The organism is Microbispora sp. NPDC046933, assembly GCF_040644635.1.
GTDB lineage: Bacteria > Actinomycetota > Actinomycetes > Streptosporangiales > Streptosporangiaceae > Microbispora.
The window spans coordinates 1-46,954 of the sequence record NZ_JBEYWW010000056.1; the positions used below are offsets into that span (position 1 = coordinate 1).

Genomic DNA, 46,954 nt, shown 5'->3' on the forward strand with positions numbered 1-46,954 from the left:
CTCCAGTTGTCGGCGTGGTCGATCTGGCACATCGCGGCGGGCAGGGGGCAGCCGTCGATCCAGCAGGTGGCGTAGCGGGCGAAGATCGCCCGCCGTTGGGCGGGGGTGGCCAGGCGCACCTTGCGGCCCATGTCGAGCACCTGCCCGTCGGCGTCCATCACCAGGCGCACCAGGGCGCTGGTGCGGGCCAGGCGGTGCACGCCGGAGACCGGCAGCACCTGCCCGGTCGCCAGCAACAACCCCGGCACCGCACCCAGCGTCCCCGCCGTCCCCAGCAGCGCCCCCGGCAGCGCCTCCTGTGACGCCTCCGCTGCCGATCCCTGTGACGCCCCCGGTGCCGTCTCCGGTGGTGCTCCCTGTGCCGCCCCCTGTGACGCTGCCCCCTGTGCCGTCCCCGGTGCCGTCCCTGCCGACAGTCCCCCCGTCAGGCTCCCTGGTGGCGTTCCCGGTGTTCCCGGCGCTGTTCCCCGTGGCCTTGCCGGCTCTGGGCCCAGCACGCCCGGCAGCGTTCCCGGTGTCCCCGGTGTCCCCGGTGTCCCCGCCGCTCCGGACGAGCACCGCGCCTGGCCGCCGCACGCGCTCCGGCCATCTGCCGCGTCGTGCTGAGCACAGCCCGGCTCCACGCAGCCCGGCCCCTCGCGGCCCTGCTCCACGCAGCCCGGCCCCTCACAGCCTGGCCTCTCACAGCCTGGCTCATGGTGGCCCGGCTCATCGTGGCCCGGCTCATGGCGGCAGTGCCCACAGCGCAGGTCGCCGTGGTCCCCAGGCGTGCCCTGCCCATGCCGCCAGTCCCCCGCAGGCCAATGCCCGGCGTGGGCGTGACGCGCAGCGGCGTCCTCGGGAGGAGGGTCGGGCGACTGCCACTCATCCGGCCGTCGCTCCCGTGACTGCGGCTTCAGTGACTGCGACTTCCCCGACGGTGACGCCTTCGGGTGCGGCTCCCCCGCCTGTGGCTCCCTCGGCTGCGCCCCCTTCGACTGTGCCTCCTCCGGCTGCGCGCCGGTTGGCTGCCAGTGCCCGGCAGGAGGCTGGTCGCCACGCCCGTTATCGGGGTCGGCGGCGCTTCCGGTGTCGCGGGGGTCGCTGGCACTGGTGTCGCCGGGGGCGCTGGTGTCGGGGTCGCTGGTGTCGTCGGCTTGGGTGCTGTCGGCGGGGGTGGCGTCCTCGGGGTCGGCGGGGAGGGATTCGGCGTTGACCAGCACCAGAAGCTCGGTGGCGATCTTCTGCTCCAGCAGCGCGATCAGCGCGTCGGCCTGGCGGACCTGCAACGAACGGTCATCCCCCTCGGCCTTGGGTTTGGCATAGGCGTCCAACAGGGCACGCAGCCGGGCGGCCGCCTCACGGGGCAGGTAGAACTCCCCCTCCAGCCCACCGCCCTTGCCGGGGCGGACCCTCAAAAACCGCCGCCCGTAATCGGCCTGCTCATCGCGTTCCTCCCCATCCGGGTCCAGCACCGCACGCAGATAACGCCCGGCTTTGGCCACCTCCGCCGGACCCGCCCTGCCCGCCAGCTCCAGCAAAATCGGCTCAACCAACCCGGCCTGCTCATCAGTCAACTGCGCGGTGGCGGTGCAGATCGCCTCCACCACCCCCGCGGACAGTCTCCCGGCGGCGAACGCCTCCCGCACCCCCGGCAGACGGGCCAGCTCCACCCCCAGGGTCAGCAGGCGCCCCGCCCCCGCCACACTCATCCCCCCGGCCGTACGCAGCCAACTACGAGTGGAGGCATGCCCATGCTGCCTGGCCTGCCCCGCCCGATGCACCCGCCCCACCCGCTCAGCCAACGCACACGAGATCCGATCCCGCGCGAACATCAACTCCTCAGCCTCACCCAGACAGACGTCCACATCCTCCGGCACCGCCGCCAACGCCAGCGCCTGCGCCGACTCACGAAGAGAACCCACCAGCACCCACGACGACCGGCTCCGGCGATCACCCGCGCCAGCGGAATCCGCAGCGTCACCCCCAGCAGCACCGTCAGCAGCACCGCCGTCATCGGCCGCGTCGTCTCCAGCAGCACTGTCGGCAGTGGCACTACCAGACCCGGCACTACCAGACCCGGCATTGGCTGAATCGTCGCGTGGACTCTGCGAGCCCTCCATTCCAACGATCGGAAAAACACCAATGGCACATTCGTCGCGGGCGAGCGAACCCTCGGACGACCACAAAGGGGAATCGGCGATCAACCGGTCCCACCAGTCGCCGTCGGCATTATTCGAACGACGAGGGTGCTCGGCATCCGACCCGAACAGATCCATCACACCCCCTCAAGCCATTCGAAAACCTGTATGAATTATTTCATGGCCTCATCACCACAACAACCACACAGCTCGATTTGTTGGAGTTACAGATGGCGGCGATTCTCGACAATTACGGAACCTTGCGGACAATTGATATTCAGCCCGAGATTCGTGAAGGGCGCTGTCGCCTATAGTCACCAGACAATCCGCCCAAAAAGCGTCCCGGCGGGTGGCCTCCGCTCAGGCGGTCGCGTGGCGGGGTTTGACGAGTCCGTGGTCGTGGGCGAGGGCGACAGCCTGTGTGCGACTGGACAAGGTTCAACTTCGCCATCACACGGTTGATGTGCGTCTTCACGGCGTCTCGGCCACCGGCAGGCGCTCGCGATCTCCCAGTTGAGGCTCGCCTCCGGGGCCTGCAGCCGACTGTCGGCCCAGGAGGCGAGCACGAGCACGCGGACGACCAGTGCCTGCCCCAGCGCGGACCACCGGGCGACGAAGTACAGCGCGAGCAGCGACGCGACGATGTCGGTGCCGCAGCGGTATCCGCGCAGGTGGTAGACGGCCGGCATCGAGGCGGAGACCACCAGCACGGAGACCACCAGCACGGTGACAGCAGCACAGTGACAGCAGCACGGAGACCACCAGCACGGAGACAGCAGCACAGTGACAGCAGCACAGTGACAGGAACGCGGCGGCGCTGGTACGACAGCGGTTGCAGGAGCGCCCGGAGATATCGCACGACGACGCCTGCTCAGCCGTCCCCCGGCAGCGCCCCGTCACGTCCATGCCGTGCCCGCCCGCCGGAGGGGCGCGGGCGGGCACGGGCGGGCACGGGCGGGGGGACGCGTCCGCGCGCCTACTTGGCCTTGTTCTTGTTGTAGACGTCGAAGGCCACGGCCAGCATGAGCACGCCGCCCTTGATGGCCTGCTGCCAGTCGACGCCGAGGCCGAGCAGGGACATGCCGTTGTTCATGACGCCCATCACCAAGCCGCCGACGATGGCGCCGACGACGCTGCCCACGCCGCCTGAGGCGGAGGCGCCGCCGATGAACGCCGCCGCGATCGCGTCGAGCTCGAAGTTGGTGCCCGCCTTGGGGGTGGCCGCGTTGAGCCGGGCGGCGAACATCAGCCCGGCGAGGGCGGCCAGCACGCCCATGTTGACGAAGACCAGGAACTTCGTCTTCTTCGTCGCGATGCCCGACAACGCGGCCGCGCGCTCGTTGCCGCCGACCGCGTAGATGTGGCGGCCCATCACCGTGCTCGTCGTGACGAACGAGTAGCCGACGGTCAGCACGATCACCACGAGGCCCACGACCGGCAGCCCCTGATAGACCGCCAGCACCCAGGTGAACGCCCCGATCACGACGACGATGGCGACGGCCTTGAGCGCGAACCACCGCAGGGCGGGCACGCTGAGGCCGTACTCCCGCCGCCGTGCGCGCGAGCGCCAGTCGTTCCACACGATCAGCGCCGCCCCGGCGAGGCCGAGCAGGATGGTCACCAGGTGCAGGTCGCCTGCGCCGAACTCGGGCACGAAGCCCGACCCCAGCTGCCGGAACCCGGTGGGGAACGGCGCGATGGACTGTCCCTGCAGCACGACCATGCTGAGCCCGCGGAACAGCAGCATGCCGCCGAGCGTGACGATGAACGAGGGGATGCGGGCGTACGCCACCCAGAAGCCCTGGAAGGCGCCGATCAGCCCGCCGGTGGCGAGCGCGGCGAGCACGACCACCGGCCACGGCAGGCCCCAGTTCACGATCGCCACCCCGGTGACCGCGCCGACGAAGGCCGCCACCGAGCCGACCGACAGGTCGATCTCCCTGTTGATGATCACCAGCATCATGCCGATGGCCAGTACGAGCACGTAGCCGTTCTGCATGATCAGGTTGGTGACGTTGAGCGGCTTGAGCAGGATGCCGTCGGTCAGGATCTCGAACAGCACAACGATGACGACCAGCGCGGCGATCATTCCGTACTGCCGCAGGTTCCCCCGCAGGCGCAGACCGGCCTGCCCACCGGAGGACGCGGGGGCGGTCGCCGGGCGGTCCACGAGGGTCATCGGGCCACCGCCGGGGTGTTGGTCATCAGCCTCATGACGGCCTCCTGTGTCGCTTCCCGCCGCTCGAGCTCACCGGTGATCCGCCCCTGGCTCATCACGTAGATCCGGTCGCACATGCCGAGGAGCTCGGGCAGCTCCGAGGAGATCAGCAGCACGCCCTTACCCTCGGCGGCGAGCCGCTGGATGATGGAGTAGATCTCGTACTTCGCGCCCACGTCGATGCCGCGCGTGGGCTCGTCGAGGATGAGCACGTCGGGGTCGGTGTACATCCACTTGCTCAGCACGACCTTCTGCTGGTTGCCGCCGCTGAGGTTGCCGGTCTTGGCGAACACGCCGGGCGCCTTGATCCGCAGCCGGTCGACGAACCCCTCGGCGTCGGCCACCTCCCTGTGCAGGTCGATGACCGACCGCCGCGCCACCCGGTGCAGGTTCGCCAGCGTGACGTTGCGCCGGATGTCCTCCTCCAGCAGCAGGCCGAGCTCCTTGCGGTCCTCGGTGACGTACGCCAGGCCGGCCGCGATGGCGTCGCCGACGGTCGCCAGGTGCAGCTCGCGGCCCTCCTTGCGGACGGTGCCGCTGATCCGCGCGCCGTACGAGCGGCCGAAGACGCTCATCGCCAGTTCGGTGCGGCCGGCGCCCATGAGCCCGGCCACGCCGACGATCTCACCGCGCCGTACGGTGAGACTCGCGTCGCGGACGACCTGCCGGTCGGGCACCGTGGGGTGGAAGACGTTCCACCCCACGATCTCGAACAGCACCTCGCCGATCTCCGGGGTGCGGGGCGGGTAGCGGTGGTCGAGGTCCCGCCCCACCATGCCCCTGATGACGCGGTCCTCGTCCACCCCGTCGGCGACCGTGAGCGTCTCGATCGTCCGGCCGTCCCGCAGGATCGTGATCGCGTCGGCCACTGCCATCACCTCGTTCAGCTTGTGCGAGATGAGGATCGAGGTGATGCCGTGGTCGCGCAGGTCCCGCAGGAGCTGCAGCAGGTTCTCGCTGTCGGCCTCGTTGAGCGCGGCGGTCGGCTCGTCGAGGATGAGCAGCTTCACGTCCTTCGCCAGCGCCTTGGCGATCTCGACGAGCTGCTGCTTGCCCACGCCGAGACCGCTCACCGGCGTGTCCGGGTCCTCGCGCAGGCCGACCTTCTCCAGCAGGCGCACGGTCTCGACCGACGTGGCGTGCCAGTCGATGACGCCGCGCCGTGACCGCTCGTTGCCGAGGAAGACGTTCTCCGCGATGGACATGCCGGGCACCAGCGCCAGCTCCTGGTGGATGATGACGATGCCGGCGGCCTCGCTGTGCCGCAGTCCTCTGAACGCGCAGGGCCGGTCGTCGAGGAGGATCTCCCCCTCGTAGGTCCCGTGCGGGTAGACCCCGCTGAGCACCTTCATCAGCGTGGACTTCCCGGCGCCGTTCTCTCCCACGAGGGCGTGGACGGTGCCGCGCTCGACGTCGAAGTTCACGTCGTCGAGCGCGCGGACACCGGGAAACTCCTTGATGATCCCCCGCATGCGGAGGATGTGGTCGGGCATCCCAGCCCCTTTCACAACCAGCGGCTCAGCTGCTGAGCTGTGCCTCGGTGTAGTAGCCGCCGTCGACCAGCACCTGCTTGTAGTTGTCCTTGTCGACCGACACGGGCTTCAGCAGGTAGGACGGCACCGTCTTGACGCCGTTGTTGTAGCTGTCGGTGTTGTTGACCTCGGGCTTCTTGCCCTGCACGACGGCGTCGGCCATCGAGGCCGCCACCTTGGCCAGCTCGCGGGTGTCCTTGTAGACGGTCTGCGTCTGCTCGCCCGCGATGATCGACTTCACCGAGGCCAGCTCGGCGTCCTGCCCGGTGATGATCGGCAGCGGCTTGCCCGCCGAGCCGTACCCGACGCTCTTGAGCGCGGAGATGATCCCGATGCTGATCCCGTCGTACGGCGAGAGCACGGCGTCGATCTTCTCCGAGGTGTAGTTGGCGCTCAGCAGGTTGTCCATGCGGGCCTGGGCGGTGGCGCCGTCCCAGCGCAGCGTCGCGACCTGCTCCATCTTCGTCTGCCCGCTGCGCACGACCAGCTTGCCGGAGTCCAGGTACGGCTTGAGCACCGACATGGCGCCGTTGAAGAAGAAGACGGTGTTGTTGTCGTCGGGGGAGCCGGCGAACAGCTCGATGTTGAACGGCCCCTTGCCGTCCTTGAGGCCGAGCTTGTCCTCGATGTAGCTCGCCTGCTGCACGCCGACCTGGAAGTTGTCGAACGTGGCGTAGTAGTCCACGTTGGGGGTCTTCATCAGCAGCCGGTCGTAGGCGATGACGGGGATCTTCTGGTCGGCCGCCTGCTGCAGCACGTCGGTGAGGGCGGCGCCGTCCACGGCCGCGACGACGAGCACCTTCACACCCTTGGTGATCATGTTCTCGACCTGGGAGACCTGGGTCTCCACCACGTCCTCGGCGTACTGCAGGTCGGTGTCGTAGCCCAGCGCCTTGAACTGCTGGACCATGTTGTCGCCGTCCTTGACCCACCGTTCGGACGACTTGGTGGGCATCGCGATGCCCACCGTTCCCTTGTCCCCGCCTGCGGTCGAGTCGCCGCCGTTACCAGAACTGCCGCAGCCGGCCGCCAGCAGCAGGCACAACGCCCCCACCAGCGCACCCATGAGTCTGCGCATGAGACAATCTCCTTTGGAATGGTTGTTCCGCGCGTCCCGCCGGGGGCCTAGACCGGCGGGACGCGGCTTTCCGCCCGGCTCTGCGGCCGGGCGGAAGCTTTTCTAGGGGCTCACGCCGGTGCTCTCCCTCACCACGAGTTCGGGCTCCACCATGCGCCTCGCCTCGCCTTCCGCGCCGGCGATGCGGTCCAGCAGGAGCTGGAACGCCTGCCGGCCGACCTCGCCGAAGTTCTGCCGTACGGTCGTCAGCGGCGGCCAGAAGTAGGCCGCCTCGGGGACGTCGTCGAACCCGACGACGCTCACGTCCTCGGGCACCCGCCGGCCCGTCTCCCGCAGGGCCCGCAGCACGCCCATCGCCATGTGGTCGTTGGCCACGAAGATCGCCGTCACATCGGGCTCACGGGCGAGCCGCTTGCCGATCTCGTAGCCGGAGTGGGCGGTCCAGTCGCCGACCAGCGGCTCGGGAACCTCCCTGCCCTCCGCCTCCAGCACCGAACGCCAGCCGTCCACCCGGCCGTTCGCGTCGATCCAGTTGGGCGGCCCGGACACATGCCACACGGTGCGGTGACCGAGGCTGAGCAGGTGGCGGGTGGCGCGGGCGGCGCCGGTGAACTGGTCCACCGCCGCCACCGGCACCGGCAGGTCCGTTCCCCCGCCGACGTCGACCACCGGGAGGCCCGGAGGAAGGTTCCGCAGCCCCTCGGCGGCCGACTCGTGCGGCGCGACGACGATGACCCCGTCCACGGACTGGGACCGCAGGCGGTCGATTCCCCGGGTGATCCAGCTGCGGTTGAGCGCGGGCAGGCTGGCGATGCTGACCAGGTAGTCGCTGTCCCTGGCCGCCTGCTCGATGCCGAAAAGCGTGGAGGCCGGGCCGTACAGGGTGGTGTCGAAGCACACGACCCCCAGCACGCCCGAGCGGCCGGTCACCAGGACCCGCGCCGCCGAATTGGGCCGGTAGTCGAGCTCGCGGACCGCCGCGAGGACGCGCGCCCGGGTCTCCGGGCGCACCTTCTCCGGGGCGTTCAGCACTCTCGACACCGTCATCGCCGACACTCCTGCCAGCTCCGCGACGTCTTCCATGACCGCCGCCTTCGGGCGTTCGGCCGGGCTCTCTCCAGGCCGGACCTTTGTCATCCGCCGCGTCCCCGCTCGTATCGATCAGGTTTCCTGAGTGTTTGCGATAACAGCGAGCCGTGTCAATACTGACGTGATCACTGTTGCGTCACGAGCCCAGTGAGGAACGTTCCGCCTGGTGACCGCGTATACACACCGCCCAGAAGATGGTATCGCTAACAGCTCCCATTCCCTTGACGTGACAGGGCCGGCGGGCGGGCGGTGGAGAGACGATCACTGTCACGCGGGCACGGTAACGTGTCGTACGGCTCGCCGCATCACCATTCAGGCACTTTCGGGGGTGCCGGTGCGCGCGGCCGGAGCCGGAAGGCTTAGTCTTGCATCGTGGCAGCCCGAGGCGAGGTCAGGTCGCCTCGGGCTGTCCGCTTCAGGAAGCCGAGGATGCGCGACCAGGCGTCGGCGCAGGCCTCGGCCAGCTCCGGGCGGCCCAGCTCGAAGAAGCTGTGCGGCGCTCCCGGATAGGTGACGAACTCGTGCGCGACGCCCGCGCCTTCCAGCGCCTCGCCGAACGCGCGCACCACCTCGGGGGAGATGCCCTCGTCCGCGCCGCCGAACAACCCCAGGATCGGCCCGCGCAGCTCGCCCGCCATCTGGGTGGGGCCGGGTTTGCCGAGCAGCACGTCCGGATATCCGTACAGGCCGATGGTGCCGGCGAGCCCGAAGGCGGGCAGGGCCGTCATGAACGCGAGCCTGCCGCCGAAGCAGAAGCCGAGCGAGACGACCTCCTCGCCCCCCTCGGCCCGTAGGTGCGCGGCGCCGGCGGCGATGTCGGCGAACAGCGTGTCCTTGTGCGCCCTGCCCAGGTGCTCCATGAACGGGAAGTCGCTGCCGGAGCGCGGATCGGTCCCGGCCGTACGCCCGAAATAGTCGATGGCGAGCGCGGTGTGCCCCTGCTCGGCGAGCCGTTCTGTGAGGCGCTCGTAGAATCCCGACAGTCCCCGGTTGTCCGGCAGGACGAGCACCGCCGGACCGGACGGGCGGCCGGGGCGGGACACAAAGGCCGCGAACCTCGCCCCGTCGGCCGAGGTCAGCACGAGGCGCTCGGATGTGACGGTCGTGACCGGAGAACCGTAGACAGGCGGCACGGCGTCGGGTTCGTAACACACGGGCGATGTCCCTTTCACTGAACTCATTGGGTACGCCCGTGAGGCTATAAGACAGATTTCACATCATATCAGAGCAAAATAAATTTTTGATCTCTCGCATATAACAAGCCCGTCTCCCGATCGGCGGGAGACGGGCCTCGATGCCTGGATCAGATCACCGGACCGGGCGTGTCACGCGGCGGCACCGGGCCGGTGCCGGGGGCGGGAGCCGTGCCGGGAGCGGGCGGAATCGGGCCGGGGCCGGGCGGCGGCAGCGGCGTCTCGCGCGGATAGTCGGGGTTCACGGTCCGGGGCGGCATCGGCTCACCGATGTCGTATCCCGTTCCGGAGCCGCCGGTGCCCGTGCCGCCCTGCTGGTGCGGGCCGGGCACGTCGCCGCGCCAGCCGCCGGTCTCGCCGCCGCGCGACTCGATGAAGGTCTTGAAACGCTCCAGGTCGCCCTTGACCCGCATGCGGACGATCTGCAGGGCGTCCGCGGCCTTCTCCAGGAAGCCCTCGGGGTCGTACTCCATCTGCAGCGTGACGCGGGTCGTGTTGTCGTCGATCCGATGGAAGGTGACGACGCCCGCCTGCCGCGGCGTGTCCACCGAGCGCCAGGCCACTCGCTCGTCGGGGTGCTGCTCGGTGATCTCCGCCTCGAACTCGCGGCGGACGCCCGCGATCTCGACGACCCAGTCGGTGCGCGTGTCGCCGATCTGCTTGACCGACTCCACGCCCTCCATGAACTCCGGGAAGCTCTCGAACTGCGTCCACTGGTTGTACGCGGTGCGGATCGGGACATTCACATCGACGGACTGTTCGATCGAGCTCATGCCTCCTCCTTCTCTCGTGGGCTTGTGCAGTACGCCTGCCCTGAGAGGAGGACGTAAACCCAGGTGCGCGGCCTCAGCGGGAGGCCGACCTGCGGCGCTTCTCGTGGCGTCCGGCCGGACGGGCCAGGCGCGGCCGGCCCGCGTTGCCCCCGTCGCCCGACCGCGCCCGCCGCGCCTTCTCGGCCGACCTGCGCACCCGTCCCGCGACGAGGTCGCGCACCCCCCGCGAGACGTGGTCGTCCCGCCGCCCACCGGGCACGGACGGAGTCTCGTCTTCCAGGGTGCGGTCGGCCGCCGCGTACCAGCCGGTGACCACCTGTACGGCGAGCGCGGCGAACAGCAGCCCGAACGGCAGCGCCCACCCGCCGCTCACCTGGTGGAGCAGGCCGAACGTGATCGGTCCGGCGCCCGCGATGAGATATCCGGCGCTCTGCCCGAAGGCGGACAGCGCGGCGGTGCCCGCCGCCGTGCGGGTCCGCATGGCCAGCATCGCCAGCGCGAGCGGGAACGTGCCCCCGCCGACGGCCACGAGGAGCGACCACGCCCACAGCGCCTGCCCGGTGAGCAGGCCCGCGAAGCCGGCCGCGTACAGGACGGCGAAGGCGATCACCAGCGGGCGCTGGCCGGACAGCCGGGTCGCGAGCGCCGGCACCGCCATGGAGACGGGGATCCCGAGCCCGGTGAACACGGCGAGGACCAGGCCGGCCTGGCCCGCCGTGTAGCCGTTGTCCCGCAGCAGCAGCGGCAGCCAGCCGAACATCACGTACGCGATGAGCGACTGCGAGCCGAAGTATCCGGCCACGGCCCAGGCGAGCCTGCTGCGCAGGAGGCCGTCGGCTCCGGCCCTCGCGGATGTGTCGCGCCGCTCCGGCTCACCGCGCCTGAGCGCGAGCCACGGAATCGCGGCCACGGCGGCCAGCGCCGCCCACACCCCGAGTGCCACGTGCCAGTTGCCTCCCGCGGCCTGCTGCACGGGAACGGTCGCCGCGGCGGCGACCATCGTCCCGGCCGCGAGGGCCGTCGAGTAGACGGTGGTCATCGCACCCGCCCGCCGCGGGAAGTGCCTCTTGATCAGCGCGGGGATGACGACGTTGCCGACCGCGCCGCCCGCCAGCGCGACCGCGCTGGCCGCCATGAACGGCACGGCCGAGTCGACGAGGGAGCGCACCGCCTGCCCCATCGCGAGCAGGACGATCGCGGCCAGCAGCAGCCTGTGCTCCCCCATCCTGCGGGACATGGCCGGCGTCAGGGCGCCGAACAGGGCGAAGCTCATCACCGGCAGCGTGGTGAGGAGCCCCGTCATCGCCCCCGACATGCCCAGTCCCGCGCTCACCTCGTCGAGGACGGTCCCCACGCTCGTCACCGCGGTGCGCAGGTTCAGCGCGGCGAGGGCGATGCCCCCGGCGATCAGCCATGCCATCGATCCGCCTTGTGCTCTCCATGGTGCTCGGAGCACGCCCCTCCGCGTCCCGACGGCACTCATCGCCGCAACATCTCCCCTCATCCAGTCATCCTACGATTGACACCATACCAAAGCCCTCATAGCTCTCTTTTGTTCCAGCTTCGGAGAACTCGTTACGAACGCCGGACGCCGCGCAGCAGCCACAGCAGGCCGATCACGGGCAGCACGAGCGGCACGAAGCCGTACCCGCTGCCGTACCCCGACCACACGGTGGCCTCCGGGAACGCGGCGGAGTCCGCCAGGCTCAGCGTGCCGACGACCAGCACCCCGGCCAGCTCGACCAGGCAGGCAGCCACCGCGACGCGCCGGGCGCCCCGGGCCAGCGCCACCGTGAGCACGATGTAGACCACTCCGGCGAACGCCGACAGCACGTACGCCAGCGGCGCCTCGGCGAACCGCGTGGCGATCTGCACGGCGGCGCGGGAGGTCGCGGCCAGCGCGAAGATCCCGTACACGGCCACGAGCACGCGTCCCGGCCCTGTGCTGGAAGGGGCGCTCATGCGCCCGCGTTCCAGATCTGCAGCAGCCGCCCGGTCATGACGGCCACGGTGAAGGCGGCCACGGCGATGACCCCAGGTCCCCAGCGCGTACGCTCCGCCCTGCCCCACCACATGGCGGCGGGCGGGATCACCACGGTGCCCGCCAGGTAGCCGATGAACGTCGCCTTCTCCACCACGTGGCCGAGCCCGGCGAGGGCGAAGCCCGCCTGCGCGAGCACGGCGAGCTCCAGCAGTCCCAGCCCGGCCAGCAGCACCGGCCCCATCGGCCGGTCCCGTACGGCGGTGACGACACCGACGAGCGCCAGCAGCAGGGCGGCGCCGATCAGCCAGCCCGAGTAGGCGCCGTTCATGCCGCGCTCGGGGCGGGGATCGCAGACATGGCCAGTAGGGTATCGGCCCGCACGCCCGCCCCGCCGCACGCCCTCCTAGCTCTGCCGGGTCTCGGCGAGCAGCAGGTCGACCGCGTCCTCCGGCTTCCCGTTGACCGCGTACGCCCCCCGCTGGCGCGAGGCGGAGCTGCCCCGGCGCAACGCGGCGTCGGCGAGCTCCGAGACGATCTCCCAGTCGCCCAGCTCCTCAAGGGTCGGCCGCAGCTCCTCCAGCATCCAGGCGATGATCCGCGGGGCCGGCGCCGGCCGGCTCGTCACCGGCGACAGCAGGTCGCCCTCCAGCCCGTCACGGGCCGCCCGCCAGTTGGCCGCCCGCAGCAGCGCGAGACGCTGCTCGCCGGCCGGCGGCTCGCCCCGCTCCACGGCCTCCGTCTCCCTGGTCATGAGGGCGCGGAAGAGCCCCGCCAGCAGCACCACGTCGTCCGCGAGCGGGCAGGAGTCGCAGACGCGCATCTCCACCGTCGGCACATGGGCGCTGAGCCGGATGTCGAAGTAGACCATGCCCCGGTCCTCGATGACGCCGGAGGCGACCAGGTCCTCGGCCGTCCTGTCGTACTCGCCGGCGTCGGCGAACGGGCCGAGCGGGCCTGCCGTCGGCCAGCGCTGCCAGCTCAGCGCCCGGCTGCTGGCATAGCCGCTGTCCTCGTCCATCCAGTACGGCGAGCTGGCGCTGAGCGCGAGCAACGGGGGAAGCCACGCCTCCACGCGCTGCGCGGCGAGCACCGCCACGTCCCTGTCGTCGATCTCCACGTGCACCTGCGCCCCGCAGATGAGCTGCTCCTGGGCGAGGAACCGGTAGGACTCCGACAGGTAGCGGTAGCGCTCCCCCGGGGTGAACGTGTAGCCCTCGATGCCGGTGATCGGGGTGGTGCCGGCGGCGATCACGCCCACCCCCAGCGGCTCACCGGCCGACACGAGCGCTTGGCGCAGCCGCACGATCTCGGCCCGTACGTCGCCCAGGTCCTCCATCGGGGTGCTGTTGGTCTCCACCACCGACCGCTGCAGTTCGGCCGCGAACCCCTCGTCCGGCAGCCGCTCCAGCATCGACTCCGCCAGCGGCGTCAGCCGCCGGGTCTCGAGATCGACGACAAGGAACTCCTCTTCAACGCCGACAGGCCGTCTCTTCGTCATGACCGACCACTACCCCGGTGGTGCGGAACAGGCCTCACCTGGCCCGTCGCGTTGAGCAAAGTCGGAGCGCACCGAACTTTTTCCATGGATGATGGCTCTTATCGGTGGGGGCCCGACATTTCCACTACGGGGAAGGATTCGACATGCCGGTCGACCTGTCCAACGGCAAGCCACTCGCATGGGATTCGGCGAAGCTCGACGCCGACACCAAGGCCATGCTCGACAACCTGCAGCCGAACATCCTGCAGGCGCACGTGAGGGAAAGCATGTCCCTGCTGCTCGTGCACTTCGGCGACGGCCCGGACGGCAGGCGCTTCCTGCGCTCCCTCGTGCCGCTGATGAAATCGGCCAGGAAGCACCTGGAGGAGGTCCGCGACTTCAACCGCTCGAAGAAAGCCGGCACGCCGTACGTGGGCGTCGGTATCAGCAAAATCGGCTATCTGAAACTGGGCGAATCCACCACCAAATTCACCGACAACGCGTTCAAGTCGGGGATGAAGCGGCGCAAGGACACGTTGAGCGACCCGGCGGTCGGCTCCTGGGAGAAGCACTACCAGGAGGAGATCCATGCGATCGTGCTGATCGGCGACGCCACGCCGGAGCCGGTCGCCACCACCCGCGAGCGCGTCCTCGCGCTGCTGCCGAAGACCGCGAAGATCGTCGGTGAGGAGAAGGGCGAGGGCCTGCGCGACGCCCAGGGCCGGGGCATCGAGCACTTCGGCTACGTGGACGGCCGCAGCCAGCCGCTGTTCCTCGCAGACCAGGTGGCCGCCGAGTCCGGCACCAACTGGAACCCCTTCTTCCCGCTGAGCCACGTGCTCGTCCCCGACCCCCTCGCTCCCCACCCGAGCCGGCACTTCGGCAGCTACCTCGTCCTGCGCAAGCTGGAACAGAACGTCCGCGCGTTCCGCGAGGCCGAGGAGGCCCTCGCCGACGCGCTCGGCCTGAAGGGAGACGACCGGCCGCTCGCGGGCGCGATGCTGGTGGGCCGGTTCCGCAACGGCACCCCGCTGCGGCTGCACGGCAAGCCGAGCTCCGAGGGCCACCCGGTGCAGAACGACTTCAGCTACCGCGACGACCCCGGGTCCAAGTGCCCGGTGAGCTCGCACATCCGCAAGGCCAACCCCCGGGACTCTCGGGACGGCGGCCTGGAGCGCACGCTCGGCGTCATGATGGCCCGGCGCGGCCAGACGTACGGCAGGCGCACCGACAAGCCGTGGGACGACGCGCCCGCGACGACCCGGCCGACCGGCGGCGTGGGCCTGCTGTTCATGGCGTTCAACTCCAGCCTGCAGGGCCAGTTCGAGTTCACCCAGCAGACCTGGGCCGACAACGCCGACTTCCCGGCCGGGGGCACCGGCCACGACCCCGTGATCGGCCAGGGCAAGCGGGATGTCAAGGTGCGCTATCCGAAGGCGTGGGGCAGCACGAAGCTCAGCGGCCCCCAGCACCAGGTGCCCCAGACCGTGACGATGAAGGGCGGCGAGTACTTTTTCATGCCCTCGCTCGCCTACCTCAAGAGCCTGTGATCCTCCGACGCCCGCGTCAGGCGCGCGAGCGGCCGACGTAGACGTTGCGGGCCCGGTAGTAGGTGCTCCCGCTCGGGCCCGGGGAGCCGGACGAGCCCTCCATCTGCAGATTGATGATCAGCCACATCGGCTTGCCGACGAAGCCACGGGCGTGGTGGACGGCCTTCCACTGGCCGTCGATGTAGTAGTGGATGTCCACGTCCGTGGCGCTCACCTTGGTGATCCACGCGCGGTAGGTGTGCCAGGAGCCGGGCGACGACACGCCCACGACCGTGCTGTCCACGTCGGACGAGGTGCGGAACGTGTTGAACCAGTTGCGGCCGTCGCCCTTGAACTCCAGGATGTCGCTTTCCGGCGGCCAGCTGTTGACGCCGGTCAGCCAGAAGGCCGGCCAGGTCCCCCGGGCCGACGGCGCCTGGAAGTCGCCCTTGACCTCCCAGTTGGGGAACTGGTCGTTCACCACGACCTGATCGCGGGCGTGGATGGCGCCGGAGTGGTAGTGGATGGCCGGGTGCGGGTTCGCGGTGCTGGTCCCCTCGTCCCAGGTGATCCTGGTGGCCGTCAGCGTCAGCACCCCGCCGGACAGCGAGATGTGGTTGTGGTCACTGGACGAGCCGTACATCCGGGCGGAGCCGTTGTGGTCGGACCCCCACGGATACAGGTAGTTCCACTCCGACTCCAGAGCGGAGTAGCTGGAGAACGACCCGGTGTCGACGACCGTCTCCCACGCCGCCGCCTGCGCCGGGGTGACGGCGGTGACGGCGGTGACGGTCGAGCCCGCCACGGCGGCCGCGAGGAGGAGAGCACTGTGACGTCTCATGCCGGTTGTCCAATCGCAGGGGATCCAGGCATCCGACGACGAGAGTCAGGCAGCGGTTGGAGGCGAGTCAACGTCCGCGTCCCGGCCCTGAGTGGGACCGCAGGTCATGCGAGAGACGAGCGTGAAAGTTCCAGCCGTGGTGGGTGGAGCTATGGGGACTCGAACCCCAGACCCCCTCCATGCCATGGAGGTGCGCTACCAGCTGCGCTATAGCCCCTTGCCACCGCCCCGGGTGCTCCCGGCGCGGCGCTCGGAGAGCATATAGGTATGCCCTTCCGTTTACCTAATCGTCACCGGCCACACACGTCTCAGCCGTCGGCGGTGGCGGCGGGGCTGTCGTCGCTGCTGATCGGCTCCGGGAGCGTGCCCGCGTTGTGCTCCAGCAGGCGCCAGCCGCGGCGGCCCTCCTCCAGCACCGACCACGAGCAGTTGCCCAGGCTGCCGAGCGCCGACCACAGCTCCTGCGGCAGCCCGAGCAGCCGGCAGATGCCGAGCCGCAGCGCGGCGCCGTGCGAGGCGACGACCAGCAGGCCGTCCTCGTCGAGGCGGGACGCCCAGCGCCCGATCGCCTCGGCGACGCGGTCGGCGACGTGCGCCACGTCCTCGCCGCCGGGGGCCTCCCACGCCTCGTACTCGACCGGCCAGCCCGCCCTGATCTCGTCGCGGGTCAGACCCTCCCACTCGCCGCCGCCGCGCTCACGCAGGTCCTTGTCCACGGCGACGTCGAGGCCGGTGAGCCGGCCGAGGGCCGCGGCGGTGTCGTACGCGCGCCGCAGGTCCGAGGAGACGAGCATGGTCGGCCGCAGGGCCGCGAGCAGGGAGGCCGCCCGGGCCGCCTGCGCGACGCCGGTCTCGTCCAATGCGATGTCGGTGTGTCCCTGGAAGCGCTTCTCGACGTTCCACAGCGTCTGCCCGTGCCGCAGGCAGACGAGGCGACGGCTCATCGCGCCGCCCCGATGATGGCGTTCGTCACCGGGCCGCTCCGTGCCCGCGCTGGGCGGCGACCCGTTTGACGCTCTCCGGCAGCTCGATGGACGGGCAGTCCTTCCACAGGCGCTCCAGCGCGTAGAAGTTGCGGTCCTCCTCGTGCTGCACGTGCACCACGATGTCGAGGTAGTCGAGCAGGACCCAGCGGCCCTCCCGCTCGCCCTCACGGCGTACGGGCTTGGCGTCGGCCTCCACGCGCAGACGCTCCTCAATCTCGTCGACTACCGCGCGGACCTGCCGGTCGTTGGACGCGGAGCAGAGGAGGAAGGCGTCGGTGATGACGAGCTGTTCGCTCACGTCGTAGGCGATGATGTCGTCGGCCAGCTTCTCGGCGGCGGCCTCGGCCGCCACCCGCACGAGCTGGATCGATCTCTCGGATGCTGTCACGATTCGGTTCTGTCCTCCGTTGACGGGCTCTTCCAGGGTGCACAATCCGCGTGCCCCCTACAACCGGCTTTCCCGGGGAGACCCTACCGGCACACCTTGTCGTTTCCGGAGTTATGCCCGGGATCGGGAGTTCAACGTCCTTCCGGGTCCGTGGATTCCGTCAAAGGGAAGGCCGCGACGGTGGCGCCGACCTGGATCGTGCCGGGCGTACGGGGGGCCGCCGCGCCGTCGTGGAGGTCGACGATCGCGGCGAGGATCCTGCCGCGGACGTCGTGCCACAGCTCGGGCTCGACCCACAGCTCGGCGTCGGCCGTCACCCCCTCCTCGCCCGCGCGCCGCCGCCCGGCCCGCTCGCGCAGCGACCGCGCCAGCGCCTCGGCGAGCAGCGGGAAGCCGTCCCGCTGCTCGGTCAGCGGCGTGCCCCTCACCGCCCGGTAACGGCGTTCCCGGCCGCCGCGGCGGACCCGTACGTCGGCCAGCTCGGCCAGCCCGGCGTCGTCCAGGCAGCGCAGGTGGTGGCTGGCGAGGGCGTGCGAGATGCCCAGCTCGCGGGACAGCTCGGCCGCCGACATGGGCGCGCCCCACATGAGCGAGATCATGCGCAGCCGCACCGGATGCGCGAGCGCCCTCAGCCTGGGATCCGCCTCCGCCATGGCGGCAAGTAAACACCACCACAACCCCCAAGCATTGACTTGGGGGTCGGCTGCCGCGATGATCGTGCGGCATGAGAGCCGCCCTCGCCGACCGCAACGCGCGCCGTTATCTGAGCGCCGTCGTGGTCTCCGGTTTCGGCACCATGGCCATGTCCCTGGTCGCGGGCATCTGGGTGAAGTCGCTGACCGGCTCCGACAGCCTCGCCGCCCTCACCGCCTTCTGCTTCTGGGCGCCGACGGCGGCCGGACCAGTGCTCGGCGCGGTGGCCGACGTCCTCGGCCCACGGCCCGTGCTCGTCTGGACCAACGTCGTGATGGGCGCGGCGCTCTGCCTGCTCTTCCTGGTCCGCTCCCCCGCGCAGGTCTGGCTGCTGTTCGCGGTGCTCCTGCTGTACGGCGTGAGCTTCGTCGTGCTCGACGCGGCGGAGGCGGCCGTCCTGCCCGCGGCCGTGCCGGAGGCGCTGCTGGCCGAGGTCAACGGGCTGCGCATGAGCGCGTCGGAGGGCACCCGCCTCGCCGCGCCCCTGCTGGGCGCAGGGCTGTTCACCGCCGCGGGCGGCGACGCGGTGGTCGCGCTCGACGCGGCCACCTTCGCGGCCGGCGCCTGGCTGCTCGGCACACTGCGCCTGCCGGCCGCCTCCGCACGGCGCGCCCGCGCGACGCGCGGGTGGGCGGCCCGGACGGCGGAGGGGGCGCGCTTCCTGTTCCGCGACCCGCTCCTGCGCCGCCTCGTGCTGTCCGGGGCGGCGCTGATGCTGGTCTCCGGCGTCAACGGGGCGGCCGTCTTCGCCGTGGTCGACCACGGCCTGCACCGGGAGCCGGGCTTCACCGGCGTGCTGTCCGCGATCCAGGGCGGCGGCACGGTCCTCGGCGGCCTGATCGCCGGGCCGTTGCTGCGCCGGGCCGGCGAGGCGCGGCTGTCCGCCGCCGGAGGGCTCCTGTTCGCCGCCTCGGTGGCGCTGCGCGCGGCTCCCTGGGAGCCCGTCGTGACGGCGGCGAGCCTGCTGTCGGGGCTGGGGCTGCCCTGGGTGCTGGTCGCCGCCTTCACCGCCGTACAGCGGATCGCGCCCCGCGACCTGCTGGCCACGGTGTCCGCGACCGCCAACACCGCGCTGTTCGTCCCGACCGCTGTGGGGATGGCGCTCGGCGCCGGGCTCCTCGCCCTGACCTCCTACCGTCCGGTGCTGTACGCGGCGGCGTTCGCCGGCGCGCTCGCCGTGGCGTGCGGCCTTCAGTCGGCGGGATCGCGGTAGAGGCCGCGCTTGTTGATGTACTGCACGATGCCGTCGGGGACCAGATACCAGATGGGTTCCCCGGCGGCCACCCGGTCGCGGCACTCGGAGGAGGAGATCGCCAGGGCCGGGATCTCGATCAGGCTGACCTTGCCCGCCGGCAGGCCGGGGTCCTGGAGAGTGTGACCGGGCCGGGTGCAGCCGACGAAGTGCGCGATGGTGAACAGCTCGTCGGCGTCGCGCCAGCTCAGGATCTGCGCGAGCGCGTCGGCGCCGGTGATGAAGTACAGCTCCACGTCCGGTCCGTACGCGGCGGCGATGTCACGCAGCGTGTCGATCGTGTACGTGGGGCCGGGCCGGTCGATGTCCACCCGGCTGACCGAGAAGCGGGGGTTCGACGCGGTGGCGATCACCGTCATCAGGTAACGGTCCTCGGACGAGGACACGGTCTGCTCGGCCTTCTGCCATGGCCGGCCGGTCGGGACGAACACCACCTCGTCCAGGTTGAAGTGGTGGGCCACCTCGCTGGCCGCCACCAGGTGGCCGTGGTGGATCGGGTCGAAGGTCCCGCCCATCACGCCCAGTCGCCGGATCGCCGTCCCGTTTCGCATGGAACGGACGATAACGCCCCTACCGGACCACACCGGAAACCGGCCCTCGGGTGACGGCCCGGGCTCTCCGCCGCGTCCGCGCGCGTCCGGCCCGTGAGACATAGCATGCGGAACATGACCACTCCCGATCGCAATCGCGTGCAGCTGCCCGGCATCAGCTCGCGAGCCTACGAACACCCCGCCGACCGTTCCGCGCTGGTCGCGATGCGTTCGCTCTCCGGATTCGACGCGGTGCTCAAGCGCACGTCCGGCCTGTTCAGCGAGCGCAGGCTCCGTCTGATGTTCCTGGCCTCCGCGGTGCGCACGACCGACACCCAGTTCCGCGCCCTGCACGACATGGGCCGCGACAGCGCCTACATCCTCGACCTGCACCGGATCCCCGAGATCTACGTGCAGCAGGACCCGAAGGCGTACGCGATGGCGATCGGTTTCGACGAGCCGTTCATCATCGTCTCGACGGGGCTGCTCGACCTCATGGACGACGAGGAGCTGCGCTTCGTCATCGGCCACGAGACCTCGCACATCCTGTCGGGCCACGCCGTCTACGGCACGATGCTCGCGATCCTGACCCGCCTGGCCACCCGGGTGGCCTGGATCCCGCTCGGCTACATCGGCCTGCGGGTCATCGTCGCCGCCCTGGAGGAATGGCAGCGCAAGGCGGAGATGTCCGCCGACCGCGGCGGCCTGCTCGCCGGGCAGGACCCCGACGCCGCGCTGCGGGCGCTCATGAAGCTCGCCGGCGGCTCCCGCCTGCACGAGATGAACATCGAGGCGTTCCTCGACCAGGCCAGGGAGTACGACACCGCGGGCGACGTGCGCGACGGCCTGCTCAAGGTCCTCAACATGCTCGGCACGACCCACCCGTTCGCGGTGACCCGCGTCGCCGAACTCGACCGCTGGCGTCGCGGCGGAGAGTACGACCGGATCATCGCCGGCGACTACCCCCGCCGCGAGGACGACGCCAACGCCAGCATCACCGACGAGATCAAGGCGGCGGCCAACTCCTACCGAGAGTCCTGGGCGCAGTCGCAGGACCCGTTCATCGGCGTGCTGCGCGACGTCGCCGAGGGCGCGGTCAACGCCGGCGAGCGCATCTTCAACCGCTTCGCCCGGCGGGAGAACTGAGCCGCGAGAAACCCCTAGAAGAAGAAGGCCACGGCACGCACGGCGGCGGCACAGAGCGCGACGAAGCCGCCCAGAACGGCGAGCGCGCGCAGGCCCTCCCGCCGCAGGCCGGGGATGGCCGCTCCGGCGCGCTCGATCTCCCGGCCGATGATCGCTCCGCTGACGACGCCGAACGCGACGCCGGCGATCGTGACGGGCACCGGCCGAGACCACCACTCGGGCTCCAGGCGTACCCCGGAGCCCACCCACAGCGCCGCGAACCCCGCCGCGGCGGCGGGCAGCCCCGGCCACGCGGCGGCCGACAGCGCCGAACCGGCCAGCGTGAGCGGGAACGCCAGCGCGCGCAGGCAGGCGCGGGCGCGGCCGGGTTTACGGCTCCGCACCAGCCAGTGGCTGGTCCACACGGCCCTGATCACCACCGCGAGGGCCGCCGTGATCGCGAAGGTGGCGAGCGGGTAGACCACCGACGCCACCACGCACGGAACGGCGAGTAGCGCGACCAGAACCAGGGCCGCGTTCCCGGTCGGGATGCCGAGCGCCCCTTCCGGCGCCCCCCGAGGCGCGGCGGCCAGGGCCGTGGCTGCCCTCGCCCGGCGGGGACGTGCGGCGGAGCCGGCGACCGGTTTCGCCGCCGTACGAGCGGGCGCGTCGGCCGCGGCACGCGTGGTGGGCTCGGGGACGGACGGCTCACCCGGAGCGCGGGAGGACTCCCCGGCGACCCGCGCGAGCCGGGACAGGCGGTCGGCCAGCAACGCGGCGGTCGGGCGCCGGGCGGGGTCGCGGTGCAGCGCGGCACGGACGAGCGGCAGCAGAGCGGCCGGCACCCCCACCAGGTCGGCCTTGCCGTTCAGCACCGCGTACATCTGGGACTGGGCGGTCCCCCGGCCGAAGGTCGGCCTCCCGGTGGCGGCGAACGCCACCGTGGCGGCCCAGCCGTGGACGTCGGCCGGTTCCCCCACCGTCTCGTCGGAGAACACCTCGGGGGCGCAGTAGCCGGGTGTGCCGAGGAACGTGCCGGTCAACGTGAGCCGCGTCGCGTCGAGCACCTGGGCGATGCCGAAGTCGATCAGCACCGGCCCGTCCTCGCCCAGCAGGACGTTGGCCGGCTTCACGTCACGATGCACGACCCCGCCCGAATGGATGATCGCCAGGGCCGCCGCGAGGCCCTGCGCCAGCTCGATGAGCCGGGACTCCGGCAGCGGCCCGCCGCGCCGTACGGCGTCAAGGAGGTTCTCCCCCTCGATGTACTCCATGACGAGGTACGGCCGGTCGCCGGACAGGTCGGCGTCGAGCACCTGGGCGACGTACGGGCTCTCGACCCGGCGCAGCGCCCGGACCTCGCGTTCGAGGCGTAATCGGGCGTCGGGGTCGTTCTCGATGGGATCGCGGAGCATCTTCACCGCGACGCGCTCGCCCCGGCGGCCGACGGCGAGGTACACCTCACCCATGCCACCCCGGCCCAGCCGCTCCAGCAGCGCGTAGGGGCCGACCCGCCCGAGACGTCCAGCCATAGGAGCGCCAACCATAGCGGTCCCGTCGCCGGAATCGGCGGAGGCGCGCCGTTCGCATCGCATACAAGCGGATGCCAACCGGCCCACAAGAGCGCCCCGGCAGTCTGTTCACGACGATGCCGGCCGGACCACCGGCCCGCGCTGACCACCGGCGAGACGAAGACAGATGACGATGACTGACTCCTCCGGCGCGATCACCGTCGTGATCGCCGACGATCACCCACTGTTCGTCGAGGGGATCCGGTTCGCCCTGGAGCAGGCGACCGGCCTCTCTGTCGGCGGCACCGCCTGCGACGACCTCGACGCCCTCCGCCTGTGCGTGCGGCTGTCACCGCAGGTGCTGCTGGCCGACCTGGGCATGCTGGGCGCCCTCGGCTCCCTGGGCCGCCGCTGCCCCGCCGTACGGGTGCTCGCGCTGGGCACCGACGACGGCGAGGCGGGCTTCGTGAGCGCGCTGCGCGCCGGCGCGCACGGCTACCTGCTGAAGGGGTCGCGGCCTGCGGAGATCGCGGCGGCGGTCCGGTCCGTGGCGCTCGGGCAGGTGGTCTTCGGCGGCGGGCTGGCGCCCCGGCTCCTGGACCGCCTCACCACGCCGCCGGCCCGCAGCCCGTTCCCCGGCCTCACCCAGCGGGAGCACGAGATCCTGGAGCGGCTGGCCGACGGCAGGTCCAACGCCGAGATCGCCCGCGAGCTGTGCCTGGCGACGAAGACCGTGCGCAACCACGTGAGCAACGTGCTGACGAAGCTGGCCGCGCCCACCCGGGTGGACGCGGCCCTGCGGGCCAGGGACGCGGGCCTCGGCTCACGTCCCGTGCTCACCCGCGTCTGACGGTCACACCCGTACGTGGCCCTCGCCGGTGTAGATCCACTTGGTGGAGGTGAGCTCCGGCAGCCCCATCGGCCCCCGGGCGTGCAGCTTCTGGGTGGAGATGCCGATCTCCGCCCCGAAGCCGAACTCCCCGCCGTCCGTGAACCGGGTGGAGGCGTTCACCGCGACCGCCGCCGAGTCCACGGTCGCCACGAACCTGCGGGCGGCCTGCTGGGAACGGGTCACGATGGCGTCGGTGTGAGCCGAGCCGTACCTGCGGATGTGCGCGACCGCGTCGTCCAGCGAGTCGACCACGGCGGCGGCGATGTCGAGCGAGAGGTACTCGGTGGTGAAGTCCTCCTCGGCGGCGGCCACGACGTCGGCGCCGTAGGCCCGCACCCGCTCGTCCCCGTGGACGGTCACACCGGCGTCCTTCAGCGCCGTCAGCGCCCTGGGGACGAACTCGTCGGCGATCGCGGCGTGCACGAGGAGCGTCTCGGCCGCGTTGCACACCGAGGGCCGCTGCGCCTTGGCGTTCACCAGGATCTTGAGGGCGGTGTCGACGTCGGCGTCGGCGTCCACGTAGACGTGGCAGTTGCCCACCCCGGTCTCGATCACCGGCACGGTCGACTCCTCGACCACGCTGTTGATCAGAGAGGCGCCGCCGCGCGGGATCAGCACGTCCACCAGCCCGCGGGCGCGCATCAGGTGCTTGACCGACTCGCGGGTCTGGCCCGGCACGAGCTGCACGGCGTCCGCGGGCACCTCGGTCGCCGCGAGGGCCTCCTGCATGACCCGCACGAGCGCCGTGTTGGAGGAGTACGCGCTGGACGACCCGCGCAGCAGCACGCCGTTGCCGCTCTTGAGGCACAGCGCGGCCGCGTCCACGGTCACGTTGGGCCGGCCCTCGTAGATGATGCCGATGACGCCGAGGGGCACCCGCACCTGCCGCAGCTCCAGGCCGTTGGGCAGCGTGCTGCCGCGCACGACCTCGCCGACCGGGTCGGGCAGGTCGGCCACCTGGCGGACGGCCGCCGCGATCGTGGCGATCCGGCCGGCGTCGAGCCGCAGCCGGTCGATCATCGCCTCGGAGGTGCCGTTCTCCCTGGCCCGGTCCACGTCGAGGGCGTTGGCCGCGACGATCTCGTCCGTGGCCGCCTCCAGCGCGTCGGCCACTGCGCGCAGCGCCGCGTCCTTTGGCGCGCGCGGCATCGGCGCGAGCAGCGTCGCGGCGTCCCTCGCCGCCCGCGCGACCTTCAGAAATTCCTCTGCCTCAGACATTGCCTCGCGCTCCGTCACTTGTGGTGGTGAACAGGCTCCAATATCACGATGTCGTCCCGGTGGATCAGCTCGCGCTCGTACTCCGGGCCGAGTGTGCTGGCCAGCTCCCGGGTGGAGCGACCGAGCAGCTCGGGGACCTCCCCCGCGTCATAGTTGACCAGACCGCGGGCGACGACGGCGCCCGACGGCGCGCACAGGTCGACCGGGTCTCCCGCGGCGAAGTCGCCCTCGACCTTCACGACGCCCGCGGGCAGCAGCGACTTGCGCCGCTCGACCACGGCCTGGACCGCGCCCGCGTCCAGGTGCAGGCGGCCCCGGCCGGTCGTGGCGTGGGCCAGCCACAGCAGCCGGGTGCCTGGGTGACGGCCCCCGGGGTGGAAGCAGGTGCCGATGTCGGCCCCTGCGAGCGCCTGCGCCGCGTGCGCCGCAGCGGTGAGCACGACCGGGACGCCCGCCCCGGTCGCGATGCGGGCCGCCTCCACCTTGGTGATCATGCCGCCGGTGCCGACCCTGCCTGAGGTGCCCAGCTCGACGCCTTCCAGGTCCTCGGGCCCCCGGACCTCGGCGATCCGCGTGGCGCCGTCCTTGCGGGGATCTCCGTCGTACAACGCGTCGACGTCCGACAGCAGCACCATGCCGTCCGCGTGGGTGAGGTGGGCCACCAGCGCCGCGAGCCGGTCGTTGTCGCCGAACCGGATCTCGTCGGTGGCCACCGTGTCGTTCTCGTTGACCACGGGGACGATGCCGAGTTCGAGCAGCCGGGCCAGCGTCCGCTGGGCGTTGCGGTGGTGCGAGCGGCGCATCATGTCGTCGGCCGTCAGCAGCACCTGCCCCACGCGCAGGCCATACCTGGCGAAGGACGAGGTGTAGCGGGCGACCAGCACGCCCTGCCCGACCGACGCGGCCGCCTGCTGGGTGGCCAGGTCCTTGGGCCGGTCGCGCAGCCCTAACGGCCCCAGCCCGGCGGCGATGGCGCCGGACGACACGAGCACGATCTGCGTGCCGGCCTTGCGCCGGGCCGCCAGCACGTCCACCAGCGCGTCCACGCGGTCGACGTCGATGGTGCCCCGGGGTGTCGTCAGCGACGACGATCCCACCTTGACCACCAGCCGCGCGGCCTCGCGGATCCGCTCCCTGCCTGTCACGCCATCTCCCACTCCGGCCCCCCGATCAGCCGAGCCTCGCGTCGGTGCCACGCGGGCCCATGGTCGCCTCCGTGCCCTGCGACGGCTGCCAGTCGAAGACGTAGCCGCCCTCCATCGGACCGATGATCACCTCGGCGCCGGCCGTCGCGCCGGCCTTGATCAGCTCCTCCTCGACGCCGAGCCGTTCGAGCCGGTCGGCCAGGTAGCCGACGGCCTCGTCGTTGGAGAAGTCGGTCTGGCGGATCCACCGCTCGGGCTTCTCACCGGTCACCTGGAAGCGGTTCTCGTCGAGACGCCGCACCGAGAACCCGGTCTCGCCGAGCTGCCTGGGCCGGATGACCAGCCGCGTGGGCTCCTCAACCGGGGCCTGCGCCCGGGCCGCCGCCACCATCTCCGCCATCGCGTACGCCAGGGGCCTGAGGCCCTCGTGGCTGGCCGCGGAGATCTCGAAGACGCGCAGGCCGCGCTCCTCCAGCATGGGCGTGACGATGTCGGCCAGGTCCCGGCCGTCGGGGACGTCCACCTTGTTCAGCGCGACCAGCCGCGGCCGGTCCTGCAGCGAGCCGTACGCCGCCAGCTCGGCCTCGATCACCTCGACGTCGGTGACCGGGTCGCGCCCCGGTTCGATCGTCGCGCAGTCGAGCACGTGCACGATCGTCGAGCAGCGCTCGACGTGCCGCAGGAACTCGTGGCCGAGACCCCGGCCCTCGGACGCCCCGGGGATGAGCCCCGGCACGTCGGCGACCGTGAAGACCGTCTCGCCCGCCGTCACCACGCCGAGGTTGGGGATGAGTGTCGTGAACGGATAGTCAGCGATCTTGGGGCGGGCCGCGGAGAGCGCCGCGATCAGGGACGACTTGCCCGCGTTGGGGAAACCGACCAGCGCCACGTCGGCGACGGTCTTGAGTTCGAGCACGATCTCGGCCTCGTCACCCGGCTCGCCCAGCAGCGCGAAACCCGGGGCCTTGCGCTTGGCGTTGGCCAGCGCGGCGTTGCCGAGGCCGCCGAAGCCGCCCTGCGCGGCGACGTAGCGGGTCCCGACGCCGACCAGGTCGACCAGCACCTCGCCGGTCCTGGCGTCCTTCACGACCGTGCCGTTGGGCACCGGCAGGACGATGTCCTCGCCGTTGGCGCCGTCCCGGTTGGAGCCCATGCCCTGCTTGCCGTTGCCCGCCCGGCGGTGCGGCCGGTGGTGGTACTCCAGCAGGGTGGCGGTGTTGGGATCCACCTCCAGGATGACGTCGCCGCCGCGTCCGCCGTTGCCGCCGTCGGGCCCGCCCAGCGGCTTGAACTTCTCCCGGTGGATGGAGGCGCAGCCGTTGCCCCCGTCACCCGCCTTGATGTGCAGGACGACGTGGTCCACGAAGTCGGCCATCAGCCGCTCCCCCTCACTGCTGTATGGAAAAACGAATGAGGCGGACCGAATGCTCGATCCGCCTCATCGCGCTGCTTGTAAGTGTCCGGGGCGGATCTACTCCGCGGCCGGGACGATGCTCACCGCGCGGCGACCGCGCTTGGTGCCGAACTGCACCCGGCCCGCGGCCAGGGCGAACAGCGTGTCGTCGCCACCACGGCCGACGTTGTCGCCGGGGTGGAAGTGCGTGCCGCGCTGACGGACGATGATCTCGCCGGCGTTCACCAGCTGACCGCCGAAACGCTTCACACCGAGGCGCTGAGCGTTCGAGTCACGGCCGTTCCGGGTGGACGAGGCGCCCTTCTTGTGTGCCATGATTCACTCCCTTTCGGGGGTAAGCGGGGGTCGTCCCCCGGGAAACTACTGTCCGGGGTTGATGCCGGTGACCTTGACCTGGGTGTACCGCTGGCGGTGACCCTGGCGCTTCTTGTATCCGGTCTTGTTCTTGTACTTCAGAATCCGGATCTTCGGTCCCTTGGTCTCGCCGAGGATCTCGGCGGTCACCTGGAACCGGGAAAGCGTGGCGGCGTCGGTGGTGACATCGCCGTCGTTGACGACGAGCACCGCCGGCAGCGACACCGAGGAGCCAACCTCGCCGGCGACCTTGTCCACCTCGAGGACGTCCCCGACGGAGACCTTCTGCTGCCTGCCGCCGCAACGAACGATCGCGTACACCGCGGAACCCTTCTACTGGCTAAATGCTGAGATGCCGCGCCCCGCATCCAGCTGCTGTCGATACACGACCGGCGATCCGGGCAGGCGCGCGAAGCCAGGCACGCCGACACCAGGCGCACCGGTTGACTAGGGTACCGGATATCCGGTACCCAGGTCGAACCGAGCGGACCGCCGGGTGACGAGGTCGTTACTCCGCCGTCTTCCTGCGGGAACGTCGCCGTCCCCGGGAAGACGACGCGGAGCCGTCACTCTCGTCGGAGTTGGGGGATTCGGCGTCGATGGCGTCGGTGACGCTCTCGCGCACCGAGCCCGACGCCGCGGCGACGGAGCCCTCGCTCGTCGCCAGCTTCTCGGCCACCGCCTTCTCGATGGCCATCTTGCCCTGCGTGCCGCGCGGCTCGGGCTTCGCCTCGACCGGCTCGGTCGACACGATGATCCCGCGCCCGTGGCAGCAGTCGCACGGCGTGGAGAACGCCTCCAGCAGGCCCTGACCGACCCGCTTGCGCGTCATCTGCACCAGGCCCAGCGAGGTGACCTCCGCCACCTGGTGCTTGGTCCGGTCCCGCGCCAGGCACTCCAGCAGCCGCCGGAGCACCAGATCGCGGTTGCTCTCCAGCACCATGTCGATGAAGTCGATCACGATGATGCCGCCGATGTCCCGCAGCCTGAGCTGGCGGACGATCTCCTCGGCCGCCTCCAGGTTGTTGCGGGTGACGGTCTCCTCGAGGTTGCCGCCCTGCCCGGTGAACTTGCCGGTGTTGACGTCGACGACCGTCATCGCCTCGGTCCGGTCGATCACCAGGGAGCCGCCGGACGGCAGCCACACCTTGCGCTCCATGGCCTTGGCGATCTGCTCGTCGACGCGGTAGGCGGAGAAGGCGTCGGTCCCCTCCTCCCACTTCGTCAGCCGCTCGGCCAGGTGCGGGGCGACGTAGCGGACGTACTCGTCCACCGTCGTCCACGCCTCGTCGCCCTCGACGACCAGGGAGCTGAAGTCCTCGTTGAAGACGTCGCGGACCACCCGGATGGTCAGGTCGGGCTCGCCGGACAGCAGCTCCGGCGGGCTGGCCGACTTGGCCTTACGCTGGATGTTCTCCCACTGGGCCGACAGCCGGGCCACGTCGCGGCTGAGCTCCTCCTCCGAGGCGCCCTCCGCGGCGGTGCGCACGATGACGCCCGCGTTCTCCGGCATGACCTTGCGCAGGATCTGCTTGAGCCGGGCTCGCTCCTTGTCGGGCAGCTTGCGGCTGATCCCGGTCATCGAGCCGTCCGGCACGTAGACCAGGTAGCGGCCGGGGAGGCTGATCTGGGAGGTCAGCCTCGCGCCCTTGTGGCCGATCGGGTCCTTGGTCACCTGGACGAGCACCGACTGCCCGGACTTCAGCGCCGCCTCGATCCGCTTGGGCTGACCCTCCATCCCCGCGGTGTCGAAGTTCACCTCGCCGGCGTACAGCACGGCGTTGCGGCCCTTCCCGATGTCCACGAACGCCGCCTCCATCGAGGGCAGCACGTTCTGGACCTTGCCGAGGTACACGTTGCCGACGTACGACTGGCTGGACTCCCGGTCGACATAGTGCTCGACGAGGATGCCGTCCTCGAGCACCGCGATCTGGGTGCGGCCGCCGTGGCGGCGCACGACCATGATCCGCTCGACCGACTCACGCCGGGCCAGGAACTCCGACTCGGTGATGATCGGGGGCCGGCGGCGGCCCAGCTCGCGGCCCTCGCGGCGGCGCTGCTTCTTCGCCTCCAGCCGGGTCGATCCCCGTACGCCCTGGACCTCGTCCACGGAGGTGGACCTGGTGGCGCGAGGCGCCCGGATGCGGACGACGGTGTTCGGCGGGTCGTCGGGGGCCAGCTCGGCCTCCTCGGTGCCCCGGCGGCGACGGCGGCGACGGCGGCGGGTGCCGGCCTGGCCCTCGGAGTCGTCCTCCGCCTGCTCGCGGTCCTCCTCCTCGGCCGACGCGGCCTGCGGCTCCTCGGCCTCGGACTCCTCACCGTCCTCGCCGTCCCTCGCACGGCCGCGGCCCCGGCCGCCCCGGCGGCGCCGGCGACGGCGGGCGCCGCCCTCGCCCTCGGCCTCCTCCTCGCCGGACTCGACCGTCTCCTCCGGCTCCTCGGCCTCGATCTCCTCGTCCTCCGCGCTCACGGGCGCGGCAGGCCTCTCGGGCGCGGCAGGCCTCTGCACGGGCACCGCGAACGGGTCGGGGGCCTGGAAGAGCGGCTGGAACAACGCCGACGGCGCCTGGAAGGGCACGGAGGGCACGGACGCCTGCTGCGCGGACAGACCGAAGGGGTTGGCCACCACGTCCGGCCGCCCGGCGTCCTCCTCGACGTCGACGTCTTCCATGTCGACGTCCTCGATGTCGAGCGGCTCGTCGTCCAACGGCTCCTCGTCGGGGAGGTTGAGCCGCAGCGCGGCGGCGACCTCCGCCTCGGCGGCGCTCATCGCCCTGGATCGTTCCGGCGCCGGCTCCTCTGCGCGGACGCGACGCCGCCGCCTTGGGGCGGCGGGCTCCTCGGCCTGCGCGGCCTGAACCGTCTCCTCCGCCTGCTCCGGCTGCCGGGACGGCTCGGTCTCGTCGGTCCTCTTTCGGGTCCGGCGGCGCCGGGCGGGCGCGGCCGGCTCGTCGTCCGCGGCCGGCGTCGTCTCCGCGGCCTCGGCCGGCATCGGCGGCACCGGCGGCGCCGGAGCAACGGGCTCTTCGGCGACCGGCGTCTCGGCCGTCTTGGTGCGGCGGCGCGTGACGCGCTTGGGCCGTTCCTTCGCGACCGGCTCCTCCTGCGTCACCGGCTCATCCTGCGCGGGCGGCGCGGGCGGCGCGGGGGTCTCGGCGGCGGGCTCGGCGGCCTTCGGCACAGTGCTCTCTTCAGCCTTCGGCACAGTGCTCTCTTCAGCCTTCGGCATGTTGGCGGCGGCGACCGTGGTCACCGGCGGGGGCAGGTCGTCCGGCTCGGGCGGGGGCCCGGCCGGGCGGCTCGCCGACCGGCGGCGCGGCGTCGTGGACACGCCGGACGGACCGGAGGAAACCGCGTCTCCCCCGGTCTGGCCGCGTTCTTCTGTTGTCGTGTCACCGTCAAGGCTCACAGCCCCGTCAGTGGGCTCGTTTTCGAGCATGCGGGCGCTCTCCCGTCAGCCTCCGGGCACGTTTCCGCGCCGCGCGGAGGCTCTCGTCTCTCGCGGTCCGCCGGGCTTCCTGTCGGCGCCTCGGCGGCAAGTCTTATCGGTCTCCGCCTGCCCGGTCGAAGGCGAACGGGTCGGCGGGCTCACCGGTCATCGCGTCGAGCGGCCCCTGCGCCAGCCTGGTCACCGCTGGGGGTGACGGCGGCGCGAAGCCTGCCACGAGACGCAGACCCATGAGCACGTCATCGGGCCGGACGGCAGGTGTTTCGTGCCGAACAACCATACGAAGTATGACACACGGTTGAACGGTCTCCTGACCTGCCGTAATTCCCGGCCCCTCCACGACGGCCAGCGAACGCACCGCCTGGCGGGCGTCGAACCGCCGCATTCCCTTCTTGGTCAGGCGTTCGACCTCCACCAGGTCGGCCGCGAGGAACTCCTTCACCGCCCGCTCGGCCTCGCCCGGATCGGCCCCGGGGAGCCGCAGCTCCCACATCGAGCCCTCCAGCCGGTCGGCCAGGTTCCCGTCCCGCGCCTCCACCACGTCGAGCACGTCAAGCCCCGGCGGCAGCGAGGCGTCGAGGTCGTCGCGGACCCGCCGCGGGTCGCACGGCCGGTTCACCCCGATCTCGAGGTACTCGGCCTCGCTCGCCACTCCGGTGGGGGCGGCGCCGGCGTAGGAGATCTTCGGGTGGGGGCTGAAGCCGGCGCTGTAGGCCACCGGAATGCCGGCTCGCCGCACCGCCCTTTCGACGGCGCGGGAGATGTCGCGGTGGCTGGTGAAGCGCAGGCGGCCCCGCTTGGCGTAGCGCACGCGAAGGCGCTGCACGGTGGGTTCGGGCGCGGGCCCGTCGGGAACGGGTTTCAGAGTTCCGTCGTCCTTCCGCTGTCGGTCGATGGTCTTTCTCAGGATAGGCCGTGACCGTCAGATCACGGTGAGTGGCAGCAGTTTCCTGCCCGTCGGGCCGATCTGGATCTCCGTCCCCATCGTGGGGCAGACACCGCAGTCGTAGCAGGGCGTCCAGCGGCAGTCCTCGACCTCGACCGTGTTGAGCGCGTCCTGCCAGTCCTGCCACAGCCACTCGCGGTCGAGACCGGCGTCGAGGTGGTCCCACGGAAGCACCTCGTGCTCGTCCCGCTCGCGCGTCGTGTACCAGTCCACGTCGACCGGCTCGTCGGCGAGGGCACGCTCGGCCGCGGCCATCCACCGCTCGAACGAGAAGTGCTCGCTCCAGCCGTCGAACCGGCCGCCGTCCTCCCAGACGGCCCGGATGACCCTGCCCACCCGGCGGTCGCCCCGCGACAGCAGCCCCTCCACGATCGACGGCTTGCCGTCGTGGTAGCGGTAGCCGATGGCCCTGCCGTACTCCTTGTCGGAGCGCAGAGCGTCGCGCAGCGCGCGCAGCCGGCGGTCCACCGTCTCGTGGTCGCACTGGGCGGCCCACTGGAACGGGGTGTGCGGCTTGGGCACGAACCCGCCGATGGAGACCGTGCAGCGGATGTCGCGCGAGCCCGTCGCCTCGCGGCCCGCCTTGATGACCTTCTTGGCCAGGTCGGCGATGCCGAGGACGTCCTCGTCCTCCTCGGTCGGGAGCCCGCACATGAAGTAGAGCTTCACCTGCCGCCAGCCGTTGGAGTAGGCGGTGGTGACCGTGCGGATCAGGTCCTCCTCGGTGACCATCTTGTTGATCACCTTGCGCATCCGCTCGGATCCGCCCTCCGGCGCGAACGTGAGCCCGGAACGGCGGCCGTTCCTGGACAGCTCGTTCGCCAGGTCGATGTTGAACGCGTCGACCCGGGTGGACGGCAGGGACAGGCCGACCTGGCTGCCCTCGTAGCGGTCGGCGAGACCCCTGGTGACGTCGGCGATCTCGGAGTGGTCCGCGCTGGACAGTGACAGCAGCCCGACCTCGCTGAAGCCGGACTCCCTGATCCCCGCCTCGACCATGTCGCCGATCGTGGTGATCGACCGCTCCCGGACCGGACGGGTGATCATCCCCGCCTGGCAGAAGCGGCAGCCCCGGGTGCAACCCCGGAAGATCTCGACACTGAACCGCTCGTGCACGGTCTCGGCGAGCGGGACCAGCGGCTTCTTCGGATACGGCCACTCGTCGAGGTCCATGACCGTGTGCTTGAACACCCGCGTCGGCACGCCGTCGCGGTTGGGGACGACGCGCCTGATGCGGCCGTCCGGGTGGTACTCGACGTCATAGAACTTCGGGACGTACACCCCGCCCGTGGAGGCGAGGCGCATCAGCAGCTCGTCGCGGCCGCCGGGCGAGCCCTCGGCCTTCCACTCGCGCAGCACCTCGGAGATCGCGATGGCGATCTGCTCGCCGTCGCCGAGCACGGCGGCGTCGAGGAAGTCCGCGATCGGCTCCGGGTTGAACGCGGCGTGGCCGCCCGCCAGCACGATCGGGTCCTCGTCGGTGCGGTCGGCCGCCTCCAGCGGGATCCCCGCCAGGTCGAGCGCGGTGAGGAGGTTCGTGTAGCCGAGCTCGGTGGCGAACGACACCCCGAGGACGTCGAACGCGCGAACCGGCCGGTGCCCGTCCACGGTGAACTGCGGGACGCCCTCGGACCGCATGAGCGCCTCGAGGTCGGGCCACACCGCGTAGGTGCGCTCCGCCAGCGTCTCGGGCAGCTCGTTGAGGATCTCGTAGAGGATCTGCACCCCCTGGTTGGGCAGGCCGACCTCGTAGGCGTCCGGGTACATCAGGGCCCACCGGACAGTCGCCTCGTCCCAGTCCTTGACCGTCGAGTTCAGCTCGCCCCCGACGTACTGGATCGGCTTCTGCACCTTGGGCAGCAGCGGCTCCAGGCGGGGAAACAACGACTCGACAGACATGCATCCAGGGTATCGGCTCCGCGGAGTGGCACCTGCGGATCTTCCGGCCTCAGAAGGGGTGCCAGATCCGGTCGTCGCCCGCCAGCAGCGAGGCCAGGCGGTGGCGCAGCTCCGCGTGCGCCGCGGCGTCCCGGTGCCCGATGCGCAGCACGGCCGTCAGCGTCTGCAGCTCCCTGATGTCACGCAGCACCGGATAGCCCGGCCAGTCCCTGATGTCGCACCCGTACGCGTGGGCGAACCCGTCACGCTGCGCGTCGGACAGGCCGAACCTGGCGCCCTGCAGGGTGGGCACCAGGTCGATCTCGCGCGGCCCGGCGCTGGCCGAGTCCCAGTCGCACAGCAGGATCCGGTCCGCGGTGCGGATCAGGTTGCCCCGGTGCGCGTCCCCGTGGACCAGCCCGTACGGCAGGGCGAACTCGACGCGCTCGTAGTACGCCTCCTCCAGCGCCGCGCACCGGCCCAGCAGCCATTCCCGCTCCTCGCCGTCCAGCACGAGACTGGCCCGTACGGCCCGCCGCACGCGGCCGAAGGGATCGTAGGTCGGCAGCGCGAACGGGACCGGCGGCAGGGAGTGCAGCCACCGCAGCAGCAGGCCGAGCGGAACGGGGTCCCCGTCGTCCGCGCCGTGCTCGTAGTGCCAGAAGGTCGCCAGGCAGCCCTCGACGGCCAGCGGCTGGCGCACGTCGAGCGGCAGCGTGACGGGGAAGCCCTGCTCGTGCAGCCAGCGGGTGACCTTGAGCGAGGTGACCAGGCGGTCGTACTTGCCGGGCGTGCCGGCCTCCGCGAGGCGGACGACGACCCCCTCGCCCGGCAGGTGATACACGGTGTTGGCGAAACTGCGCAGCAACCGGGCGCCGTCGGCGCTGAGCCCCGCCTGGCGGCACGCCTCCGCGAGCGCGGGCGGGGTTCCGGCGACGGTGGAGAGACTCATCGCGGGTCCCCCTCGCTTCCCGGTGCCTGGGACAGTGCCTCCGGCAGGGCCTCGGGCAACGCCCGGGCGGCCGACTGGGGCAGGCCGGTCGCGCAGAACGACTCCAGCCGTTCGGCGAGCGGGCCCCGCACCATCGGCCGGGTGGTCTGCAGGGTCTCCGCGAGGCTGTCGATCCTGCGCTCGGGCGGCAGGGCCAGCAGCGGGGTCAGGGCCTGCTCGGCCCCGCCGGGGTCGTCCTCCATCAGGTGCGCGACCGCGAGGTGGGCCCCGGCCATCGCCTCGCAGCCGTACGACCTGTTCTGCCGGTCCTCCCGCTCGTAGAGGTCGAGCGCGGTGCGGGCCTGCTCGATCGCCTGGGCGGGCTGGCCGAGGTGCAGGTGCGTGACCGCCGTGTAGTAGGCGTGCTTGGCGGGCCGGAAGGCGAACTCCCCGGCGAACCCGTCGTGCAGCTCGTCCCCGGTGCCCGACGCACGGGCGTCGGCGGCCTTGAGCAGGTCGTCCTCGGCCTCGCGGGTCCAGCCGAGCATCGCCCCCGCCCGCGCGCGCAGCATGTGCAGCCGCGCGCCGCCCTGGCCTCGGGGAAGCTGGGTGAGGCCGTCCTCGGCGTAGCCCGCCGCGTCCTCGTACCGCCGGTCCCACAGGGCCACCGACGCCTGCATGCCGCGCGCCCAGCCCATGAGCGACCGGTGACCGGCGATCCTGCCGTACGTCCACGCCGCGCGGGCGAGGGTGTCGGCGGGCACCCGGCGGCCCATGTCCATGCTCGCGTTGGCCATGAGGCCGCACAGCGCCCCGGCCAGGAAGTACAGCTCGCCGGCCTGGTTCGGATGGACGCGCCGCTCCAGCGCCCGGCGGGTCTGCTCCTGCAGCGCCCGCATCTCCACGAACAGCGGCAGCGGCGCCTCCCAGACGTACCGCCGGGACAGCCAGATCACCTGCGTGCGCAGCCGTTCCAGCGTGCTGTCGCCGACCTCGCTCGTCTCGACCCGCTCGGCGTGCTCGCTCGCCTCCTGCGCGGCGGCGCTGATCAGGTCGGGCGCGGCAGGGCGCCGCCACGTCTCGGGGCGGCGCATCTCCGGGGGGGTGTAGTCCCGGGCGAACCCGAGCTGCACCGGGCCCGTCTCGAACAGGCGGCACAGCAGGTCGGTGTAGTCGCGGTCGGGCCGGGCCCCGGCCTCCCACTCCCGCCAGGACCGCTCGCTCAGCCCCCTGCGCTTGATCTGCTCGCGGTCGCACATCGCGTGGAAGCGCTCGATCGCCTCCTCCACCGTCCACCCGTACGCCAGGCGCAGGCACTTGAAACGGGTCAGCTGCGGGCAGCAGAGGTGGATCTCGTCGGCGATCTGATGGAAGACCGCGGTCGTCGGCGGCTCTCCGAGAGCGGCGAGGGTCCGCTCGCGGATGCCGCCGGCGATCTGGATGGCGGACCGGTCCCCGCCGCGTGAGGGTGTCGTCATCGGCTCTCCCAGTGGTGACACCCGCACGCTAACGCCCTACATGTCACGAACCGGTCACCTCGCGCACTGCGAGTCGCTCTCCTCCAGGCGGAGAGGAACAACCGTCCCTCCGCGGCGCAACTGGGCCGTGAACAGCTGGCCGCACAGGCTGGCCGGCGTCTCGGCGAACCACACCGTCGGCGGGTCGCCCGCGGCCGCGGCGGCCCACCTCCCGCCGCCGTACACGATCCTGTAGTCGGGGAAGGCCGTGCGCAGCAGGTCAAGGGCGCGCTGGCGCTCCCGCACCTCGTCGTCCGGAGTCACCGTTCCTCCGTAATGGTTCGTTCAACCCCCGAACCTGTTCCGTTCCCATGATGTTCTCCGCGTGGTGCGGGCACCAGTGAGAGCGGGCGTCCGCCACCCTGCGGACGGCTCTCATGCGGGCGTCACACCTCAGACGGGCCGCGACCTGAGATGGATCGCCTGGAGGATGGCCACCGCCGTCATGTTCGCGAACGTCGCCGTGCCGCCGTAGGAGACGAACGGCAGCGGCACGCCGGTGATCGGCATGATGCCGATGGTCATGCCGACGTTGACGAGCGTCTGGAAGGCCAGCCACGCGACGATGCCGCCGGAGACGAGCGCGCTGAACCGGTCGCCGCACATCCGGGCGATCCGCACGCCGCGCAGCAGCACCACGCCGAGCAGGGCCACCACGGTGACCGTCCCGACGAAGCCGAGCTCCTCCCCGGCGACGGTGAAGATGAAGTCGGTGTGCTGCTCGGGCACGAAGCGTCCGGTCGTCTGACCGCCGTGGAACAGGCCCTTGCCGAACACCTCGCCCGACCCGATCGCCACCAGCGCCTGCGTGCTGTTGTAGCCCACGCCACGCGGGTCGCTCGACGGGTCGATGAGCGCGGTGAACCGCGCCACCTGGTAGGGCTTGAGCAGCCCCAGCGACCACACCGCCGCCGCCGCGAGGGCCGCGAGCAGCACCCCGGCCACCACCCAGCGCTTGCGTATCCCGGCGAAGACGATGACCGCGCCGGTCGTCGCCATCAGCACCATGGTGGTGCCGAGGTCGGGCTGCATCATGACCAGCGCCGCCGCGGCGCCCGCCGCCGCGAGTGACAGCGCGAGACCGCCGGCCCTCGGCCGGTCCTTGGTCTTCCCCTTCTCCGACGTCGGGACCAGCAGCCGCGCCAGCATCACCACCAGCGCCGGCTTCATGAACTCGGCCGGCTGCAGGGCGAATCCCCCGCCCAGCAGGATCCACGAGTGGTGGCCGTTGATCGTCGATCCCATCGGGCTGATGACCAGGATCAGCCCGATGACGGCGATGCCGTACAGGACCGGCGCGTACGTGCGCAGCCAGCGGTAGTCGCTCACCGCGACCGCGCTGTAGAGGGCCAGGCCGATGAGCAGGTTGAGCACGTGCTTCTTGGCCATGCCCGTCGGCTCGATCGACGACCACGTCCGGGTGGCCGACCACACCAGCAGGGTGCCGATCGCGCTGAGCGCGACCACCGCGCCGAACAGCACCCAGTCCATCCGCCGCACGACCGATCCCCGGCCGACGACGCGGCTCGCGAACGACCTCCGCCGTACCCCGATGGCTTCAGTCATGGCAGGACCGCCTCACTGCGTTTCGCGGCTGATGGCCGGCAGCCGCGTCACCGGTTTGCCGTCCGGAAGCGCCGGCTTGAGCGGCTTGCCGTCCTCCCCCTTGCCGAGGCCGAAGATCCCTTCCCAGATGCGCCGCACCGCGGGCGCGGCGGTCGAGGCGCCGAAGCCGCCCTGCGCCACCATGACCACGGTGACCAGGCGCGGATTGTCCGCGGGCGCGAAGGACGCGAACCATGACGTGTCCTCCTTGCCGTAGACCTCTGCCGTACCGGTCTTGCCACCGATCTTGACGATGTTCATCGGGAACCCGCGGAAGGCGCCCGCCGCCGTACCGTCCGAGGGCACCTCGCTGAGCGCCTTGCGGATGTAGGTGCGGGTCTCGTCGTTGACCGGCAGGTGAGCCACGACCGGGACCGGGATCTCCTGCTTAAGGGTGCCGTCCGGACGCATCAGCGCCCAGCCGACACGCGGGCTGCGCACGTTGCCGTCGCCCAGCAGCGCCGCGTACGCCCGGGCGAGCTGGAGGGGGGTGACCAGGACGTCGCCCTGGCCGATCGAGAGGTTGACCGCCTCGTAGGCGTGGAAGATCATGCCCTCCAGGCAGTTCTCGTTGGCCAGCCGCTTGGCGAACGCGGCGCGGCTCTGGTCCTTCATCTCCGGATAGCCGATCTTGGCCCGCTTGCACATCTCCGACTTGGTGGAGTTGTACAGGTCGAGCTTCCAGGCGCGGGTCGGAATGCGGCCCGCGGACTCGCCGGGCAGGTCGATGCCGGTGCGCTTGCCGAAGCCGTAGGCCTTGGCCATGTTCGGCATGGGCTCCTTGACCTTGGCCTTGGGCGTCTTGCCGCCGTCGCGCAGCCACTCCTCGTAGCCGGCCTTGTAGAACACGGTGTCGCACGACTTGACCAGCGCCTCGTGCAGCGAGATCGCGCCCAGGCTCATGCCGCCCGCGTTCGGGTACGACCGGCCCTCGACGTTGTAGGAACTCGGGCACTGGTAGGTGCCGTGCAGGGGCTCGCCGTCGGCGACCATCGCCGACACCGAGCTGATCTTGAACGTCGAACCCGGGGCGTACTCGCCGGCGATCGCCCGCGACACCAGCGGCTTGCCCGACTTGTCCGACAGCAGCCGCCGGTAGTCCTTCTCCGCGATGCCGCCCGTCCAGACCTTGGGGTCGTACGTCGGCCGGCTGGCCATCGCGATCACGCGGCCGGTCTTCACGTCGAGCACCACACCGGCGGCGCCGTCCGAGTTCGGCACCTCCCGCATGGCCTGGTCGAGCGACTGCTCGACGACGCGCTGGACCTTGGCGTCGATGCTGGTCACCAGGATGTCGCCAGGGGCCGGATCGGACTGCTGGTTGACCGAGATGACCTTGCCCATCCGGTCGACCTGGACGTTGCGCAGGCCGGGCGTGCCACGCAACGCGGAGTCGTAGGTGCGCTCCAGCCCGTCGCGGCCGGTGAGGTCGACGCCCGAATAGTTGGCCTTGAGACCCTCCCGCTTCTCCAGCTCGCTCTGCGTCACCGGCTGCAGGTAGCCGAGGAGCTGGGCGGCGTCCTTGCCGTTGGGGTAGTCGCGGATCGCCTGGATGTCCGCCGTGACGCCGGGGAAGTCCTCCTGGCGTTCCAGGATCTGCAGCGCCGCACGCGGGTTGACGTTGTTGGCGACCGGGATCGGCGTGTACGGCGAGCCGGGCCAGCACGGGCGGCTGACGCCGGGGCCGCACGCCCTGATCTCCTGCTTCAGCTTCGACAGCGGCACCTTCAGCACGGCGGACAGCCGGCGCAGGACCGCGTCGCCGCCGTCCGGCATCCGTTCCAGCCGGCCGCGGTCCACCGAGACCACCAGCGTCGTACGGTTGCGCACGAGCGGGCGGCCGGAGGAGTCGAGGATCGCCCCCCGCAGGGCGGGGACCCGCACCTCGCGGGTGCGCGTCTCCGTCGCGACGGTGACGAACCGCGACCCCTGCACCACCTGGACCTGCCACAGCCGGACGACGAGCACCACGATCATGGCGATGACCAGCACCTGCAGGACGAGCAGGCGTCCGCGCAAACGTGTCATGCCGTCCCCCGTCTCCAGCTCGGCACGAGCTCGCCACCGCCTGCGCGCCCCCGGTGGCCGCCGTGCGTGACCTTGACCGCCCGGAGCACCAGCGGAGCGGCCACGAGATTGCAGATCGCGGCCCGGGGCCATGCCGTGGCCAGCACCGGCCAGGTGATCCCCGGGGCGCCGATCAGCGCGCCCAGACCGGCCAGCAGGCCGGGCGCGACCACCGCGCACGCCGCCACCGCGGCCAGCGGCACGCGCTCTCCCACACGTCCGGCCGCGTAGCCGAGGGCGCACAGGACCAGCGCGTACTGGCCCAGCGTGTGGTTGGAGGGAGGCAGCAGGTCGTAGGCGAGCCCTCCGCAGAAGCCGATCACCGCGCCCGGCACGGGCCCGCGCCTGGTCGCGAGCGCGGCGACCGTCAGGAGCACCAGGTCGGGCGCCCACGAAAGCAGCAGCCGGTTCACCACGCTGACCTGGAGCACCAGAGCGACGAAGAGCAGCAGCGCGGCGATGAGGTTGCGGGCCATCGGTCAGTTCCTCCCACCGCGGCCGTCGTCCGCCGCGGCGCCGTCGTGCTGCCGAGGGGCGTTTCGCGCGGGCGCGTCGCGCGGCTCCCGGACGGCGTGCCGCTCTCGGGCGTACGGGTCCTGCGCGTACGGGTCCTGCGCGTACTGGTCGTCGGCGTACTGCTCTCCGTCCACGGCCTGTGTGCCGTGCCGGCCGCGCCGCTCCCGCGCGGCCTCTGGCCGGCCCTCGCGCGCCTGCCGCTCGGTCGCGGCACCCGACTCGTCGCCCGCGCCGCGGCCCCGGTCGCCGAGCCCCCACTCGGCCTCCAGCGAGGCGCGTCCCTGCCCGCGGCTGTCGTCGCCGCGCCGCTGGTCCTCACGCGGCGGCTTCGGCGGCGGCGGCTTCGGCGGGAGCACCGCGTCGCGCGGATCACGCTTCGGCGCCGCGACCACCACGCCGACGACGTCCAGCGAGGAGAAGTCGGTGAAGGGCCTCGCGTAGGCCGTCCTCGTCACCTCACCCGGGGTGTTGTCCACCCGCTCGACCACGCCGATCGGCACGCCCGGCACGTACGGCTTGCTCTGCTGAGATCCGAACGAGACGATCCGGCGGCCCACGCCGATCGGCACGGTGGAGTCGAGCAGGCGGAATTTGACGAGGTTGCCGCCACCGCCCGCCTCGCCGAGGCCGCTCACGACGCCGAGCTCGCTGCCGCCCTCCAGCCTGGCCCCTGCCGACAGGGCCGGGTCGGTCAACAGGGCCACCGTCGAGCCGGCCGGGCCCGTCTGGACGACGCGGCCGACCAGCCCGACATCGCTGAGCACCGTCATGTCGGTCCGGATCCCGTCGCCGGTGCCGGCGTCGATCTCGACCGTGTCCTCGAAACCGGCCACCGTACGCCGCGCGACGACCTGGGCCGGCACGATGCGGTAGCGGCCGAGGCCCGCCAGCCCGAGCATGCGGTCCAGCTTCTCGGCCCGGGCCTTGTCGAGCCGCTGCGCCGACACCTCGTCCCGCAGCCGCGCGTTCTCCTTGCGCAGGTCGGCGATGGCGCGCTGGGCGGAGGGCGCGTCGCGCAGCATGCCGACGAATCCGGTGATCGGCCGGGTGACGGCGGCGCCGACGCGCTCGACCTTTCCGAACACGGCGCCCGCGAAGTCGCGCACCGGGCCGAGGACGTGGTCGTTCCCGGCCCGGTGATCCACCGTGATGAGGATCAGCGCCACGGCGAGGAGAAGTCCGAGCGTGAGACGGGCACGGCGGGTGTCTCTCATGACGCTTGACGCTCCTTAGTTGCGGGGCTCCGGCACGAGCACCTGCTGGAGGGCTTCAAAGTCCTCCACGCACCGCCCGGAGCCGAGCGCGACCGAGTCGAGCGCGTTCTCGGCCAGGTGGACCGGCATGCCGGTCTCCTCGCGCAACCGGTCGACCATGCCGCGCAGCAGGGCGCCGCCACCGGTCACGGCGATCCCCCGGTCCATGAGGTCACCGGAGAGCTCCGGCGGGCACTTGTCCAGCGTCGACTTCACCGCGTCCACGACCGCGTTGACCGGCTCGGCGATCGACCGGCGGATCTCCTCGGCGCTGATGACGACCGTCTTCGGCAGGCCGCTGACCAGGTCACGGCCGCGCACCTCGGCATGGAAGTCCTCACCCGTGACGCAGGCGGACCCGACGGCGATCTTGACCTCCTCCGCCGTGCGCTCGCCCAGCATCAGGGAGTACTCCTTCTTGGCGAAGGCGATGACCGCCTGGTCGAGTTCGTCGCCGCCGACGCGGATCGACTGGCTGGTCACGATGCCGCCCATCGAGATGATCGCCACCTCGGTGGTGCCGCCGCCGATGTCGACGACCATGTTCCCGGTCGGCTCGTGGACCGGCAGGCCGGCTCCGATCGCGGCCGCCATGGGTTCCTCGATGATGTACACACGGCGGGCTCCGGCCTGGTAGCCCGCTTCCTTCACCGCGCGTTGCTCCACGGCGGTGATGCCACTCGGCACGGCCACGATGATGCGCGGGCGTACGAAGTGCCGCCGTTTGTGGATCTTCTGGATGAAGTACCGCAGCATCCGCTCGGTCACATCGAAATCCGCGATGACACCGTCTCTCAGGGGACGGATCGCGACGATGTTTCCGGGCGTCCGCCCGATCATCCGCTTCGCTTCTATCCCAACTGCCACGATCTTTCCTGTCGTGACGTTGATGGCGACGACGGACGGCTCGTTCAGGACGATGCCGCGCCCTCGGACGTAGACGAGAGTGTTCGCCGTGCCAAGGTCGACAGCCATGTCACGGCCCAGGAATGTCAGCTTGCTGCCCATGCGGAAGGAAGCCTTCCTTCAGGTGGTTAGCGGTTACCGGGTTCAGCGGGAGTGCGGGATGACGCATCGCATTCGAATCGTAACGGCATGTGCTCATCACTGGGCACATCGAGCTCTCAAGCCCCCGGAAAAACCGGCGTCCCCCGGCCTAAGCTCGGTCACCACCTGGAAAAACACGAGAGGCCCCGGTTTAAACCGGGGCCTCTCGTGTGGCAAGAGCTAGAAACGGTCGGGAAAGAAAATCTTGATTTCCCGGGCGGCGGACTCCGGCGAATCGGAGCCGTGGACGACGTTCTCGCCGATCTCCAGGGCGTGGTCGCCGCGGATGGTGCCGGGCGCGGACTTCACCGGGTCGGTCAGGCCGGCCAGGGCGCGGAACGCCTCGACGGCCCGCGGGCCCTCGAGCACCATCGCCACCAGCGGGCCGCCGGTGATGAACTCGACCAGCTCACCGAAGAACGGACGCTCGGAGTGCTCGGCGTAGTGGGCCTTGGCCGTCTCGGCGTCGAGCGTGCGCAGGTCCATCGCCACGATCTTGAGGCCCTTGCGCTCGATGCGGCCGATGACGTCCCCGATGAGGCCGCGACGGACCCCGTCGGGCTTGATCAGGACAAGCGTACGCTCGGACACGGTCTCTTCTCCTAAGGTCGTTTGACTCGCCGTACACGGTGACCCGGCGGATCGCGGGCGCATCCGTGAAGCATCTGGGGAGCTCCGGCTGGAAAGCTCCGACGCAACGGCAGCTTACCGGTCCGGGAACGCCACTCCGATCGGACGAGTCGGGAGCCGGCCGGTCTCCGCCGGCGGGTCTCCGGCGGAGCGTCCGGGGCGGTGTCAGCGTGCGCGGCGGTGTCAGCGTGCGGGGCCGGTGTCCCCGGGAATGCCGTCGTCCTCCTCCGGCGACGGGGTCGGCGCGGGGATCACCACCGCGCCGTCCGCCGACGCGGCGGCGGCCCGCCGGGTCAGGACGGAGGCGAGCACGATCACTCCGACCACGACGAAACCGCCGACGAGCGCCCACATGTGCAGCGCGTCGATGAACCCGTCGACCAGGGCGTTCCCGTCGCCTCGCGCGGTCACGGCGGCGTCGCGCAGCCGGTTCACCTGGATACCGGTGCCGAGCAGGAAGCCCGCGAGCACAGCCGGGAAGCACAGCGACAGCCCCAGCATCGCCGATCCGAGGCCCGCCGTGCGGAACGCGCCGACCAACGCCACCGCCGACCCCGCGGCCAGCAGGACGAACGGCACCACGAGCGGCGTACCCGACGGCGCCGGGACCAGCAGCCTGATCGCGGCCAGCCCCGCGACGACGGCCGCGAGACCGAGGACCGTCATCCGGGCCGCGAACGCCTCGGACGCTCGCCCCGCGAGGACGGCGCCCACGAGCGCGGCCATCGCGGCCACCAGGAACGGCACCCACAGGCCCTTGAGACCGGGACCGCCCAGCGGGCCGCCGAGCTCGATGTAGGTCATCTGCGCGGCGGTCGGCAGCACCACCAGCCCCACCGCGACGTTGACGAAGGCGAGCGTACGGCCGCCTGGCCCCTCGAACGTGCCGAGCGCCGCGAGGGCCAGCATCGCCACCACCACGACCGCCGCGGCGGCGACGACCAGGCGCGGCGGCCAGTCGAAGGTGATCCCGACGCCCAGCACCGCGATGGCCGCGGCGGGCACGACGGCCAGCGCGAGCCGCCCGCGCTCGGCCGACGTCGGCCGGCCCGCGGGCATGATCTCCCCCTCGGCCCGCGTCCCGCCGTCGCCGGAGATCATCCAGAGCACCAGGTACGCCGCGGCGAGCGCCAGCGCCACCCCGGTGAGCAGCGGGTACGGCTGGAGGGTGACCTGCCAGGAGGACACGTCACGGATCGCCCACAGGGCGAGGGCCTGGGCCGACAGCAGCGAGGCGGCGAGCGTGCCCGCCCAGATCGGCAGCAGCACCCGGCGCCGGGGACGCTCGGCGACCGCGACCAGCGTGGCCGGCACGAGCATGCCCGCGCCGATCCCGTGGAGCACGCGCAGCACGCCGACGAGCGCGACGGTGTCGGTGTACCCCCCGGCGACGTCGGCGAGCGCGAGAAGCGTGAGCCCCGCCACGAGGATCGGCGCGGCGCGGAACCTGCGCACCGCGACCGCGGCGAGCGGCACGGTCACCAGCATGGCGGGCAACGCCAGGCCGTGCGCGCGGATCATGTCGACCTGCGACACGCCCGGCGGCAGCAGCGCCGCCACCACGGAGATCGTGTTCGGGATGGCGACGAGCGCGAGAGGAAGGGCCACCAGGGTGAGCAGCCCGATGACGACGTCGACCAGCAGAGGGACGCGCACGGCACGGACCGGCACGGCGGTCCGAGCCTGCGGTACGGGAGGGACGGCCATGGTTGCCGACTTTAGCGCTTCGTCGTCCCTTCGACACGGCGAGCGACGAAGATAGCCGTTATCCACAGGGCGGCGAAGATCACCCCGAGGAAGAACATGACCGGGACCAGGAACCCTGTGGCGATTGTCAGGATTTCAAGCACAGTGCCCGCAATGTACGCGTACGGGCGTTTCAGCATGCCGGCGACCAGGACGCACAGGACGGCCAGCCCGAGCCCGACGGTCAGCGCGAGCGGTGCGGACACATGGTTGATCGTGATCGCAACCGGGCTGATGAGCGCGACGACGATCGCCTGCATCCCGAGGACGGTCGCGCACAACCGGCGCATGCCGGGGGTCACCTCGAACACGCCGCTGCTCATTTGGCGCCCTTGAGGAGGACGCGCGCGTCGCCCGCGGTCACGACCGAACCGGTGATGAGAACGCCGGAGCCGAACTCGTCGCCCTGGTCGGCCAGCGCGACGGCCGTGTCGATGGCGTCGTCCAGCCGGTCCTCGACGTGGACGCGGTCCTGGCCGAAGACGGCCTCCGCCCGGGCCGCCAGGTCGTCCGGGCTCAGCGAGCGAGGAGAGGAGTTGCGCGTGACCACGATCTCCTCGGCCACCGGTTCCAGCAGGTCCAAAATCGTGTCCACGTCCTTGTCCGCCATCACGGCCACCACGGCGACGAGCCGGGTGAACCCGAACGCCTCGGTCAGCGCCTCCACCGTCGCCTCCATGCCCCCGGGATTGTGCGCCGCGTCGATCAGGACGGTCGGGCCACGTCGCACGATCTCCAGCCGCCCGGGGCTGCTCACCTGGGCGAAGGCCTGCCGTACGACCTCCTCGCCCAGCGGGTCGTCACCGGCCGTCAGCGCCTCCACGGCGGCCAGGGCGCCCGCGGCGTTGCCCGCCTGGTACGCGCCGTACAACGGCATGAACACGTCCTCGTACACGCCTTTCAAGCCCCTGAGCTGGAGCATCTGGCCGCCCATGGCGAGCTCGCGATGCAGCACGCCGAACTCCAGCCCCTCGCGGGCGACCACCGCGCCGACCTCGGCCGCTCGCCGCATCAGCACCTCGGCGGCGGGCAGCGCCTGCTGCGCCAGCACGGCCGTCGCCTTCGGCTTGATGATTCCGGCCTTCTCACCGGCGATCGTCGCGATGTCAGGACCGAGGTAGTCCGTGTGATCGAGCGAGATCGGTGTGATGACGGCGACCGTCCCGTCGGCGACGTTCGTCGCGTCCCAGGTGCCGCCCATTCCGGTTTCCACCACCGCGACGTCCACGGGAGCGTCCGCGAACGCCGCGAACGCCATCGCCGTCAGGACCTCGAAGAAGCTCAGCTTGCCCACCTTGGCGTCGATCATCTCAAGGTAGGGGGCGATGTCCTGGTACACCTCGGCGAACCGCTCCTCCGACAGGGGCTCGCCGTCGATCGAGATGCGCTCACGCATCGACTGCAGATGAGGGCTCGTGTAGCGGCCCACCCGCAGGTTACGCTCGCGCAGGAGAGCCTCGACCATCCGCGCGGTGCTCGTCTTTCCGTTGGTGCCCGCGATGTGAACGACCTTGTACGAATGCTGGGGGTCGCCGAGGATCTCCATCAGCGCGGTGATCCGGTCAAGAGTGGGGCTGAAATCCCACTCCACGCCCCGTGCCATGATCGCTTGCTCGACGGCTCGATATTCCACGACCCTCAGCGTACGGGAACCCATGGCCACCCCTTCACGAGGTGGTGCGCGGTGCGGGTGATATGAGCCCGGGTGATCCACACGCGGGCGGAAGGTCTCACAGTGGGGCGTGTGGGGCGGGACGTCACGCGCCGGGGGGCGGGGCGTTTTTGTGGTGGGTGTGTTGGCCGGCTGGGGTGGGACGTCACTGCGTCTGTGGCGGGGAGTCTCGCGGTGAAGGGTGTTGGTCGGCTGCGGGGAGACCTGTGGTGCGGCCGTGTTGGTCGGCTGGCGGAGAGCCTTGTGCGGCGCGTGTTGGTTGGGTGCGATGGGACGTCACTGCGCCGGTCGGAAGGTCCGGTCCTCGCGAAGCCCGCTCCGCTGGGCCTTCGCTGCGGTCCTCCCTCCCGCCCGCT

General features: G+C 71.3%; 42 protein-coding genes and 1 tRNA gene. 4 read left to right on the forward strand and 39 right to left on the reverse strand.

From position 1 onward, the window contains the following. From ABZ857_RS41400 to ABZ857_RS41455, 12 genes are all read right to left on the reverse strand, one after another. Window positions 1–1,904 (reverse strand): DUF222 domain-containing protein (locus ABZ857_RS41400; protein WP_357055508.1); only part of this gene is annotated, 1,904 nt, incomplete at its 3' end. A 530-nt stretch (window positions 1,905–2,434) separates the two neighbouring features. Continuing rightward, the gene (locus ABZ857_RS41405; RefSeq protein ID WP_357055510.1) at window positions 2,435–2,845 is read right to left on the reverse strand and encodes a hypothetical protein; all 411 of its coding nucleotides are present in this window, start codon (window positions 2,843–2,845) and stop codon (window positions 2,435–2,437) included. A 251-nt stretch (window positions 2,846–3,096) separates the two neighbouring features. Next, entirely contained in the window at window positions 3,097–4,299 is a 1,203-nt protein-coding gene (gene mmsB / locus ABZ857_RS41410; RefSeq protein ID WP_357055513.1) for a multiple monosaccharide ABC transporter permease, read from the reverse strand. Next, on the reverse strand, window positions 4,296–5,831 hold the full coding sequence (gene mmsA, locus ABZ857_RS41415; RefSeq protein WP_357055516.1) for a multiple monosaccharide ABC transporter ATP-binding protein: 1,536 nt from the start codon (window positions 5,829–5,831) through the stop codon (window positions 4,296–4,298). The genes mmsB and mmsA overlap by 4 nt, the downstream gene beginning before the upstream one ends. A 25-nt stretch (window positions 5,832–5,856) precedes the next feature. Further along, window positions 5,857–6,948, reverse strand: coding sequence for a multiple monosaccharide ABC transporter substrate-binding protein (gene chvE, locus ABZ857_RS41420; RefSeq protein ID WP_357055519.1), 1,092 nt, complete (start codon window positions 6,946–6,948; stop codon window positions 5,857–5,859). Between the two features lie 102 nt (window positions 6,949–7,050). Continuing rightward, a complete protein-coding gene (locus tag ABZ857_RS41425) occupies window positions 7,051–8,031 on the reverse strand; it encodes a LacI family DNA-binding transcriptional regulator (RefSeq protein ID WP_357055522.1) in 981 nt (326 codons plus the stop codon). Between the two features lie 365 nt (window positions 8,032–8,396). Further along, entirely contained in the window at window positions 8,397–9,191 is a 795-nt protein-coding gene (locus ABZ857_RS41430) for a dienelactone hydrolase family protein (RefSeq protein ID WP_357055525.1), read from the reverse strand. Between the two features lie 149 nt (window positions 9,192–9,340). Beyond that, the gene (locus tag ABZ857_RS41435; protein WP_357055528.1) at window positions 9,341–10,003 is read right to left on the reverse strand and encodes an SRPBCC family protein; all 663 of its coding nucleotides are present in this window, start codon (window positions 10,001–10,003) and stop codon (window positions 9,341–9,343) included. A gap of 73 nt (window positions 10,004–10,076) precedes the next feature. Then, the gene (locus ABZ857_RS41440) at window positions 10,077–11,423 is read right to left on the reverse strand and encodes an MFS transporter (RefSeq protein WP_357055531.1); all 1,347 of its coding nucleotides are present in this window, start codon (window positions 11,421–11,423) and stop codon (window positions 10,077–10,079) included. Window positions 11,424–11,578: 155 nt separating this feature from the next. Further along, window positions 11,579–11,965, reverse strand: a complete 387-nt coding sequence (locus tag ABZ857_RS41445) for a hypothetical protein (RefSeq protein WP_357055534.1) — start codon at window positions 11,963–11,965, stop codon at window positions 11,579–11,581. Next, complete coding sequence (locus ABZ857_RS41450) at window positions 11,962–12,315, reverse strand: hypothetical protein (RefSeq protein WP_079320999.1); 354 nt, start codon at window positions 12,313–12,315, stop codon at window positions 11,962–11,964. The genes ABZ857_RS41445 and ABZ857_RS41450 overlap by 4 nt, the downstream gene beginning before the upstream one ends. Before the next feature lie 75 nt (window positions 12,316–12,390). Beyond that, the gene (locus tag ABZ857_RS41455) at window positions 12,391–13,485 is read right to left on the reverse strand and encodes a glutamate--cysteine ligase (RefSeq protein ID WP_357055537.1); all 1,095 of its coding nucleotides are present in this window, start codon (window positions 13,483–13,485) and stop codon (window positions 12,391–12,393) included. Between the two features lie 143 nt (window positions 13,486–13,628). On the opposite strand from ABZ857_RS41455, the gene ABZ857_RS41460 reads away from it, so the two are divergent. Then, a complete protein-coding gene (locus ABZ857_RS41460; protein WP_357055540.1) occupies window positions 13,629–15,014 on the forward strand; it encodes a hypothetical protein in 1,386 nt (461 codons plus the stop codon). Window positions 15,015–15,030: 16 nt separating this feature from the next. Here the strand turns inward: ABZ857_RS41460 and ABZ857_RS41465 are convergent, their stop codons facing one another. The 5 genes from ABZ857_RS41465 to ABZ857_RS41485 all read right to left on the reverse strand — a co-directional run bounded on the left by ABZ857_RS41465 (window position 15,031) and on the right by ABZ857_RS41485 (window position 17,861). Then, window positions 15,031–15,834: a hypothetical protein gene (locus tag ABZ857_RS41465; protein WP_357055543.1), complete on the reverse strand. Its 804-nt coding sequence runs from the start codon at window positions 15,832–15,834 to the stop codon at window positions 15,031–15,033. A gap of 144 nt (window positions 15,835–15,978) precedes the next feature. Next, window positions 15,979–16,051 (reverse strand) — tRNA-Ala (locus ABZ857_RS41470). A 91-nt stretch (window positions 16,052–16,142) separates the two neighbouring features. Then, entirely contained in the window at window positions 16,143–16,778 is a 636-nt protein-coding gene (locus ABZ857_RS41475) for a histidine phosphatase family protein (RefSeq protein WP_357055546.1), read from the reverse strand. Between the two features lie 25 nt (window positions 16,779–16,803). Next, window positions 16,804–17,208 (reverse strand): ribosome silencing factor, encoded by a 405-nt coding sequence (gene rsfS / locus ABZ857_RS41480; protein WP_357055549.1) that lies wholly within the window; start codon window positions 17,206–17,208, stop codon window positions 16,804–16,806. Window positions 17,209–17,339: 131 nt separating this feature from the next. Beyond that, window positions 17,340–17,861, reverse strand: a complete 522-nt coding sequence (locus tag ABZ857_RS41485; protein ID WP_357055552.1) for a winged helix-turn-helix domain-containing protein — start codon at window positions 17,859–17,861, stop codon at window positions 17,340–17,342. Window positions 17,862–17,932: 71 nt separating this feature from the next. On the opposite strand from ABZ857_RS41485, the gene ABZ857_RS41490 reads away from it, so the two are divergent. After that, complete coding sequence (locus ABZ857_RS41490) at window positions 17,933–19,114, forward strand: MFS transporter (protein WP_357055555.1); 1,182 nt, start codon at window positions 17,933–17,935, stop codon at window positions 19,112–19,114. Here ABZ857_RS41490 and nadD read toward each other — a convergent pair. Continuing rightward, window positions 19,093–19,704: a nicotinate-nucleotide adenylyltransferase gene (nadD, locus tag ABZ857_RS41495; protein WP_357055558.1), complete on the reverse strand. Its 612-nt coding sequence runs from the start codon at window positions 19,702–19,704 to the stop codon at window positions 19,093–19,095. The genes ABZ857_RS41490 and nadD overlap by 22 nt on opposite strands. Window positions 19,705–19,809: 105 nt before the next feature. Here nadD and ABZ857_RS41500 point away from each other — a divergent pair, with 105 nt between their 5' ends. After that, a complete protein-coding gene (locus ABZ857_RS41500; protein WP_357055561.1) occupies window positions 19,810–20,829 on the forward strand; it encodes a M48 family metallopeptidase in 1,020 nt (339 codons plus the stop codon). Window positions 20,830–20,843: 14 nt separating this feature from the next. Here ABZ857_RS41500 and ABZ857_RS41505 read toward each other — a convergent pair whose 3' ends face one another. Next, window positions 20,844–22,340 carry a serine/threonine-protein kinase gene (locus tag ABZ857_RS41505; protein WP_357055564.1) on the reverse strand — a complete coding sequence of 499 codons (1,497 nt, stop codon included), beginning with the start codon at window positions 22,338–22,340 and terminating at the stop codon, window positions 20,844–20,846. Window positions 22,341–22,506: 166 nt separating this feature from the next. On the opposite strand from ABZ857_RS41505, the gene ABZ857_RS41510 reads away from it, so the two are divergent. Continuing rightward, entirely contained in the window at window positions 22,507–23,169 is a 663-nt protein-coding gene (locus tag ABZ857_RS41510; protein WP_357055567.1) for a response regulator transcription factor, read from the forward strand. Window positions 23,170–23,172: 3 nt separating this feature from the next. On the opposite strand, the gene ABZ857_RS41515 is transcribed toward ABZ857_RS41510, so the two are convergent. The 20 genes from ABZ857_RS41515 to ABZ857_RS41610 form a co-directional block, all read right to left on the reverse strand. After that, window positions 23,173–24,429, reverse strand: a complete 1,257-nt coding sequence (locus tag ABZ857_RS41515; protein ID WP_357055569.1) for a glutamate-5-semialdehyde dehydrogenase — start codon at window positions 24,427–24,429, stop codon at window positions 23,173–23,175. A gap of 14 nt (window positions 24,430–24,443) precedes the next feature. Then, entirely contained in the window at window positions 24,444–25,574 is a 1,131-nt protein-coding gene (gene proB / locus ABZ857_RS41520) for a glutamate 5-kinase (RefSeq protein WP_357055572.1), read from the reverse strand. Window positions 25,575–25,599: 25 nt separating this feature from the next. Beyond that, window positions 25,600–26,949 carry a GTPase ObgE gene (gene obgE, locus ABZ857_RS41525; protein ID WP_357055575.1) on the reverse strand — a complete coding sequence of 450 codons (1,350 nt, stop codon included), beginning with the start codon at window positions 26,947–26,949 and terminating at the stop codon, window positions 25,600–25,602. Between the two features lie 96 nt (window positions 26,950–27,045). Further along, window positions 27,046–27,303, reverse strand: coding sequence for a 50S ribosomal protein L27 (gene rpmA, locus ABZ857_RS41530; protein ID WP_079320039.1), 258 nt, complete (start codon window positions 27,301–27,303; stop codon window positions 27,046–27,048). 45 nt (window positions 27,304–27,348) lie between these two features. Further along, window positions 27,349–27,663, reverse strand: coding sequence for a 50S ribosomal protein L21 (gene rplU, locus ABZ857_RS41535; RefSeq protein ID WP_030505848.1), 315 nt, complete (start codon window positions 27,661–27,663; stop codon window positions 27,349–27,351). 187 nt (window positions 27,664–27,850) lie between these two features. After that, window positions 27,851–30,781, reverse strand: coding sequence for an Rne/Rng family ribonuclease (locus tag ABZ857_RS41540; protein WP_357055578.1), 2,931 nt, complete (start codon window positions 30,779–30,781; stop codon window positions 27,851–27,853). Window positions 30,782–30,884: 103 nt separating this feature from the next. Further along, entirely contained in the window at window positions 30,885–31,616 is a 732-nt protein-coding gene (locus tag ABZ857_RS41545) for a TIGR03936 family radical SAM-associated protein (RefSeq protein WP_357055581.1), read from the reverse strand. 96 nt (window positions 31,617–31,712) lie between these two features. Then, on the reverse strand, window positions 31,713–33,635 hold the full coding sequence (locus tag ABZ857_RS41550) for a TIGR03960 family B12-binding radical SAM protein (protein WP_357055584.1): 1,923 nt from the start codon (window positions 33,633–33,635) through the stop codon (window positions 31,713–31,715). 49 nt (window positions 33,636–33,684) lie between these two features. Next, the gene (locus ABZ857_RS41555) at window positions 33,685–34,566 is read right to left on the reverse strand and encodes an aminoglycoside phosphotransferase family protein (protein WP_357055587.1); all 882 of its coding nucleotides are present in this window, start codon (window positions 34,564–34,566) and stop codon (window positions 33,685–33,687) included. Further along, window positions 34,563–36,023 (reverse strand): hypothetical protein, encoded by a 1,461-nt coding sequence (locus ABZ857_RS41560; protein WP_357055590.1) that lies wholly within the window; start codon window positions 36,021–36,023, stop codon window positions 34,563–34,565. The genes ABZ857_RS41555 and ABZ857_RS41560 overlap by 4 nt, the downstream gene beginning before the upstream one ends. A gap of 54 nt (window positions 36,024–36,077) precedes the next feature. Beyond that, window positions 36,078–36,326 (reverse strand): hypothetical protein, encoded by a 249-nt coding sequence (locus ABZ857_RS41565; protein ID WP_357055593.1) that lies wholly within the window; start codon window positions 36,324–36,326, stop codon window positions 36,078–36,080. 129 nt (window positions 36,327–36,455) lie between these two features. Continuing rightward, complete coding sequence (rodA, locus tag ABZ857_RS41570; RefSeq protein WP_357055596.1) at window positions 36,456–37,628, reverse strand: rod shape-determining protein RodA; 1,173 nt, start codon at window positions 37,626–37,628, stop codon at window positions 36,456–36,458. Between the two features lie 12 nt (window positions 37,629–37,640). Beyond that, a complete protein-coding gene (gene mrdA / locus ABZ857_RS41575) occupies window positions 37,641–39,695 on the reverse strand; it encodes a penicillin-binding protein 2 (protein ID WP_357055599.1) in 2,055 nt (684 codons plus the stop codon). Continuing rightward, window positions 39,692–40,210: a rod shape-determining protein MreD gene (gene mreD, locus ABZ857_RS41580; RefSeq protein WP_357055602.1), complete on the reverse strand. Its 519-nt coding sequence runs from the start codon at window positions 40,208–40,210 to the stop codon at window positions 39,692–39,694. Before mreD ends, mrdA begins: the two co-directional genes overlap by 4 nt. Window positions 40,211–40,213: 3 nt before the next feature. Beyond that, window positions 40,214–41,464, reverse strand: a complete 1,251-nt coding sequence (locus ABZ857_RS41585) for a rod shape-determining protein MreC (protein ID WP_357055605.1) — start codon at window positions 41,462–41,464, stop codon at window positions 40,214–40,216. A gap of 15 nt (window positions 41,465–41,479) precedes the next feature. Continuing rightward, complete coding sequence (locus ABZ857_RS41590) at window positions 41,480–42,511, reverse strand: rod shape-determining protein (RefSeq protein ID WP_169984810.1); 1,032 nt, start codon at window positions 42,509–42,511, stop codon at window positions 41,480–41,482. A gap of 219 nt (window positions 42,512–42,730) precedes the next feature. After that, complete coding sequence (ndk, locus tag ABZ857_RS41595) at window positions 42,731–43,141, reverse strand: nucleoside-diphosphate kinase (RefSeq protein ID WP_030505860.1); 411 nt, start codon at window positions 43,139–43,141, stop codon at window positions 42,731–42,733. Between the two features lie 222 nt (window positions 43,142–43,363). Next, on the reverse strand, window positions 43,364–44,887 hold the full coding sequence (locus ABZ857_RS41600) for a hypothetical protein (protein ID WP_357055609.1): 1,524 nt from the start codon (window positions 44,885–44,887) through the stop codon (window positions 43,364–43,366). An 11-nt stretch (window positions 44,888–44,898) separates the two neighbouring features. Next, entirely contained in the window at window positions 44,899–45,249 is a 351-nt protein-coding gene (locus tag ABZ857_RS41605; RefSeq protein ID WP_357055612.1) for a DUF4233 domain-containing protein, read from the reverse strand. Further along, window positions 45,246–46,583, reverse strand: a complete 1,338-nt coding sequence (locus tag ABZ857_RS41610) for a folylpolyglutamate synthase/dihydrofolate synthase family protein (RefSeq protein WP_357055615.1) — start codon at window positions 46,581–46,583, stop codon at window positions 45,246–45,248. The genes ABZ857_RS41605 and ABZ857_RS41610 overlap by 4 nt, the downstream gene beginning before the upstream one ends. Window positions 46,584–46,954: the final 371 nt, after the last annotated feature.

Bases quoted from the DNA above. Each gene is read 5' to 3' on its own strand.
- rodA (WP_357055596.1), bottom strand. From the start codon at position 37,628: ATGACTGAAGCCATCGGGGTACGGCGGAGGTCGTTCGCGAGCCGCGTC.
- ABZ857_RS41450 (WP_079320999.1), bottom strand. From the start codon at position 12,315: ATGAACGGCGCCTACTCGGGCTGGCTGATCGGCGCCGCCCTGCTGCTG.
- ABZ857_RS41440 (WP_357055531.1), bottom strand. From the start codon at position 11,423: ATGGCATGGCTGATCGCCGGGGGCATCGCCCTCGCCGCGCTGAACCTG.
- mreD (WP_357055602.1), bottom strand. From the start codon at position 40,210: ATGGCCCGCAACCTCATCGCCGCGCTGCTGCTCTTCGTCGCTCTGGTG.
- ABZ857_RS41540 (WP_357055578.1), bottom strand. From the start codon at position 30,781: ATGCTCGAAAACGAGCCCACTGACGGGGCTGTGAGCCTTGACGGTGAC.
- mmsB (WP_357055513.1), bottom strand. From the start codon at position 4,299: ATGACCCTCGTGGACCGCCCGGCGACCGCCCCCGCGTCCTCCGGTGGG.
- ABZ857_RS41515 (WP_357055569.1), bottom strand. From the start codon at position 24,429: ATGTCTGAGGCAGAGGAATTTCTGAAGGTCGCGCGGGCGGCGAGGGAC.
- ABZ857_RS41475 (WP_357055546.1), bottom strand. From the start codon at position 16,778: ATGAGCCGTCGCCTCGTCTGCCTGCGGCACGGGCAGACGCTGTGGAAC.
- ABZ857_RS41605 (WP_357055612.1), bottom strand. From the start codon at position 45,249: ATGAGCAGCGGCGTGTTCGAGGTGACCCCCGGCATGCGCCGGTTGTGC.
- ABZ857_RS41600 (WP_357055609.1), bottom strand. From the start codon at position 44,887: ATGGCCGTCCCTCCCGTACCGCAGGCTCGGACCGCCGTGCCGGTCCGT.
- ABZ857_RS41550 (WP_357055584.1), bottom strand. From the start codon at position 33,635: ATGTCTGTCGAGTCGTTGTTTCCCCGCCTGGAGCCGCTGCTGCCCAAG.
- chvE (WP_357055519.1), bottom strand. From the start codon at position 6,948: ATGCGCAGACTCATGGGTGCGCTGGTGGGGGCGTTGTGCCTGCTGCTG.
- nadD (WP_357055558.1), bottom strand. From the start codon at position 19,704: ATGCGAAACGGGACGGCGATCCGGCGACTGGGCGTGATGGGCGGGACC.
- ABZ857_RS41610 (WP_357055615.1), bottom strand. From the start codon at position 46,583: ATGGGTTCCCGTACGCTGAGGGTCGTGGAATATCGAGCCGTCGAGCAA.
- ABZ857_RS41585 (WP_357055605.1), bottom strand. From the start codon at position 41,464: ATGAGAGACACCCGCCGTGCCCGTCTCACGCTCGGACTTCTCCTCGCC.
- ABZ857_RS41460 (WP_357055540.1), top strand. From the start codon at position 13,629: ATGCCGGTCGACCTGTCCAACGGCAAGCCACTCGCATGGGATTCGGCG.
- ABZ857_RS41435 (WP_357055528.1), bottom strand. From the start codon at position 10,003: ATGAGCTCGATCGAACAGTCCGTCGATGTGAATGTCCCGATCCGCACC.
- ABZ857_RS41500 (WP_357055561.1), top strand. From the start codon at position 19,810: ATGCGGAACATGACCACTCCCGATCGCAATCGCGTGCAGCTGCCCGGC.
- ABZ857_RS41465 (WP_357055543.1), bottom strand. From the start codon at position 15,834: ATGAGACGTCACAGTGCTCTCCTCCTCGCGGCCGCCGTGGCGGGCTCG.
- ABZ857_RS41590 (WP_169984810.1), bottom strand. From the start codon at position 42,511: ATGGGCAGCAAGCTGACATTCCTGGGCCGTGACATGGCTGTCGACCTT.
- mmsA (WP_357055516.1), bottom strand. From the start codon at position 5,831: ATGCCCGACCACATCCTCCGCATGCGGGGGATCATCAAGGAGTTTCCC.
- ABZ857_RS41425 (WP_357055522.1), bottom strand. From the start codon at position 8,031: ATGGAAGACGTCGCGGAGCTGGCAGGAGTGTCGGCGATGACGGTGTCG.
- obgE (WP_357055575.1), bottom strand. From the start codon at position 26,949: ATGGCCGACTTCGTGGACCACGTCGTCCTGCACATCAAGGCGGGTGAC.
- ABZ857_RS41455 (WP_357055537.1), bottom strand. From the start codon at position 13,485: ATGACGAAGAGACGGCCTGTCGGCGTTGAAGAGGAGTTCCTTGTCGTC.
- ABZ857_RS41505 (WP_357055564.1), bottom strand. From the start codon at position 22,340: ATGGCTGGACGTCTCGGGCGGGTCGGCCCCTACGCGCTGCTGGAGCGG.
- ABZ857_RS41485 (WP_357055552.1), bottom strand. From the start codon at position 17,861: ATGGCGGAGGCGGATCCCAGGCTGAGGGCGCTCGCGCATCCGGTGCGG.
- ABZ857_RS41555 (WP_357055587.1), bottom strand. From the start codon at position 34,566: ATGAGTCTCTCCACCGTCGCCGGAACCCCGCCCGCGCTCGCGGAGGCG.
- rpmA (WP_079320039.1), bottom strand. From the start codon at position 27,303: ATGGCACACAAGAAGGGCGCCTCGTCCACCCGGAACGGCCGTGACTCG.
- ABZ857_RS41560 (WP_357055590.1), bottom strand. From the start codon at position 36,023: ATGACGACACCCTCACGCGGCGGGGACCGGTCCGCCATCCAGATCGCC.
- ABZ857_RS41445 (WP_357055534.1), bottom strand. From the start codon at position 11,965: ATGAGCGCCCCTTCCAGCACAGGGCCGGGACGCGTGCTCGTGGCCGTG.
- ABZ857_RS41510 (WP_357055567.1), top strand. From the start codon at position 22,507: ATGACGATGACTGACTCCTCCGGCGCGATCACCGTCGTGATCGCCGAC.
- mrdA (WP_357055599.1), bottom strand. From the start codon at position 39,695: ATGACACGTTTGCGCGGACGCCTGCTCGTCCTGCAGGTGCTGGTCATC.
- ABZ857_RS41490 (WP_357055555.1), top strand. From the start codon at position 17,933: ATGAGAGCCGCCCTCGCCGACCGCAACGCGCGCCGTTATCTGAGCGCC.